The 57671-nt window shown below is 40.6% G+C and carries 50 protein-coding genes and 1 pseudogene (2 of these 51 cut by a window edge); 28 read left to right on the top strand and 23 right to left on the bottom strand.

The window, feature by feature from the left end; translation table 11 throughout:
* The 3 genes from NQT65_RS07180 to NQT65_RS07170 form a co-directional block, all read right to left on the bottom strand.
* A protein-coding gene (locus tag NQT65_RS07180; RefSeq protein WP_002962255.1) for a TolC family protein crosses the window boundary here: on the bottom strand, positions 1–1150 show its 5' portion. It extends 143 nt beyond the left edge of the window; only the first 1150 of its 1293 coding nucleotides appear in the window; its start codon is at positions 1148–1150; the stop codon falls past the left edge of the window.
* Between the two features lie 73 nt (positions 1151–1223).
* Positions 1224–1520 (bottom strand): hypothetical protein, encoded by a 297-nt coding sequence (locus NQT65_RS07175; RefSeq protein ID WP_236695086.1) that lies wholly within the window; start codon positions 1518–1520, stop codon positions 1224–1226.
* Positions 1521–1605: 85 nt separating this feature from the next.
* Positions 1606–2505, bottom strand: coding sequence for a cation efflux transmembrane domain-containing protein (locus tag NQT65_RS07170; protein ID WP_002962256.1), 900 nt, complete (start codon positions 2503–2505; stop codon positions 1606–1608).
* Between the two features lie 165 nt (positions 2506–2670).
* On the opposite strand from NQT65_RS07170, the gene NQT65_RS07165 reads away from it, so the two are divergent.
* From NQT65_RS07165 to NQT65_RS07145, 5 genes are all read left to right on the top strand, one after another.
* Positions 2671–3021 carry a hypothetical protein gene (locus NQT65_RS07165; RefSeq protein ID WP_010557528.1) on the top strand — a complete coding sequence of 117 codons (351 nt, stop codon included), beginning with the start codon at positions 2671–2673 and terminating at the stop codon, positions 3019–3021.
* Between the two features lie 81 nt (positions 3022–3102).
* Complete coding sequence (locus tag NQT65_RS07160) at positions 3103–4320, top strand: TolC family protein (protein ID WP_024032672.1); 1218 nt, start codon at positions 3103–3105, stop codon at positions 4318–4320.
* A 64-nt stretch (positions 4321–4384) separates the two neighbouring features.
* Complete coding sequence (locus tag NQT65_RS07155; protein WP_055018869.1) at positions 4385–5641, top strand: efflux RND transporter periplasmic adaptor subunit; 1257 nt, start codon at positions 4385–4387, stop codon at positions 5639–5641.
* Between the two features lie 11 nt (positions 5642–5652).
* On the top strand, positions 5653–8853 hold the full coding sequence (locus NQT65_RS07150) for an efflux RND transporter permease subunit (RefSeq protein WP_055018868.1): 3201 nt from the start codon (positions 5653–5655) through the stop codon (positions 8851–8853).
* A 684-nt stretch (positions 8854–9537) separates the two neighbouring features.
* The gene (locus NQT65_RS07145) at positions 9538–9732 is read left to right on the top strand and encodes a (2Fe-2S)-binding protein (protein WP_004588794.1); all 195 of its coding nucleotides are present in this window, start codon (positions 9538–9540) and stop codon (positions 9730–9732) included.
* A gap of 71 nt (positions 9733–9803) precedes the next feature.
* Here NQT65_RS07145 and bfr (NQT65_RS07140) read toward each other — a convergent pair whose 3' ends face one another.
* From bfr (NQT65_RS07140) to NQT65_RS07130, 3 genes are all read right to left on the bottom strand, one after another.
* Positions 9804–10268 carry a bacterioferritin gene (gene bfr, locus NQT65_RS07140; RefSeq protein WP_004588793.1) on the bottom strand — a complete coding sequence of 155 codons (465 nt, stop codon included), beginning with the start codon at positions 10266–10268 and terminating at the stop codon, positions 9804–9806.
* Between the two features lie 12 nt (positions 10269–10280).
* Positions 10281–10754, bottom strand: coding sequence for a bacterioferritin (gene bfr / locus NQT65_RS07135; protein WP_024031963.1), 474 nt, complete (start codon positions 10752–10754; stop codon positions 10281–10283).
* Positions 10755–10920: 166 nt separating this feature from the next.
* Positions 10921–11991, bottom strand: a complete 1071-nt coding sequence (locus tag NQT65_RS07130; RefSeq protein ID WP_256850805.1) for a PepSY-associated TM helix domain-containing protein — start codon at positions 11989–11991, stop codon at positions 10921–10923.
* Between the two features lie 422 nt (positions 11992–12413).
* On the opposite strand from NQT65_RS07130, the gene NQT65_RS07125 reads away from it, so the two are divergent.
* The 6 genes from NQT65_RS07125 to NQT65_RS07100 all read left to right on the top strand — a co-directional run bounded on the left by NQT65_RS07125 (position 12414) and on the right by NQT65_RS07100 (position 21166).
* Positions 12414–17171, top strand: coding sequence for a PAS domain-containing protein (locus tag NQT65_RS07125; RefSeq protein ID WP_256850804.1), 4758 nt, complete (start codon positions 12414–12416; stop codon positions 17169–17171).
* A 10-nt stretch (positions 17172–17181) separates the two neighbouring features.
* Positions 17182–17667, top strand: coding sequence for a GNAT family N-acetyltransferase (locus tag NQT65_RS07120; RefSeq protein WP_256850803.1), 486 nt, complete (start codon positions 17182–17184; stop codon positions 17665–17667).
* Positions 17668–17795: 128 nt separating this feature from the next.
* A complete protein-coding gene (locus NQT65_RS07115; protein WP_054981802.1) occupies positions 17796–19151 on the top strand; it encodes a DNA-3-methyladenine glycosylase 2 family protein in 1356 nt (451 codons plus the stop codon).
* A complete protein-coding gene (locus tag NQT65_RS07110; RefSeq protein WP_029774244.1) occupies positions 19148–19618 on the top strand; it encodes a methylated-DNA--[protein]-cysteine S-methyltransferase in 471 nt (156 codons plus the stop codon). Before NQT65_RS07115 ends, NQT65_RS07110 begins: the two co-directional genes overlap by 4 nt.
* 67 nt (positions 19619–19685) lie before the next feature.
* A complete protein-coding gene (locus NQT65_RS07105) occupies positions 19686–20480 on the top strand; it encodes a transporter substrate-binding domain-containing protein (protein ID WP_256850802.1) in 795 nt (264 codons plus the stop codon).
* 101 nt (positions 20481–20581) lie between these two features.
* Positions 20582–21166, top strand: a complete 585-nt coding sequence (locus tag NQT65_RS07100; protein ID WP_024031955.1) for a thymidine kinase — start codon at positions 20582–20584, stop codon at positions 21164–21166.
* Here the strand turns inward: NQT65_RS07100 and ltaE are convergent.
* Both ltaE and rlmF read right to left on the bottom strand, forming a co-directional pair.
* A pseudogene (gene ltaE / locus NQT65_RS07095) lies at positions 21149–22152 on the bottom strand (low-specificity L-threonine aldolase). The gene NQT65_RS07100 and the pseudogene ltaE sit on opposite strands and share 18 nt — an antisense overlap.
* Positions 22153–22202: 50 nt before the next feature.
* Positions 22203–23135, bottom strand: coding sequence for a 23S rRNA (adenine(1618)-N(6))-methyltransferase RlmF (gene rlmF, locus NQT65_RS07090; protein WP_256850801.1), 933 nt, complete (start codon positions 23133–23135; stop codon positions 22203–22205).
* A gap of 128 nt (positions 23136–23263) precedes the next feature.
* Between rlmF and NQT65_RS07085 the strand changes: the two genes are divergently transcribed.
* Positions 23264–24166 carry an alpha/beta fold hydrolase gene (locus NQT65_RS07085; RefSeq protein ID WP_054981806.1) on the top strand — a complete coding sequence of 301 codons (903 nt, stop codon included), beginning with the start codon at positions 23264–23266 and terminating at the stop codon, positions 24164–24166.
* A 10-nt stretch (positions 24167–24176) separates the two neighbouring features.
* Here NQT65_RS07085 and NQT65_RS07080 read toward each other — a convergent pair whose 3' ends face one another.
* The 3 genes from NQT65_RS07080 to NQT65_RS07070 form a co-directional block, all read right to left on the bottom strand.
* Positions 24177–25604 carry a tetratricopeptide repeat-containing sulfotransferase family protein gene (locus NQT65_RS07080; RefSeq protein ID WP_256850800.1) on the bottom strand — a complete coding sequence of 476 codons (1428 nt, stop codon included), beginning with the start codon at positions 25602–25604 and terminating at the stop codon, positions 24177–24179.
* 86 nt (positions 25605–25690) lie between these two features.
* The gene (locus NQT65_RS07075) at positions 25691–28270 is read right to left on the bottom strand and encodes a TonB-dependent receptor plug domain-containing protein (protein ID WP_024031950.1); all 2580 of its coding nucleotides are present in this window, start codon (positions 28268–28270) and stop codon (positions 25691–25693) included.
* 325 nt (positions 28271–28595) lie between these two features.
* A complete protein-coding gene (locus tag NQT65_RS07070) occupies positions 28596–28763 on the bottom strand; it encodes an oxidoreductase-like domain-containing protein (RefSeq protein WP_126009090.1) in 168 nt (55 codons plus the stop codon).
* Positions 28764–28867: 104 nt separating this feature from the next.
* Here NQT65_RS07070 and NQT65_RS07065 point away from each other — a divergent pair, with 104 nt between their 5' ends.
* Positions 28868–29290 carry a hypothetical protein gene (locus NQT65_RS07065; RefSeq protein WP_024031949.1) on the top strand — a complete coding sequence of 141 codons (423 nt, stop codon included), beginning with the start codon at positions 28868–28870 and terminating at the stop codon, positions 29288–29290.
* Positions 29291–29372: 82 nt separating this feature from the next.
* A complete protein-coding gene (locus NQT65_RS07060; protein WP_256850799.1) occupies positions 29373–30734 on the top strand; it encodes a leucyl aminopeptidase family protein in 1362 nt (453 codons plus the stop codon).
* 17 nt (positions 30735–30751) lie between these two features.
* On the opposite strand, the gene gloA2 is transcribed toward NQT65_RS07060, so the two are convergent.
* Together gloA2 and NQT65_RS07050 are read right to left on the bottom strand one after the other, a co-directional pair.
* Positions 30752–31138, bottom strand: coding sequence for an SMU1112c/YaeR family gloxylase I-like metalloprotein (gene gloA2, locus NQT65_RS07055; protein WP_024031947.1), 387 nt, complete (start codon positions 31136–31138; stop codon positions 30752–30754).
* Positions 31139–31237: 99 nt separating this feature from the next.
* Positions 31238–32317 (bottom strand): ketoacyl-ACP synthase III, encoded by a 1080-nt coding sequence (locus tag NQT65_RS07050; protein WP_256850798.1) that lies wholly within the window; start codon positions 32315–32317, stop codon positions 31238–31240.
* A 367-nt stretch (positions 32318–32684) separates the two neighbouring features.
* On the opposite strand from NQT65_RS07050, the gene NQT65_RS07045 reads away from it, so the two are divergent.
* From NQT65_RS07045 to NQT65_RS07025, 5 genes are all read left to right on the top strand, one after another.
* Complete coding sequence (locus NQT65_RS07045) at positions 32685–33089, top strand: nuclear transport factor 2 family protein (RefSeq protein ID WP_256850797.1); 405 nt, start codon at positions 32685–32687, stop codon at positions 33087–33089.
* 43 nt (positions 33090–33132) lie between these two features.
* On the top strand, positions 33133–34374 hold the full coding sequence (locus tag NQT65_RS07040) for an ATP-binding protein (RefSeq protein ID WP_256850952.1): 1242 nt from the start codon (positions 33133–33135) through the stop codon (positions 34372–34374).
* On the top strand, positions 34371–34898 hold the full coding sequence (locus NQT65_RS07035; protein ID WP_256850796.1) for a response regulator transcription factor: 528 nt from the start codon (positions 34371–34373) through the stop codon (positions 34896–34898). Before NQT65_RS07040 ends, NQT65_RS07035 begins: the two co-directional genes overlap by 4 nt.
* 18 nt (positions 34899–34916) lie before the next feature.
* Complete coding sequence (locus NQT65_RS07030) at positions 34917–35339, top strand: thiol-disulfide oxidoreductase DCC family protein (RefSeq protein WP_256850795.1); 423 nt, start codon at positions 34917–34919, stop codon at positions 35337–35339.
* Positions 35340–35426: 87 nt separating this feature from the next.
* Positions 35427–35705, top strand: coding sequence for a peptidylprolyl isomerase (locus NQT65_RS07025; RefSeq protein ID WP_004588770.1), 279 nt, complete (start codon positions 35427–35429; stop codon positions 35703–35705).
* A 67-nt stretch (positions 35706–35772) separates the two neighbouring features.
* On the opposite strand, the gene NQT65_RS07020 is transcribed toward NQT65_RS07025, so the two are convergent.
* From NQT65_RS07020 to NQT65_RS06990, 7 genes are all read right to left on the bottom strand, one after another.
* The gene (locus tag NQT65_RS07020; RefSeq protein ID WP_029771693.1) at positions 35773–36117 is read right to left on the bottom strand and encodes a TonB family protein; all 345 of its coding nucleotides are present in this window, start codon (positions 36115–36117) and stop codon (positions 35773–35775) included.
* 106 nt (positions 36118–36223) lie between these two features.
* Positions 36224–36955, bottom strand: a complete 732-nt coding sequence (locus NQT65_RS07015; RefSeq protein WP_256850794.1) for a MauE/DoxX family redox-associated membrane protein — start codon at positions 36953–36955, stop codon at positions 36224–36226.
* 334 nt (positions 36956–37289) lie between these two features.
* Complete coding sequence (locus NQT65_RS07010) at positions 37290–37949, bottom strand: DsbA family oxidoreductase (protein WP_256850793.1); 660 nt, start codon at positions 37947–37949, stop codon at positions 37290–37292.
* A gap of 110 nt (positions 37950–38059) precedes the next feature.
* Positions 38060–39280 carry a M24 family metallopeptidase gene (locus NQT65_RS07005; RefSeq protein WP_256850792.1) on the bottom strand — a complete coding sequence of 407 codons (1221 nt, stop codon included), beginning with the start codon at positions 39278–39280 and terminating at the stop codon, positions 38060–38062.
* A 158-nt stretch (positions 39281–39438) separates the two neighbouring features.
* Positions 39439–40050: a flavin reductase family protein gene (locus NQT65_RS07000; RefSeq protein ID WP_256850791.1), complete on the bottom strand. Its 612-nt coding sequence runs from the start codon at positions 40048–40050 to the stop codon at positions 39439–39441.
* 9 nt (positions 40051–40059) lie between these two features.
* A complete protein-coding gene (locus NQT65_RS06995) occupies positions 40060–40782 on the bottom strand; it encodes an SDR family NAD(P)-dependent oxidoreductase (protein ID WP_256850790.1) in 723 nt (240 codons plus the stop codon).
* Positions 40779–41177 carry a thiol-disulfide oxidoreductase DCC family protein gene (locus tag NQT65_RS06990; protein ID WP_138684677.1) on the bottom strand — a complete coding sequence of 133 codons (399 nt, stop codon included), beginning with the start codon at positions 41175–41177 and terminating at the stop codon, positions 40779–40781. The genes NQT65_RS06995 and NQT65_RS06990 overlap by 4 nt, the downstream gene beginning before the upstream one ends.
* A 120-nt stretch (positions 41178–41297) precedes the next feature.
* Between NQT65_RS06990 and ppc the strand changes: the two genes are divergently transcribed.
* On the top strand, positions 41298–43943 hold the full coding sequence (gene ppc / locus NQT65_RS06985) for a phosphoenolpyruvate carboxylase (protein WP_126009065.1): 2646 nt from the start codon (positions 41298–41300) through the stop codon (positions 43941–43943).
* Between the two features lie 107 nt (positions 43944–44050).
* The gene (gene cdd, locus NQT65_RS06980) at positions 44051–44977 is read left to right on the top strand and encodes a cytidine deaminase (protein ID WP_121638428.1); all 927 of its coding nucleotides are present in this window, start codon (positions 44051–44053) and stop codon (positions 44975–44977) included.
* Positions 44978–45058: 81 nt separating this feature from the next.
* Here cdd and udp read toward each other — a convergent pair whose 3' ends face one another.
* Positions 45059–45814 carry a uridine phosphorylase gene (gene udp, locus NQT65_RS06975; protein ID WP_004588758.1) on the bottom strand — a complete coding sequence of 252 codons (756 nt, stop codon included), beginning with the start codon at positions 45812–45814 and terminating at the stop codon, positions 45059–45061.
* Positions 45815–46249: 435 nt separating this feature from the next.
* On the opposite strand from udp, the gene NQT65_RS06970 reads away from it, so the two are divergent.
* From NQT65_RS06970 to NQT65_RS06940, 7 genes are all read left to right on the top strand, one after another.
* Positions 46250–47359, top strand: coding sequence for an arginase family protein (locus NQT65_RS06970; protein WP_256850789.1), 1110 nt, complete (start codon positions 46250–46252; stop codon positions 47357–47359).
* A 119-nt stretch (positions 47360–47478) separates the two neighbouring features.
* Positions 47479–48189: a substrate-binding periplasmic protein gene (locus NQT65_RS06965; RefSeq protein ID WP_256850788.1), complete on the top strand. Its 711-nt coding sequence runs from the start codon at positions 47479–47481 to the stop codon at positions 48187–48189.
* 115 nt (positions 48190–48304) lie between these two features.
* Positions 48305–49585 (top strand): polyamine export protein PaeA, encoded by a 1281-nt coding sequence (paeA, locus tag NQT65_RS06960; RefSeq protein WP_029771850.1) that lies wholly within the window; start codon positions 48305–48307, stop codon positions 49583–49585.
* A 258-nt stretch (positions 49586–49843) separates the two neighbouring features.
* A complete protein-coding gene (locus tag NQT65_RS06955; RefSeq protein WP_256845823.1) occupies positions 49844–51013 on the top strand; it encodes an efflux RND transporter periplasmic adaptor subunit in 1170 nt (389 codons plus the stop codon).
* Positions 51014–51025: 12 nt separating this feature from the next.
* Positions 51026–54160 (top strand): efflux RND transporter permease subunit, encoded by a 3135-nt coding sequence (locus NQT65_RS06950; RefSeq protein ID WP_126009057.1) that lies wholly within the window; start codon positions 51026–51028, stop codon positions 54158–54160.
* Positions 54157–55572 carry an efflux transporter outer membrane subunit gene (locus NQT65_RS06945; RefSeq protein WP_121638433.1) on the top strand — a complete coding sequence of 472 codons (1416 nt, stop codon included), beginning with the start codon at positions 54157–54159 and terminating at the stop codon, positions 55570–55572. The genes NQT65_RS06950 and NQT65_RS06945 overlap by 4 nt, the downstream gene beginning before the upstream one ends.
* A 78-nt stretch (positions 55573–55650) precedes the next feature.
* The gene (locus tag NQT65_RS06940) at positions 55651–56277 is read left to right on the top strand and encodes a TetR/AcrR family transcriptional regulator (RefSeq protein WP_024031928.1); all 627 of its coding nucleotides are present in this window, start codon (positions 55651–55653) and stop codon (positions 56275–56277) included.
* Positions 56278–56319: 42 nt separating this feature from the next.
* Here the strand turns inward: NQT65_RS06940 and NQT65_RS06935 are convergent, their stop codons facing one another.
* Complete coding sequence (locus NQT65_RS06935; RefSeq protein WP_126009055.1) at positions 56320–57423, bottom strand: HupE/UreJ family protein; 1104 nt, start codon at positions 57421–57423, stop codon at positions 56320–56322.
* Positions 57420–57671 carry the 3' portion of a tetratricopeptide repeat protein gene (locus NQT65_RS06930; RefSeq protein ID WP_096042897.1) on the bottom strand. It continues 777 nt past the right edge of the window, so the window shows 252 of its 1029 coding nt (coding positions 778–1029); its start codon lies off the right edge, out of view; the stop codon is at positions 57420–57422. Before NQT65_RS06930 ends, NQT65_RS06935 begins: the two co-directional genes overlap by 4 nt.

Below are 57671 nucleotides of genomic sequence, written 5' to 3'. Positions count from 1 at the left end.
TTTGATAGGCGTCTTGAGTATCTTCCAGTGCATCTTCAAGCATTGGGATAACCGACTGCTTTAATGAATTAGCTGTTAATATGGCTTGTTTTCTATTGGAGTATGCTCGTAGTAAGTGATTTCTAAATCTTAACTTAGTCGCCTCTTTCTCTATGGCAACTTGGTCACGCTCTGCTAGCGCACTAGCGATTGCGCCAGAATTTCGCTTTTCAGCAAACAAAGGTAAGCTAAAGCCAGCGACCAGTGCCGTATCATTGGCTTCTTGAGAGCGCCTAACACCAACAGACCATTTGATATTGGCCGTTGACTCTGTTTTAGCCAACTGTAACTCGGCCTCTTTTAGTCGCTGCTCACTTGCATAAACTTGAATAGCAGGGTTTTTCTCTAATTTCGCAAAGAGACTACTAAAATCACTATCATTGCCAAATTGAAACAGATCTCCAGTTACTCTAGAGAATGACACTGATGTTTCTCCCCAGTAAGCTGATAAAGAAAGCTTTAGATATTCCAAGCGCTTTTGTTCAGATTGAAGGGTGAGGTTAGCCTGAGCAATAACTGCTTTTGAGCGTTTCACTTCAGCCTCAGGAGTAGCACCTGCGCGGTTACGCTGAGATACAATCTCTAAGGTTTCTTGTGCTAAGCTCAAAGCATTTTCTGCCAATATAACTCTTTGTTGGGCTGCAAGTACTTCCACGTACTTCTCAGTGACTTGAGCCATTAAATTAAGCGCAGAGACTTCTTTTTCAGCAGTGAGTAGTGTTCTTGATTTTGAAACAATTCCAATCCGCGCTGAGCGTTTATCTCCCATTTCGATAACCGAAGATAGAGCGACTGTTAATTCAGCACTGTCGAATGTATTAAATTCACCTGAGCCTGCAAAGTTCTCAGCTTCAAGCTCTAGTTCATAAGCAGGATTTAAACTTGCGATTTGTTCTCGTCCAATTAATGCCGTTTGCTTGAAATCAAATATTTTAAGTTCTGGATTTTGTTTAAGCGTCCACTGAATTGCCTCTTGAAGGTTTAACTGCTTCTCAAAGGCATAAACATTAAATGTAAAAAGTGACAAAGCGAGAAACGCGATATATTTAAGCCGAGGTGTTACACACCTTAAAATTGCTATCTTGCGATGCACACAGGTATTAAGTGCCATGTATACTTTCCTATAAATTTATATGTGATATTTAGGTCATTAACATTTGACCTTTCTTAATTTTCTATAAAATTTAGGCGTATTTAGGTGGGCGGAATGGCACCGAGATATAGCCTTTTAGCTCAGGGGAAACTAAGGCGTAGGTAAGGAAGTGATCTGTTGCTTGTAAAATATTACAAGAAGAATCTGTATTTAAAAATAACTGACAGCAGCAACAAAAATTACAATTATCAATTAAAGTTTGGCTATTACCCTCCTCAAATAAATTAGAGCTTTCAGGAGCTTTTAGCGGGGTAATAGACTCAGTTAGTGATATATTAAAAGAACTTTCAATTAAGTTTCCTTCAATCTCTTCTTGCGAAAAAAACACAGACTGCACCGCGATTAAAATCATTATCACGTATGATATATATGGTTTAAAATATGACGGGTGCATTCTTTTAACTACTTTCTACTTAAGACTTTAGCTGTAAGATGCGGCGAGCACCGTTTAAAACGACAACAGCAATAATCAAACCAATCACTAAATCTGGATAACGGCTGCTAGTTACTGTAACTAATAAGCCAGCTAAGATTACACCTACGTTTGCGATTACGTCATTTGCGGAAAAAATCCAACTCGCTTTCATATGAGCGCCGTCTTCTTTGTTGCCAAATATTAAAAACAGACAAGCAATGTTAGCGATTAGTGCTATTCCACCAAATATCATCATTAAAGAAGAGATAGGTTCACTACCGTAAATAAAGCGTCTTACGACTTCACTCAAAGCACCTAGCGCTAGAATAATTTGAAGTACACCAGATATATGTGCCGCTCTAAGTTTCATGCTTATGCTTTTACCGACAGCATATATAGCTAAACCATAAACAGCAGCATCAGCAAACATATCTAATGAGTCGGCAATAAGGCCAGCAGATTGCGCAATAATCCCAGCAATTACTTCTATAAAAAACATGACTCCATTAATGGCTAACAACCATTTTAGCGTTGATGCTTCTTTCATCTCATTTTTTTGGGCTAGATCTTTTGCTTTTGCAGCTTCGGTGCTGCAACTTTCTTTAGTTGATGCCAACTCTGCACCGAGATTGAGTTGTTGTAATTTTTTTGTTATCTCATCTAAATTTTCATCATGAAAAACCTTGACTAAACGGCTAGGAATATCAAATTGCAACCCAACTGAAGGCTCAATTGAGTCAAGTGCTAACCTAATCAATCTCTCTTCTGAAGGACAGTCCATTTGAGGTACTTTAAATGTACTGACAAACGCGCCACTATAGTTATCTAATTGTGTATCAATTTTTACATCTTCATTGGTAGAAGATGATTGACACTGACCACTACATTTTTCTGACATATTTAACACTCCGTAATAATATTAAAATAAGTATAAAATCTATAGTGGCTATAGAGTCAAATAAAAAATTATTTAATGTAAAAGCGTGGAAACTGAATTGAAAAGCTAGTTTAAGAAAATAGTTTCTGCTAGTATTTTAAATACTATATTTAACTGGTGATAACTTTGAACCTTAATGTTGTACTAAAAATGCTCTTGGTTATTTCGATTGTTTTACAATCGTTAACTGCTGTAGCATCCTCAACATCTGAGAATCACCAAATAGATATAGAGCACCTTCAAACTCAACATGATCATGCAGATGATCGAAATGTCTCAAATGATAATGTAGGTGATGAGCAGCATAATGAAAAAGATTGTCATCACTGCGGTCATTGCAGTGGCAGCCACTTATCTTGGATTTTAGTCAGTAATTCAAATACCACGGGCAAACTAAACATTATCAATAAAACGCCTTATCAAATTGATCAAACAAATACTTACCTTGAAGCGATACTTCGCCCACCCATTTCTTAATTAGATTGATTTTTAATGACCTATTTGTCCATGAGAAGGATAAAGGGTTCGTGTTTATAAATTAAAAAATTAAGAAGTTTTATGTATATATTTTTAAAAAATGCAGGTTTAACCCTGTCTTTATGCATGGCTGTGAGTTTTTCAGTTGCCACTTATGGCAAACAGAAAAGTATTTCATGGCTAGATAGTCAAATAAATAAAGATCCCGAAGTTGTTGCGGCTAAAGAGTTACTTAATGCAAGTAATCATAGAGCCAAAAGCTTAACTCAAGCCGTATATAACCCAGAGCTTGAAGCAAGCTATGAAAAAGAAGGTGATTTTGATAATTACTCTATTGGTATCAGTCAAACGATAGATTTTTGGGATAAGCAATCAACAAATAAAACCATTGGTGAAATTGATGTTTATGCAAACCAGCAACAATTGTTATCTCTACTCGATTCTAAAAAGGCTAATGCCTTAACTGCATTAGTTAATTGGCAAGCAGCAAAAAAAGCTGCTCAGTTACTTTCAGAAAGAGAAGAGCAATTGCAAACGCTCGTTGGAATTGTTGAAGACAAACGAAAAGCTGGACTTCTAGAGCCACTTGACGCTGAGCTAGTCTATTTAAACTTGTCGCAAATTTTTAGTGAAATATCTGAGTCTCAAATTGCTTTGAAAAATGCAGAGGTAAAGGTTCAGGAGTTATTGCCTGATTGGACGCCTAATACTACCAATTTGTTTTCATTTACTTTTGGAGCAACAAGCTACTCATTTAACTCCCAGTGGGTTGAGGAACATCCAAAAGTTAAACTTGCTAGAGCGAAATGGAAGGGACAACAATCTAAAGCTCAACTAACCACTATGGAATCTAAAGCTAATCCAACCATTGGCGTTAGCGCAGGGAAAAGTGGAGATGAAGACTTGGTTGGTGTGACTTTTTCAATGCCTTTAAACATCAGAAATAACTATACAGATAATGTTAAAGCCGCTTATTCAGAAGCCATTGCAGCCGAGGCGAATTTTCAGTCGGTATATCGAAAGCAGTCTTTTGAAGCAAAAGCTAATTATGAATCGCTTAATGTCAGTAGAAAATACTACGAGCAATGGCAAAAGCTCACCCAAGGTAGGTTGGCTAGCAGCGCAAATTTATTAAATAAGCGCTGGCAAGCTGGTGACATAAACACTTCTGATTATTTACTCGCATTAAATCAACGTGCGGAAGGGCTTCATGCAGGAATACGTTTGGAAAATCAATTCAAGCTTGCAGAAATATCCTTCATTTTAAGTATGGGTCAGTTATCCAAATTTGAGATTTGAGCGCTTTGTTTTTTCAGTAGCGAAAAACGAAATCTTAAATTTATTAAAAATATAGGTTACAAAAATGAATACAGTAATTAGTAAAAAATTTTTAGCCGTAGTAATTAGCAGCCTGTTAGTTGGGTTTAGTACAAATCATGATGCTTTTGCACAGTCGTCAGATGGAACTGGTTCTGTCACAAACGTTTCGAAACAAGAAGAAAAAGAACATCAAGATGAGCATGAACACGAAAAGGGACATGAAGAAGATAAAGGTGACCATGACGAGCACGGCCATGAAGGTGGTAATAGAGAGGGAGAAGAAGAACATGAAGAAGGTATCACTATTGATCCAAAGAAGATGTCGCTTGCTAACATTAAAGTGGAAAGTGTTAAGCCTGAATATCAATTTAGCTCCGTATATGCACCTGGCGAAATAAAAGCTAATGGCTATAAAAGTTATGTGGTATCACCACGTACAGAGTCAGTAATTATCAGTCGCCATGCAGCGCTTGGCGAGTATGTAGAAATAGGTCAGAAGTTAGTTACATTATTTAGTGAAGCAATGGCACAAGCACAAGCTGACTATTTAATCGCTTCAACCGAATGGCAACGTGTAAAAAAGCTGGGTAATAAGACGGTGAGTGAAAGTCGATTATTACAAGCTGAAACAACATACAATGCGAGCTATGGCAAGCTCATTGCTTTAGGGTTAACTGAAAAAGCAATAAATGGTATTTCTAACAAAGACATTAAAGCATTTGGACAATATGCATTAACGGCGCACCGTGAAGGTGTCGTGCTTCAAGACGACTTTATCCAAGGGCAACGTGTTGATGCTGGGGATTCAGTCATGTTGTTAGCTGATGAAAAACAACTATGGGTTGAAGCAAAAGTTTCTCCAAATAAAAAGCTAAATTTATCAATTGATTCTCCTGCGGTACTTAAATTAGAAGGCCAGAGTTACAATGCCAAAGTTATCCAAGAAGCCCATACAATTGATCCCGTAACTCGTACAAGAATTATTAGATTGGGGGTACAGAATGCTGATGATAACCTTCATTCAGGTATGTTTGTAAAAGTTTACTTTCAGTTTGCCACAAAGCAGAAAGTGATGGCTGTGCCAGAAGAAGCATTGATCCGCAGCGCAGATGGTGATTGGACCGTATTTGTCGAAGACCACCCTGGAGAATTTAAAGCTGTAGAAGTAGAACTAGGCCGAGCCTTAGGTGATTTTAGGGAAATCATTGGCCTTGATAGTGGGACGCGAATTGTAACCAAAGGCGCATTTTTTGTTGCTTCTGAAATCGCTAAAGGCGGATTTGATCCGCATAACCACTAAGGAGCAAGACTATGTTTAATAAAATAATAGATTGGTCTGTTAATAATAGACTCCTGATTTTGATTGCGCTGTTTGCCACAATTGTCGGCGCAATTATGGTTATACCAAAACTAAATTTAGATGCCTTTCCTGATGTTACTAATGTTCAAGTTGCTGTAAATACTGAAGCGCCAGGACTAGCTGCTGAAGAAGTTGAACAACTCATTACGTACCCCATTGAAGCGGTCATGTATGCCTTACCTGATGTAGAACAAGTGCGCTCAATTTCTAAGACAGGCTTGTCTGGCGTCACGGTTGTTTTCAAAGAAGGCACCGACATTTACTTTGCAAGACAACTTGTATTTGAGCGTCTTCAAGCCGCAAAAGAACTGATACCAGAAGGTGTCGGCACACCCGAAATGGGGCCAAACACCTCAGGGCTAGGCCAAGTATTTCAGTACCTTCTTATTTCAGATAAAGATGCAGGCTATGATGCTATGGCACTCAGGAGTCTCAATGATTGGGTAGTAAAATTACTCGTTATGCCTGTCGATGGTGTTACTGATGTACTCTCCTTTGGAGGTATTGTTAGGCAGTACCAAGTAAATGTAGATCCATCTAAGCTTCTTTCTTATAACCTAACGCAAGAAGACGTTGTTGGTGCCCTAGATAACAACAATGCCAATGTTGGCGGATGGTATATGAACCGTGGGCAAGAGCAGCTTGTTATTAGAGGTGCAGGTTGGTTTGAAAGTGGTGACGCTGGTATTAGTAATATCAAACAAGTTCCCGTCAAAACAGTTGATGGGACAGTTGTGACGGTTTCGGATATTGCTAAAGTTGAAATGGGCAGTGAAATTCGTCAAGGTGCTGTCACAATGACGCGCAAAACCGAAGACGGTAAAGTCGAAAATTTAGGTGAAGTTGTCTCTGGCATTGTCTTAAAACGCATGGGGTCTAATACTAAAGCCACCATTGATGGTATCAATGCAAGAATCCCATTGATTAATCAAGCATTGCCTAAAGGTGTTCGCTTTGAACCATTTTATGATCAGGCTGATTTGATTGAAAAAGCCGTTGATACAGTAGTTGATGCACTATTACTAGCATTTATTTTCATCTGTATTGTATTAGCACTATTTTTAATGAATATACGTGCAACCTTCCTTGTCCTAATATCTATTCCAATTTCAATTGGTATCGCGTTAATGATCATGGCTTGGTGGGGCATTTCTGCAAACCTTATGTCATTGGGTGGCATTGCCGTAGCCATTGGTATGCTAGTTGATGGTTCAGTCGTGATGGTTGAAAACATGTTTAAGCATTTAAATAGACCAGACTCTACCCATTTAAAAACTGTAAAAGAAAGAGTGCCTAGTGCTGATACTGATCCACATGATGTAGAACAAGATGAGCATGGTATTAAGTTACGTCTTCAAAATGCGGGTAAAGAAGTGGCTCGTCCCGTATTTTTTGCAGCTTCTATTATTTTAGTTGTATTTACGCCTTTATTTAGCTTTGAAGGTGTTGAGGCAAAGTTATTTCAACCTATGGCAATAAGCATCATTTTAGCTGTTATATCTGCTATTGTGGTTGCGTTGTTTTTTGTACCCGCTTTAGCTACTTATTTATTTAAGTCAGGTGTAAAAGAGAGGGAAAGCTTTGTTCTTAGGCCATTAGACAAACTCTACAGAAAAGGGCTTACATTCGCACTAAAACGCACCAAATTAGTCATTTCAGCCGCACTTATATTAGTTTTCTCTGCCTTTGCATTAGTTCCATTAATTGGTACTGAATTTGTACCTGAGTTAGAAGAAGGGACGATAAACTTAAGAGCAACGCTTGCACCTTCTTCCAGTTTAGATACCGCGCTCACTGTGGCACCAATTCTAGAAGAAAAACTAATGGCTTTTCCTGAAGTAACCTATGCATTAAGCCGAATTGGTCGAGCAGAAATAGGTGGAGACCCAGAGCCAGTGAATAACATCGAAATTTACATAGGGTTGAAGCCTGTTTCTGAGTGGACCAGTGCATCTAATCGATATGAACTTCAAGGAAAAATGGAGAGATCTCTAGAAGAATTCCCTGGGTTGCTACTCAACTTTTCTCAACCTATTGCGACTCGTGTCGATGAGCTACTATCTGGTGTTAAGGCTCAGTTGGCGATAAAGTTGTTTGGGCCTGAACTTGAGGTACTGGCGGCTAAAGGTCAAGAAATAGAAACAGCAATTAAAAACATTGAAGGTGCAAGGGATGTTGCATTGGAGCAAATTGCTGGTGAAGCGCAATTGGTGATAAGTCCTAACAGGCAAGAACTATCACGCTTTGGATTGTCTGTGAGTGACATAATGGAGGTTGTGCGTGATGGTATTGGTGGTGTTGCAGCCGGACAAATAATCAATGGTAATGAACGTTATGATATTTACGTTCGCATAGAGGAAGAGTACCGAAGTAACAAAGAAGCTATTGCTGATATTCGGCTTCAATCACCTACTGGTGCTTGGGTGCGACTGGGTGACGTAGCCTCAGTCTCATTTGAGTCAGGCCCACCACAAGTTAGACGCGATGATGTACAACGAAGAGTCGTTATCCAAGCAAATGTACAAAATCGAGATATGGGAAGCGTGGTTGCCGATATCAGAACGGTAATTGCTGAAAAGGTTGACTTACCTTCAGGTTATTCTGTTTCGATTGGAGGCCAGTTCGAAAGTCAAAAACGTGCTCAAAATAGGTTAGCTATAGTTGTACCTTTATCGTTAGCACTAATCGCACTACTACTTTACTTTGCCTTTGGTTCTGTTGGTCAAGCTATGCTGATATTGGTCAACGTGCCGCTTGCTGTAATTGGCGGAGTTTTCTCCTTATATTTATCTGGACAATACTTGTCTGTACCAAGCTCCGTTGGCTTTATTACCTTATTTGGTGTAGCGGTATTGAATGGGGTCGTTATGGTAGAAAGTATCAACCAACGTATTAAAGACGGTCTAGAAGCATCTAAAGCCGTTTTTGAAGGCGCTACTTCAAGATTAAGACCTGTACTTATGACTGCTATAACATCAGCTTTAGGTTTGATACCGATGTTAATGTCTAATGGTGTTGGTGCAGAAATACAGCGCCCATTAGCGAGTGTTATTGTTGGCGGCTTGGTAACTGCAACACTGTTAACATTATTTGTTTTACCTGTTTTATATCGCTGGTTTTCAGAGAAAAAAATAAAAGAGCTATCCAGATAAAATTACTGTGAACTCTAACCCCACGCTAAAGTCACGTTTAGCGTGGGGTTATTGAGTAGATGAACGAAAAGAAAGATTAGATTTAACAATAAACTAATAGTCATGACTGCTTTGTCGGAATATTTGTCGTTAAACAGGCCAAAGCTAACTTCCGCTTTCGTATCTTTGCAGTCTTAATCTCTATGTGTCTCAAGGTCGGCTTATGGCACAGAGCAGACCGCCGGTAATTATTGAGTGATGCAATCCACGGCTATAACTGCCCATGAATACAAGTTCTTTATGTAATGAAAAATAAAGATGCGCTGTTGCTACTCCGCAAAGCATCGGCCTAAATAAACTCTACCTCGAAGTAAACCGATTAGCTTTCGTATAACAGATAGGGCAAATTATCAATTCAAATCACTTACTGTAATAGATGTTTTCAAGCGATTTCTCGTTGTTTAAGAAATTTACCTAATAAAAAACATAATTATTTTTAGAGTGTAATTTAGTTAATAAATCTCAATTTAAGTGCCATATTTCATTATAAATCAATAAGTTCTCAACGCGCCGTGAATTCTCGATTTAAGTGGCACTGATCAATTTTTTGAAAAATAACTAATTTTTATTCCACAAACAATTGATAACCATTATTGTTTAGATTAATATGCACCTACTAAATGAAATTGAGAGTAGTTTGTATTCATGTATATTTGTCTTTGTCACGGGGTGACTGATAAAAAAATTGAGCAAACAATTGACGATGGTGCAACTACCATGCGTGAATTAACTAAAGAGCTTAAAGTAGGCAGCCAATGCGGTAAGTGTTGTTGTTGTACTAAAAAGATCCTAAATCGCAAACTTATTGAGATTGCAGATATTACCGATCAAGTCGCTTAATTCGTTATTACAAAATTCAGATACAAAAAAAGCAGCTTATAAAGCTGCTTTTTTTATGACCTAAATTTACCTTACAGTTGAGACTGTAAGTAATTTTCAAGCCCTGTATTTTGAATAAGTAGTTGCTGGGTTTCTAGCCAGTCAATTTGTTCTTCCTGCTCGTTCAAAATATTGTCGAGTGCTTCACGGCTAATATAATCTTTTTTGTTTTCAGCTAATTTAATTGCACTGCGCAAATCATCAATTGTATCAAGCTCAAAGCTCATATTTGCGGCAATCATTTCTTCGCTGTTTTCGCCAATGCGTAAACGGCCTAGGTCTTGTAAGTTAGGTAAGCCTTCTAAAAATAAAATACGTTCGATTAAACGATCGGCGTTTTTCATTTTTTGAATTGAAACTTTGTAGTCTGCTTTATCAAGCTGGCTAAAACCAAAATCTTTAAACATGCGGGCATGCAAAAAGTATTGGTTAATACCCACAAGCTCATTAGCGAGTACTTTATTTAAAGCTGCTATAACGTCTTTATCGCCTTTCATACTTTATGCTCCTTACTCGCCCATTTGTGCTTGGTGGTAATTTTGCGTACCAATTTTATCAATTAGACCAAGTTGTTGCTCTAACCAATAAACGTGATCTTCTTCGGTATCAAATAATAGCTTTTCTAACACTTCGCGAGACTGATAATCTTGCTGCTCTTCACAAATAGCAATTACCTCTTTAACACATGCAACTACTTCAAGCTCCAATGTTAAGTCGTTTTGCATCATGCTTTTTACATCGTTACCAATTAAAAGGTCACGGCGTTTAGTCATGTTAGGCACGCCTTCTAGGAATAAGATGCGTTTTATTAGCCAATCAGCATGATCTTTTTCTTCTTCCATTTCATGGTTAAGGCGTACATATAATTTATCTAAACCCCAGTCATCATACATGCGTGAATGAATAAAATACTGGTCAATTGCGGCTAACTCATTGGCTAACAAAGTATTAAATGCATCGATTACTTTTTGATTACCTTTCATGATAAATCACCTTAACTATTTTAATTGTGCACAGTGTAGTTAAATTTGCGTGTTTTGCAAGTTTTTCTATAAAAATCATTAATTTACAATTGGTTTTGATTCTTATTTAAATTTGCGTTATTGCTTGGTTTATGTACAGTTTTGCATTTTCATTTAACGGGTAATGCTATACCCACTTGTGCCGTTTGCACCATAAATAAACACCACTGAGTATAAAAAATGCTAACGACAGTGATAATAAAAGCCATACAAATTTTACAATCGGCCCTGCAAATGCGCCAGTATGAAACACATATTTAAAGTTCCATACATGGGTGACTGCATTTGCTTTACTGGCATCATACGCGCTAAGCACTTTAGCATTGTATGGATTTACCCACACCCAGCTATAAGCATGGCTTTCTCCTGGGTTTTGCAGGCGTAAAGCGATTGGGTCATTGTGTTTTTTAGGTAAGTAAATACGATACAAAACCCCCTCAGGAAATACATCAAGGGCTTTATTTATTGCTTGGTCGTAGTTAATACTTGCTGTTGATTTTGCTATCACTTTTGGCGCTTTAGGCCTATTTTGTACTTGAGAAAATGCCACGGTTTCTACTAATGTTTTGGTCGCGCTTTTCCAATTAAAGGTGATACCTGTAAAGGCTATAAGCAATAGCGGTAATAAAACATAAACACCCATCACGGTGTGTAGCTGATACATAAGTACTTTAAATTTGGCTTTAGGTTTAATCGCCAGTCGTTTTAGGCGGTTTTTAGGCTTTACCCATAAATAAAAACCCACTAACACATTTATTATTAATAATAGGGCGCATACAGAGACCACATTTTTTAGCGGTTTTTCACCAGAGACTGTTTCAAATAATAGCCAGCGATGCAAAGCAAGGGTAAAACCATACAGCGTGTCATTTGTTTGGTATTGAAAAATTACTTTGCCTGTATACGGGTTCACACTGGCGTTGCTGCCATCACCTAATCTAAATTGCCAGCTGGCATTAGGGTTACTAAGGGGCATAAAGCGGGTGATTTTTTTATCTGTTTGCTGCTGTACTGCGCGGATTAACTCTGCGTGGCTAAGCGTTTTGGTTTGTGGTTCTACCTGCCATTTGTCGGGCTGAATATAATATTGTATGTCATTTGCATAAAGTAAAATGGCGCCGCTAATACTGAGTATTAACAAAAAAAGGCCACTTAGTAAGGCAAGGTATAAGTGAATTCGACGTAACCAGATTTTCAAAAGTAATCTCTATAATAAGCAGTTACAGCAATTGTAAGTGATAGAACAGGTGTTTATCAATTTTTAAAATGTGACCCTTTGTGTAAGCAAACTCCTGTATATAAAACCGCGAACAACACGCCAAGCTTTAGGCCCTTAAATAACGTTTAAAAATTTAGTGGCTTTAAGTCAGTAAAAGTTCGTATGAGTAATGCGCTTTAATTTTTATAATAATGAAATAAACACCAGCTAAAAATTAAAAAATGCACGGTTTGCGTTATTGCTTATTTTTGCGTGTAAATTTTAATTGCAACTTATTGATGTTTAAACTGTAATTATGTGATGTATTTTAAACGCTTTACGGGCTAAAACTTGCGTCTTTTAGGTTTTAGTGCATTAATATAGGTAATAAATAATACAATTACAGTTGTTGGATATATAGCATGGTTGAAGGAAAAAAGTATGGGCTGCTAAATGGCACAGCTCAGTCTGTGCGTAGTAAGCTGATCATTACTTTTTTAGTTATTGCTATTGTTCCACTTTGCTTGCTGACCTGGTTTAGCTTACAGCACGTTAATAATACCTTGCAAAAAAATGCAAATGCAGAGCTTCATGAATTAAGCTCTATCGCATCAGAGTTTGCTAATTTATGGTTTGATGATCACCTTACTGATTTATATACCTTTAAAAATCAGCTTTCTAACTTCCCGCTTGAACAAAGCAAATTAATAAATCATTTTGTTAATCAATATGACTTTGTAAATAGTATAGAAATTATAGCTGCATCGGCGCTTAAGCAGCCCATTATCTCGCCTTACGGGCAGATAAACAAAGGTGAGCTTGGTACGCTTATAAATTCGGTTAATACCTCAACGCCAGCCGCTTTTGGCTCTGTTATGTTAAATGGCAAACAGTTTAATATTGTGGCTATGCCTTTGCTTAATTCGGCGCAACAACTAGAGGGGGTAATTCTCACAGAAGTCAATATTAATGGCCTTTTAAAAAGCTTAAACACCATTCACAACATGCACAACGAAGTGAGTTTTTTTGTACTACATAATAATAAAATAGAGCGCTCTTCAGTAACAAATGCAGATGAGGCGCCTGTTTTTTCGCAAACGGCCCTCACCAGTAAGCAAGTGTTTGATTACGCCAGTGCCAACGGCACGACATACCATGCATATATTAGTGATTTAAATTTTTTAGGTGTGCAAGGGTGGCAACTTTTAGCAGCAAAACCTTTGCACATTATGCTCAAAGACTCTACTTATTATAAGCAGCTGGCTATTTTTACAAATGCAGTTTCTTTACTTCTCATTTTATGCGCAGCGTGGTGGTTTAGTCGGCGCTTATCTAAGCCTTTAATTCAGCTTACCTCCGTAATGGCCCGAATTACCGATGGCGAGAAAGTAAAGGTGCCTACTTTAACTGATAGTCTCGAGTTAAATAGGTTATCAGTAGATCTTCAAAAAATGGTGGCATTTAAAGAAGAGCAGCAGAGCATATTGCAAAAGCAGCGCTCTGCTTTGCAAACTGCGTTTAAACAATTGGATGAGCAAAAAAGTGCCCTCGATGAGCATGCCATTGTAGCGGTAACAGATTTAGCGGGCACTATCACTTTTGTAAATAAGAAGTTTTGTGAAATTAGCGGCTATGAAGAACATGAGCTTATAGGCCAAAATCACCGTTTACTTAACTCAGGAAGGCACGACAAAAGCTTTTTTAAAAGCATGTATAAAACCCTTAAACGGGGTGAAGTATGGAACGGCCAAATATGTAATAAAGCAAAACATGGTGGCTTTTATTGGGTAGACACCACCATAGCGCCATTTTTTGATGAGCACGGTAAACCGCAAAGCTATATAGCCATTCGTACTGATGTCACGCCATTAAAATTACAAGAGCTTGAACTTGAGCAGCACAAAACCCAACTTCAGTTAGTCATAGATACCACCGCCGTAGGAATATGGGATTGGTTTATAGATACCAGCAAAGTGACTTTTAATAATCGCTGGGCAGAAATAATAGGCTATAAACTCAGCGAGTTAGAACCTACCACTATTAATACTTGGTATAAGTTTGCACACCCCGATGATTTGGTTATTTCAGAGCAAAAGCTAAAAGCGCACTTTAATGGTGACACTGATTACTATGTCAGCGAAGCGCGAATGAAACACAAAGATGGCCACTGGGTTTGGGTACTCGATACTGCAAAAGTAGTCGACTGGAACCTAGATGGGTCGCCTCGTCGTATGATTGGAACACATTTAGATATTACCGAGCGCAAGCAAATAGAGTCAGAGCTACAGTATAGCCGCGATCGCTTTGCTTCTTTGGTGGAAAATATTCCGGGGGTTATTTATCGATGTAAGTTCGATAAAGCGTGGACTATGTTGTACATGAGTGACCAAGTAAAAGACATAACAGGCTATACGCCTGATGACTTTATCAATAATAAAACACTAAGCTTTGCCGCTATTATTCACGATGGCGATCAAGATGTTGAGCTGCAAGTAAGTACCTGTATTGCACAAAAACTGCCTTGGTCTATTGAATACAGAGTAAAAAGAAATGATGGCAGTATTCGTTGGGTACACGAAAAAGGCCAAGCAATTTATGGCGATGACAACGAAGTTCTTTATTTAGATGGCTTTATTTTAGACATTACTGAGCGCCATAATACTCAAGTAGAAATTACCCGCCAACAAAACCTGCTTGAGGCAATGAGTAAACAAGGCCAAATTGGTGCATGGGAAATAAACCTTGAAAACCAAACCATGTATTGGTCAGACGAAGTAAAAGTAATACACGAAGTTCCCGACGGGTTTGAACCTAGCATTGATACTGCCATTAATTTTTATAAGCCAGGAGAGCACCGCGATAAAATTAGTACGTTGTTTGAATGTGCGGTGACTTTAGGCGAAAGCTGGAGTGTTGAGCTGATAATTTTAACTTATACCGGTAAAGAGCGCTGGGTTAAGTCGATGGGGCAGGCGGAATTTAAAGACGGTAAATGTGTGCGTGTCTTTGGCTCGTTCCAAAGTATTGATGCACATAAACGCCTAGAGTTAGAAAGCGAAAAAGCAAACGCCTATAACAAAAATTTAGCGTCATTAACGGTTTCGCCTGAGGTACAAAATAGCGACGTTGCGCAAGTTAAAAAGCTGACGATAAAGTCGATGGTAGAGGTATTAAATGTTGAGCGTGCCTCTATTTGGATATTTAACAAACAGTGCGACGAAATGGCGTGCCATGGTTTATATACTCGACAAGATGGATTTGTAGATTTTGACGGCGTTCTTAAAAAGGTTGATTTTCCAAGTTACTATGAGGCTATTTTTGAGCAAAACCTAGTGGCAATTGAAGATGTATATACGCATAAGGCAACCATTGAATTTACGCAAAGTTATACTCAACCATTAAATATTCAATCGATGCTGGATGCGGTTATTTCATCTGGCGATGGAAATTTAGGTATTTTATGCGCAGAAACTGTAGGGGTTAAGCACACTTGGACGCAAAGCGAAGAAACCTATTTGCGCTCTTTGGCTACGTTAGTCGGTAGTACCTTGGTCTCGCAAAAGCGTAAAGAAACCGCTGAAAAGCTAAAGGTTGCTTTAGTGCAAGCACAAGATGCTGCTATAGCAAAAAGTCAGTTTTTAGCAACCATGAGCCACGAAATTCGTACACCGATGAATGGCGTATTAGGCATGTTAGAGCTGGTAGAGTTAGAACCATTAAGTAAACCAATAGAAAAAAAGGTCGCTATTGCTAAAAGCAGTGCTCATTCTTTACTTGGCGTTATTAACGATATTTTAGATTTTTCTAAGGCGGAAGCAGGCAAAGTTGAGCTTGAGCATATACATTTTAATGCGCGCGACTTAATTGGCGAAATAGCCGAGGCACAGGCCTTTACCGCACAAGAAAAAGGCATTGAGATTATTTTAGATTTAGTCTCCTTGGAGCCTTCACATTTAATGGGCGACCCCGGGCGCATACGCCAAGTGGTAACCAACTTAATTAGTAATGCGGTTAAATTTACCAGTCAGGGTGAAGTGGTGGTGAGCGCATCTATAGAAAAAACCGACCAAGACCTACTGCTAAATATAAAAGTAAAAGACTCAGGAATAGGCATAACCGAAGCAAAACAACAGCAATTATTTACCCCTTTTTCGCAAGTGGATGCATCAACCACGCGAGAATACGGAGGTACGGGGCTGGGGCTTGCAATATGTAAACAGTTATGTGAGCTAATGAATGGTAAAATTTCACTGGCGAGCGAACCTGGCAAAGGCAGCGAATTTACTGCAACCATGAAAGTGGCTGAAGGCATCGAAAAAGAACGTACCATCCCTAATATAAATATGAGTTCGTTAAATGTATTAGTGGTTGATGATAACGAGGCAAACCGCTTAGTTATCTCTCAGCAATTAGGGCATTGGGGGGCCAATGTTACGCTTGCTAGTAGTGCAAAACAGGCGCTTGAACTATGTGCACAGCGCATAGAAAATGATCAGCCTATGTTTGATATTGCCGTGCTAGACATGCAAATGCCAGAAATGGATGGAATGGAGCTGTGTAAAGTGCTTAAAGCACATGATGACTATAAAGCCATGCCATTAGTAATGATGACCAGTATTGCAGGTATGGAAGGCGCTCAGCGCTACTCAAAAATTGGTTTTCAGGCTTATTTTCCTAAGCCGGTTACAACCGCCGATTTAATTTCTGCGTTATCGGTTATTACAAGTTCAGACAGCACCGAGCCCCTTCCTTTGGTGACCCCAGGGTATATTTCGTCACTCAGAAAAGAAAAATCAGACACACCTGCAAAAATCTTATTAGTTGAGGATAACCCTGTTAATCAGCATGTTTCTACACTGATGCTTAAAAAGCTAAATTGCGAAGTAATACTGGCGCAAAATGGTCAAGAAGCCATAAATACCTTAAGCGAGCATAACGAAGGGTATTTTGATTTAGTGTTAATGGATTGCCAAATGCCGGTAATGGATGGCTTTGACGCCACGGCTAATATAAGAGACGGTATGGCAGGGGATGAGCACAAAGCAATAAAAATAATTGCCCTAACCGCCAATGCAATGGACTCAGATAAAGAGCGTTGTATTAATGCCGGTATGGATGACTACTTAACTAAACCCATTCAGCTTGATATTTTAAAAGAAAAAATAGAGCAGTACTTTTAGGATTAATAACATGAGTAAGCAAATAGAAATACGCGACGCTAAAAAAAGCGATGCGCCAACCATTTTACAGTTTATTACCGAACTGGCCATTTACGAAAAAGAACCCGATGCAGTAAAAACAGATGAGCAGGCAATTATAAAAACGTTGTTTAGTGAGGGGGCAACAGCACACAGTGTTATTTGCCTTGAAGATGATGAGCCTATTGGCTTTGCGGTGTATTTTTATAATTACTCTACCTGGCTGGGTAAAAATGGCTTATATCTGGAAGATTTATACGTAAGCCCCGATAGCCGTGGCAATGGTGCGGGCAAACAAATAATGAAACACCTTGCTAATAAAGCTATAAAAAACGACTGTGGACGCTTTGAGTGGGTAGTACTGGATTGGAATCAACCCGCTATAGATTTTTATAATAGCATTGGGGCAAAAGCCCAAAACGAATGGATAATCTACCGCCTAGCAGGCCAAGACTTGCTCGATTTTACAGAGCAATAGTGATACTAAAACGCTTAATTAAGTGGGTTGGTATAATACTTTTTTAAAAGCAGATGAGTGCCGAAAACGGCCAGTATCTGCTTTAAAAATTGTTATGCTAAGGTACGTTTTATTGATTAAGACCCTACATGAATAATCAGTATTGGCAAAAAGCACGGCAAAGCCGCGATGCACGATTTGATGGCTTATTTTACGTTGCGGTAAAAAGCACCGGCATTTATTGCCGGCCAATTTGCCCCGCGCCCACCGCTCAAGAAAAAAATGTGGTGTATTATCAATATGCGCATAACGCAGCGCAAGCAGGCTTTAGACCGTGCATACGCTGCAGGCCCGATAGTGCTCCGGGCAGCGCTGCTTGGCAAGGGGTAAAAACAACAGCGCTCAGAGCTAAGCAGTTAATTGATTTAGGTGACAGCTGTAATTGCGAAATGCTAGCTACTCGTTTGGGTATTACCAGTCGATATTTGCGACGCATATTTAATCAGCACTTTGGTGTGTCTGTTACTCAGTATCGGTTATTTAACCAATGTCAGTTTGCTAAAAAGCTCATTCAAGAGACCACATTACCTATAACCGATATTGCATTTGCCGCTGGGTTTAAAAGTGTGCGACGTTTTAACGATGCTTTTTTACAACAATTAAATATAGCGCCATCAAAGCTCAGAAAATCAAAAAAAGAGGCAACCCCAGTGATTGTATTAACTCTCCCTTTTAGACCTCCTTACAATTGGCAGGCTTTGCACAGCTTTTTGTCAAAGCGGTTAATAGAGCCTATGGAGTGGATAACCCCAACCAGTTACGGGCGAACATTTAAGCTAAAAGGGGCGGTAGGTTATTTTAATGCGCACTTTAAGGCGCAACATAACCATTTTAAAGTTGAAATAGTAATAAATAATACCGAGCACTTACAAAAAGTAATTAATAATATACGCCGTGTACTTGATGTAGATGCCGATATAAACCCTATTGAAAGCCACTTAAAAAACAGTATTAATGGGGCATTTACATTAAGTGAAGGGCTACGCTTACCTGGAATATGGTCAAGCTTTGAAGCGGGGATCCGCGCTGTATTGGGCCAACAAGTTAGCGTGGGGGCAGCGCACACTTTAGTAACAAAGCTGGTCGCAGAGCGAGGCGATAAACACGCAGATAAAGTGTATTTTCCACAGCCTGAGGATTTAGCGACATGCGACTTTGAATTTTTTAAAATGCCGCAATCGCGCAAAAATGCATTAAAAAATTTATCTAAGTACTGCGCTGATAACCCCGATAACAGGGTTTTGGATAATTGGCTCGATATAAAAGGCATAGGCCCATGGACTGTTAACTACGCTAAACTGCGCGGGCAAAGTAACCCAGATATACTATTAGCCGGCGATCTCGGGGTAAAAAAGGCGCTGATCAATGCTAAGCAATTTAACCCAGAGCTGAGCGCTCCATTTCGCTCGTACTTAACGTTTCAACTATGGCAGCAACTTTCATGATTATACAGACCGCAATTTCGAGCCCGATTGACGATGTTATTATTCAAGCGACTGAAAACGGGGTGAGCTATGTTGGTTTTTACCCAAAAACACACTACACCCATACACCTGTTGAGCAAGTAACAAATGAAGCGGTTTTAATCTGCGTAAAGCAATTAAACGAATACTTTAATGGTCAGCGCAAAACCTTTAATGTGCCATTAGATACGCAAGGTACGCCTTTTCAAAATGGTGTGTGGCAAGCCTTGCTCAGCGTCCCTTTTGGCAAAACCATGACCTACGGCGATATAGCTAAACAATTAAATAACCCTAAGGCGGTAAGAGCAGTCGGGGCTGCAAATGGCAAAAACCCCATCAGTATTATTGTGCCATGCCATCGAATTATTGGTGCAAACTCAAAGCTTACTGGGTACGCTGGTGGCCTTGAGAGAAAAAGTTGGCTACTAAAGCATGAAGGGATAATTTAACTGTAACAGCACTGGCAGCTTTGTTATCACAAGCTACAATTTACATTATTTACTAATAAAAATTATTATGAGTATCAGCAGCTTAAATTATTTATTTATATTTGGTTTGATGTTTTCTTCAGCGGTGTTTGCTAACCCTCAAACGCTTATATTTTGCTACGAAGATAAAGACGTTGCACCTATGTTTTTGGGCATTGGGCAAGAGGTACCTATAGATAACCCTGGCGCCTCAATTGAAATTTTAAAGCAACTGGATGCCGACATACCCAATGTGGCTATTTCATTTGTTAGAAAACCATGGCGCAGATGCCTAAACGATTTAGAGCTCAACCGTGTTAATGCCGTTATTGCCAGCTATCGTGATGGGCGTGAACGTTTCGCTGTGTACCCTACAAACGAAAAAGGGGTGTTGCTAGAAAAATTTGCAGTGAGTCGTTTTAGTAGCTGCTTAATAGGGCGGGCTCGTTTTCATAAACATTGGCAAACACGTGAAGTATTTCAAAATAAAGCGTTTACTATCGCCATTCCTAATGGCTATGGCTTAAACAGCGCGCTAAAAGAAGAGCCTTTTTACATCCATAATACTTTTTCAAAAGACAAAGCATTTGAATTACTTGATAAAGGAGTGGTACAGGCAAGTGTTGATTTATGCCAAGTAGATGACTTAAAAGTGTCGAGCTATCAACATAAAGGGAGCGATGTAAAACCCCTTTTCCCACCTTATGAAACAACCGACGGTTATTTAATTTTTTCAAAGCAGTTTTACCAGCAAAATAGCCAGCTTAGTAAAGAGATATGGCAGTGGTTAGCGCGCTTTGATAGTGCACAAATTTATATAAAATATTTGCAAGCTGTTGAGTAATAAGAAAATCAAAGCGCTTATTAACTAAAATAGCGATATGAAATTGGTATTAATCGCATATTAAGGTAGCATAAGCGCACTTTTTATCTTAAGGCACGGCAATGGCTCAATTATACTTTTACTACTCTGCGATGAATGCGGGTAAATCAACCACCTTATTACAATCTGCGTTTAACTATCGTGAACGCGGTATGGAGCCAGTTATTTTAACGGCTGCAATTGATAACCGCTCTGGTGTAGGAAAAGTATCGTCTCGTATCGGGCTGCAAGCTGATGCGCATATATTTGATTCGTCAAAAAATGTTTTTGAGCTGATCCAAAATCTGCAAAACGAAAAAAAGCGCCACTGTGTATTGGTTGACGAATGCCAGTTTTTATCTAAAGAGCAAGTTATGCAGCTGACCGATGTGGTTGACGAACTTGGTATTCCGGTATTGTGTTATGGCCTGCGAAGCGACTTTAGAGGTGAGTTATTTATTGGCTCTCAGTACTTGCTAGCATGGGCCGATAAACTGGTTGAGCTTAAAACAGTGTGCCATTGCGGCCGTAAAGCCAATCATGTGTTGCGTACAGATGAAAACGGCAATGCTATTGCCGATGGTAACCAAGTAGAAATTGGCGGCAACGACCGTTATGTGTCGGTGTGTCGCAAGCACTATAAGGCTGAGTTAAATATGGGCCGCTAAGGCTCGTATAAAAGTATCTATATCATCTTTGTTTATATCAAGATGAGTGACTAGCCTAAGCTGTTTGCTTGGGCTGATTAATATGCCTTGTTGTGCTAATTGCTCGCTAATATGCGCTATATTTAACTCACTTGAATAGCGCGCATACACCATGTTAGTGGTGTTACTCATATCAACGCTAAACCCATTGAGTTCGTTAAGCTTACTTGCTAAATAACGCGCATTAGCGTGATCGTCTTTTAAGCGAGAGACGTTATTTTCAAGTGCGTATTGCCCCGCGGCTGCCAGCATTCCTGCTTGGCGCATGCCACCACCGAGTACTTTTCTCCAGCGCCGTGCTTTTGTGATAAGCGCCTTGTGCCTAGTAATAGCGAGCCAACGGGAGCACCTAGCCCTTTTGATAAGCAAATTGAAACAGAGTCAAAGTGCTGGGTAATATCTGTAATATCAACGTTTAATTCAACCGCTGCATTAAACGCACGTGCGCCATCTAAGTGCAGAGCCAACGAGTGCTCATTTACAAAATGACGTGCTTTGGCTAAGTAGCTAAGGGGGAGTACTTTTCCGCCTATGGTGTTTTCAAGGCTAAGTAAGCGGGTGTTAGCAAAATGGCTATCATCTGGTTTTATTGCGGCGGCAATTTTATCAAAGCAGAGGCTGCCATCGGGTTCATTCTCAATCGGTTGTGGTTGAATAGAGCCTAATACTGCAGCGCCACCGCCTTCAAATTTATAGTTATGGGCATTTTGCCCGCAAATATATTCATCTCCGCGTTCGCAATGGGCCATAAGCGCAAGTAAATTAGCTTGCGTGCCAGAGCTACAATAAAGTGCGGCTTCAAAGCTAAAACGCTCACATGCATAGGCTTCTAGTTGGTTTACGCTAGAATCATCCCCGTACACATCATCGCCTACTGGCGCGCTATACATTACATCGCGCATGGCTTTTGAGGGTTTAGTAACCGTGTCTGAGCGAAAATCTATCATGGTGGTTATTCCTTTATTAAGTACTACAGGCTTTTTTGTTTTTTATGGGTTTAAACAAGCTCTTCAAAAATTTGTTCACGGGTGGCTTTATCAAAATAACTCCAGGCAATAAAGCGACTTACTTTTTGTCCTTGTGCCATGTCTATAATTTTATATTCGGCAATAGGGAGGGTGCTTAATTTATTTTCTAACACTTTAAGCGTTTCTTTTTTTGAAACCAAGGAGGTAAACCATATTACTTGCTCTGCAAATTGCTCACTTTGAGCAATCATATTGCTAATAAACTGTGCTTCGCCGCCCTCGCACCATAGCTCATTATTTTGCCCGCCAAAATTAAGGGTGTTTTTAGGTGATTTCCCTAAGTTTTTCCATTTGCGCTGCGACCCTTTATTGGCCTCTTCTGCGCTTGCGTGAAACGGGGGGTTACACAGGGTTAAATGAAATAAATCTTTTTGATTTATAATGTTTTCAAAAATAGATGATGCGTTTTTTTGGTGTTTAAGGGTTATTTTTAAACCATTAAATTGGGCGATTTGTTTCGCTATTTTTATTGAATTTACATCGATGTCGCTACCAGTAAAGTGCCAGTTGTATTCATGATTACCCGTTAATGGGTAGACCAAATTGGCCCCTGTGCCAATATCGAGCACCTTAATTTGCCTGCCAGTTGGAATATTTTGTTGGTTGTCGTCGCTTAATAAGTCTGCCAAGTAATGAATGTAATCAACGCGACCAGGAATAGGGGGGCATAGGTTATGCTCAGGAATATCCCAAAAATCTATTTTATAATGCGCTTTTAAAAGCGCTTGATTAAGCGTTTTTACTGCTGTGTTATTGGTAAAATCAATGCTCTTACTCCCCGCAGGGGTGACGATGATGAAAGGGGTTAACGCATCGTGCTTATCGCATAGCAGGTCTAAATCGTAGCCATGTAAATGTTGGTTGCGTGGGTGGAGCTTGTTAGAGACTTGTTTTGATTTCATAGCATTAATTTAGCAATTAAATAATGGCGCAATTGTATCAAATGCCCCACTAAAAAGTGCAACCATTTACTTTAGAATTAACAGTGGTACTGGTAGGATGAGTGGCTAAAAATAATAAAGGAAAATTTGTGGCAATTACACAGCACTCCCATTTTGTTCAACTAGGCAATCAGCAAACACTACATTTACGCCGTATAGCAAACGACAAGCAAGCGGGCCCCGTGGTGTTTTTTATGCACGGCGCAGTAGAAAATGGCAAAATTTTTTATACTCATAGCAATAAAGGGTTAGCCCCTTATTTGGCTGAGCAAGGCTACTGCTGTTATGTAGCAGACCTGCGCGGGCGTGGAGAGAGCAAGCCGCTTATTTCGCCGCAGGCTAAATATGGTCAAACAGAGGCAATAGTAGAAGATATCCCCGCCTTTATTAATTACATTGAACAATTTGAGGGTAAAAAGCCAGACTATTGGGTTGCTCACTCTTGGGGGGGCGTTTTAATGAATAGCGTTTTTGCACGTTTTCCTGAGTATTTAAAAGAGGTTAAAGCGTGTGCTTATTTTGGCTCTAAACGCTCTTTGTTTAACAATCACCCTAAAAAGTTACTACAAGCAAATGTAATTTGGTACTTTATGGCGCCCATATTGGCTAAAAAACAGGGATACTTAAACGCTAAAGGCTATAAGTGGGGCAGCGATAACGAATCGCAAAAGTCGCATTATCAAAGCATGCAGTGGGCTAAAAAAAGGCCATGGATAGATAGCGATGATGGTTTTGACTATGCAAAAGCCTTAGCTAAAGTGCAGGTGCCTCCTACACTACATATTGGCGCTGTAAACGATAAGGCTCTTGCGCAGCCTATTGATATTAAAAAGTTTATGGCAGAGTCCGGACCTGGAAAACAAACCCTTAAAATTTATGGCAAGCGCCATGGTCATAGTGTGGATTACGATCATATTAATATGCTTACTCACCCTCAGGCACGGGATGAGCAATTTAAAGATGTTGTAAGCTGGTTTAACGAGCACAGTTAGGCAATTAGGCTCATTCAAATTGTTTTAAAAGCGGTGTTTTATAGCGCTCCCAATGCGCGAGTGCCTGTGTATTAATTGGCTGCCTAATGGCTTGTTTGCTTAATGTGCTAACGGCAGCCTTACGCTTATAAAATGCTAAGCATTGCGGTTCATACTCACACCCTAAAAACGAAAATAAAGCACTTAGCTGCGACTCAGGCTTGGCAACTATTTGCTCATAATGAATATCGTATAGCGGTAATGAGGGCAGGCTGCGCCAATGGTCCATTAATTTTGCATACAACGCATGGTAAAGTTTAAATTCTTTTAAATCACAAAAGTACGGCTCATTTTCGGCAAAGTAGTTACTGAACACCGAAAAAGCAGTGGCGTTAAAATCTCTACTTAAATTAATAAATTTAGCATTAGGGAACAGCAAGTAAATTAAGCCAATAGACTGATAGTTACTCGGTAGCTTATTAATAATGAAAGGGCGTACAGGCTGTGCTTTTTTTAATTCCTCAATATAAATATTGCGAGCTTTTGCGATTAAATCGTTACTAAGTGCGCTTAAGCATTGCGGGTAAGGGGTTTGCGTTTGCTGCTCTATAAACGCCACCACTTGGTTAGCGATACTGGTGTTTTCACCTAATGTAGCAAACTGTGAGTGGCAGGCCATCATTTGCTCAAGTAAGGTTGAGCCGCTGCGGGGCATACCAATAATAAACACGGGCGTAATAGTGCCGGTAAAAGTGTGATCGGCAGATGCAATTAGCTGTTGTGTATTATGCGTTATGATTGTTTCATAAAAAGGCACTAAGTCACTGGTTTTAAAGTGAGTAAGCTTTTTTTGAAGTTTGTTGGCAAGCACATAGTAGTTAAATGCTTGCTCTGTATCTTCTAGTTTGTCGTAGCTTTTACCTAACGCGTAGTAACACACCATTTTTAAACGCACGTTATTCGTTTGCGTTAAAAAGTGGTGCAGGTTGCTCACATAATTATGTTCTTTATTGAAACGGCCTAATTGTACTAGTTCAAATAAAATATAGGCAGTTACGGGGTATAGCCCCATGCTTAGCGCATGCGCAAATGTGGTGTGTGCTTTGTCTAATTCGCCGTAGCTTAAATAATGCTGAGCTAAATAATAATGAGGCTCTGGGTTATGGCTTGCGAGGCTTTTAGCATATTCGAGTACTTTAAGCGCATCATTAGGGGAATTAACACCGTTAAATGCATCGGCAAGGGCGTGCAGTGGCTCAAGCATATGGGGTAAACGTTCGCATGCTTTTTGTAATAAGTATACCGCTGCATCAAAGCGCTCTAACCTAAGTGCTATCCTGCCTAAACCAAATAATGCTTCGCCGCTTTGCGGGTTACTATTTAAAATTGCTTTAAAATGAAACTCGGCTTCTTTGAGTTTATTTTCTTGTAGTAATTGATTGGCTTTTTTAATTAGCATGATGAGGCATTATTGTTTTTTAATTAATATAAAATAAAAAAGGCGAAATGTCTTAACATTTCGCCTTGGTTTATCATGAAAAAATATTAGAAAGTATAGGTTGCTTTCGCGTAGTAGAAGCCACCGTTAATACCGTATGGAGATGTTTCGTAGTATTGGCCACCCCAGTTATTGTTAGGTATACCCGTACGGTCTTCAAAATCAAGTTTTTCAGCGTCTTGGTCAAAGATGTTTTGTGCACCTACCGAGAAGCTAATAGACTCATTTAAGAAGTACGTTATTTCAGCGTCAATGGTCACGGCTGCGTCAGCTGTTTTTGCTGTTGCATCGTAATCTACGTGAACACCTTGGTATTCGCCATAGTAATTAGCACGGGTAAACATTGAAAAAGATTCCCACTGCTGTGCCCAAGTAAGCGTTGCACGGTGGTTAGGTAAATCTTCTTCTAAACGCTTAACTTTAAACTCACCGGTAATGTCGCTGAACTTAGTTACCTCAGTTTCATTCCAGTTGTAAGCAAGGCTAAATGTAGAGCTTCCGCCTAGCATGTCAGCGGTGTAGTTTGCTACTAAGTCAATACCTTGCGTTGTTGTATCAAAGTCATTTGTGAAAAAGCTTACTTGTGCATAGCTTTGCGCATTTGGTACGCCTGCTGCTTCTAACGTGTCTTTATCATCTTGGCTAAGTACAATTTTTTCAGATTGGCTGATACGGTCATCAACTTCAATGTTGTAGTAATCAAGTGTTACAAATAAATCACCAATAGTGTAAACCGCACCTAATGTGTAGCTTTGCGATTCTTCTGGTTCAAGCTCTGTACCACCTAATTGCACTGCAATTGGGTTTGTTGGTGGTAAAAGTGCTGAATCTTGTAATACACCATCACTTAAGTTTGTTTGTACGTTACTTACGTTCGCTTGGCCAACTGTTGGAGCACGGAAACCTGTGCTTACTGAGCCACGAATATTTAGATCTTCAGTTACGTGGTACTGCGCCATTACTTTGTAGTTTGTTGTTGTACCAAAGCTGTCGTAATCTTCAAAACGTACCGCAAGGCCCATTAAGAATTCTTCTGTAAATGGTGCTTCAATATCTACATAAGCTGCGTAGTTACGGCGTGTATATTCGCCTGCATCAGAAGGTTTGAAACCAGGGAAACCATTAGAGCCAATACCAAAACCTTGCTCAGTTAAAGGACCTGCAGTGAATGATGCTTCATCACCCGAAATTACAGTAAATGTTTCTTCGTGCCATTCTAAACCACCGGCAATATTTACATCGTACGCTAGGTCAAAATCAAAGCCTTTAGAAAGGTCAAAGTTAAAGTTTTTCTCTAGTTGCTCATATTTACCTGGGCTAAAATCACGTGGGCTGTCTGCACCTAACGACGCATTAACCGTGTCGTAAATAAAGTAGCGAGATTCGTTTAAACCCACCGTACCGCTTAAATCGTAAAATGCATCTTTAAGGAAACCACCCGTAAACATACCCTTTGTACCAATAGTTAAAGAGGTATCGGTGATGTTACCACCAAAGTTAGGCGTAAAACCGCCAGGAATGGTTTCGTTAAATGCAAAACAATCAGGGTTATTAGCAACACCGCTAATGTAGTCTGGGTTATCTAGTACGTTGTCATCAATTGCGATAGTAGGACAGTTACCGCTCATGTCTTCTGTTAAATCGGCAACAAGCAGTGTTTCACCGCCATCGTTTGAGTATACACCTGGGCGAGTGTGCGGGTTACGGTAGTAAAAACCACCACGTACATCACGCTCAGAGTAGTTACCAAACATATAAAATTCTGAGTCGTTTGTTAGTTCTAAACCAAAGTTACCAAAAATTGAAATGTCGTCATCAACCTCTGGGGCACCCCAAACTTGCGCAAGCGAAGACACTTCTGGTACACCTGCAGCAGAAAGCGCAGCTGCATCAGGGCGTTGCTCTGAGCGACTTGTTGCATCTGCTGTTTTATATTGAAAACTTAAGTTAGCAAAACCGTTGTCAGTAAATGGTAAGCCTACGTTACCCGATATCTGTGTGGTATCACCGTCGCCTTCGTAGTATTGACCATGGCGTACTTCAAGTTTACCGCCTTCAGAGGCATCTTTAAGTTGGAAGTTCATTACACCTGCGATTGCATCTGAGCCGTATTGTGCTGCTGCACCATCACGTAGTACTTCTACTTGCTTAAGTGCAATGCTAGGAATAACTGAAATATCAGCGCCTTGTGCACCATCGTTAATACCACCACCTAAAAATGCAATAACAGAAGCACGGTGACGGCGTTTACCGTTTAAAAGGATTAATGTGCTGTCTGAAGGTAAGCCACGTAAGTTAGCTGGGCGTACTAGTGATGCAGCATCACTGATTGGGTTTTGGTGAACATTAAAAGAAGGAACAGAGCCTTTAAGTAGCTCTAGCATGTCTGTGTTACCAGACTTTTCTAGCTCTTCACCGCCAATAATATCAATAGGAACCGGTGAATCACCAATAGAGCGTGGCGCTGAGCGAGTACCCACTACGGCAATTTTTTCAACGTTTTTATTAACTTTAGTTTCGCTTTCTTCTGCTGCAACAGCAGAACCTGAAATAAACAAACCTGCGGTGGTTGTTGTTGCTAATGCAAATTTAATTGCTTGATTTAGCGCATTGCTTTTAAGTTTCATTCTAATTTTCCCCAGTTAGAATATATTTTGTACGTAATGCAGTAATTAACATTACTTATTTATAATTTTGGACGTGTTCACATGGGGATAAAGAGTCAACCTACTCGACTTCTTAAAGCTAAAAGCCCACCTCATGTGAAGTCCTGTGTACAGCCTATACATAAAAAACTTTCAGGGCAATTAATAATTAACTCTTTAATAACAAAAAGTTCAAAATAAAATATATTTGCAACAATGGTGCAGTATGTAACTAATTTGAACTAATAAAGTGCGATTTTAACGCTTTTACGAAGATTTAATGCGCGAAGTGGGTGGGTGGATGTTATCAACTTGTTTCTTTTGGTGAGGCGGGTGGTGTGTTTTGCGCTTGCCAGTCGCGATATTTTTGTCTGTATTCGTCCCACACGCAAGGGCTACAGCTACCTCCGCCGCAGCATTCATCAGGCTGTGGTTTTTGGGGTTTGGGGAGTACTATTATTTGTTTGCTTTGCATAAAAATGAGCTTGTGAGCACTGTTATGGTGCAAAAGAGTAAAGTATAGGGCGTATTAAGTAAATTATTCTTGTGTAAAACCCTTTATGTGTGAAAATAAAGGGTATGCGATTATATAAAGTTATTCACCGTGCGCCTTGGCGGGTAGTTAAAATTAGTAAAAAGCGCCAACAGCTTCGCTTTCGTCGTGCAATGGTGGCGCTAAAAATTGCTCTTGCGCAAGAAAGGCAAGAAACCATAGAAATGCTCACCATTTATAGGCGTTACACGCAAGGGCAAACCAGCAAAGAAGAGTTAAAGCGTGCTAATGAGCAGTTTGTAGATATTTTAAAAGGGCTTGGCTTAGGTGTATTTGCCGTACTGCCGTTTGCCCCTATTACTATTCCATTGGTTGTAAAGCTAGGTAGAATGGTAGGTGTAGATGTGTTGCCTAGCTCGTTTAACATTAATAAACCAGTTAAAGAGCTAGACGCCGAAATAGTTAAAGAGGATTTAAAACAACACACTAAAGCGCCAAATAAAGAATAAAGCTGGCTAAAATTAGCTATACCTTTTAGCCGGTCTTATTGGTATGCTTTGAGCTACCATTTTTTATTATATGAGCTTTTCAATGAGTGCATTACTTCGTCATACTTCTTCTGGTATTCCTTTATCTTTTATTCTTAAAAACGAGTTAACTGACTGGCAATCACAACAACCGGCTTTTATCCAAACATGGTTAACAAATAGCGGCTTTGAAAAGCAAGGTTTAGCGCTTGTGCCTGACGCGCAAACCGGTGAGCTAAGCCACGTTTATTGTTTATTACAAAGCCAAGATGATTTTTGGGCCGCAGGCGAGCTTGCCAATAAATTACCGCTGGGCACGTATCAAATTCAAGGCGAAGATGCCTTTATAGAGCAAGTCGCGCTTGGTTTTGTGTTAGGCGGCTATGAATTTAGTGAATATAAAGAAAAACCAACGGCCAAAGCACAATTAGCCATTGCCGATGAAGCGTTGTATCAGCGTATTAAGCAACAAGCCGATGCCATTTATTTAGCGCGTGATTTAGTAAACACACCTGCGGTGGATATGATGCCGCAGCATTTATCGCAAGTAATGGAAGATTTAGCCAATAATTACAACGGCGAATTTACCCAGTGGATTGGCGATGAGCTACTTGAGCAAAATTACCCGACAATACACATGGTCGGGCGCGCCAGCGAAAACAAACCGCGATTACTTGATTTAAAATGGGGCGATGAAAACGCACCACTTATTACCTTAGTTGGTAAAGGGGTATGTTTTGACTCTGGCGGGCTTGATTTAAAACCAAGCTCGGGCATGCGTAACATGAAAAAAGACATGGGCGGGGCTGCGCACGTTATTGCTTTAGCACAGCTAATTATGGCGGCTAATTTACCAATTAGACTGCGTGTTTTAGTGCCTGCGGTTGAAAACGCGGTATCGCGAAATGCATTTCGCCCAGGTGATGTAATTAAAACGCGTAAAGGCATTATGGTTGAAATAGACAATACCGATGCTGAAGGGCGTTTAGTATTGTGTGATGCGCTTAGCGAGGCACAAAACGATAACCCTGAGCTAATTATTGACTTTGCGACCCTTACCGGTGCTTGCCGTGTTGCTTTAGGTACTGAGCTACCGGGCTTTTTCTCAACAGAGCGAGATGTAGCAAATGGTATTATTGATGCCGGTATGGATGTAAGCGACCCTGTATGGCAATTGCCTTTATTTGATCAGTACAAAAGCTTTTTAAAGAGCGATGTAGCCGATATGGCAAACTGTGCCAGCACACCATTTGGTGGTGCAATTACCGCGGCGCTTTATTTAAAAGAGTTTGTAGAGCCAACCACACCCTGGGTACATTTTGATGTAATGGCGTGGAATTTACGTGCTTTACCTGGGCGCCCAACCGGCGGCGAAGCGTTAGGTATTCGTGCGGTATTTAATTACTTGCAAAGCCGCTTTAAATAAACCTTGTTATACGAGGGTTATACCTCGTATAACTCAAGCGGTAAGTTATCTGGATCGGCAAAAAAGGTGAATTTTTTGCCGGTTATTTCATCCACTCTTATCTCTTCCACAGTTATATTTTGTGACTCTAAATACTGCTTTGCTTGGGCAACGTTTTTAACTTTAAATGCTAAATGCCTTAAGCCTTGCGCTTCTGGGTAGCTTGGTCTTGCAGGTGCTCCATCAAACGAAAATAACTCTATTTGGCTGCCATCAGGCATCGCTAAATCTAATTTATACGAATTACGCGCGGCCCTAAAATGCTCGTTAATAACTTTAAGTTTAAGTACGTTACTATAAAAGTGCTTAGAGCGGGCGTAATCACTGCAAATAACAGCAGCATGATGAATGCCTAATAGTTCCATATAGATAGTTCCATGTAGTTAGCTCCATGAGTTTGTTCTTCTAAAAAACAAAAACGCACTAAAAAGTGCGTTTAATTTTTATGTGCTTTTAAAAAACGTTTAGTTAGGCTCAGCGTCTTTGCAGGCTTTAACTGCGCGGGCTACAAGCTCAAGGCCTGTTAGCTCACACGGTGGCAAAGTTGCATCACTTACTTTAATCGGCGTAACACGCTCGCCCCATTTTATATAGCTTGCTGCCCACGTTAAACCTGCGCCAAACGCTGCCGACATAATATTTGAATGCGGCTTAATTAAGCCTTGCTCTACGGCTTCACATAACGCAATAGCAATCGTGGCGGCTGAGGTATTGCCGTAGTCAGCAATGTTTACCATTACTTTTTCATCCGGCACTTTTAAACGATGCTGAATTGCTTGAATAATACGTAAATTAGCTTGATGTGGCACTAATACGTTTATGTCATCAAGGCTTAGATTGGCTTGTGTTAATACATCATCGCACGCTTCGCTCATACCTTTAACGGCACGTTTGAATATTTCACGGCCTTCAAATAGTAAGTCCGATGGGCCAATTGGCTCATATTTATTTAAATCACTACCAAAGTTGGTGATATGCAAAATGTCTCTGTCTTCACTGTCGCAACCGGTTTTAGTACCTAGCAGGCCAGCGGGTGTTTCTGCGGCTTCTAGTACTACTGCGCCTGCGCCATCACCAAATAATACAGCGCTGTCACGGCGTGCCCAGTTTACATACCAGGTCATGCGCTCTGCAGCAATAACCACGGCCTTTTTAATCATACCCGCCTGAATTTGAGCGGTAGCAGCCTGAAGGGCATATAAAAAACCAGAACACGCAGCATTGGTATCCATAGCTGCAGCGCCGGTAGCACCAATGTTTTTTTGTACTAAAGAGGCGGTATTGGCCACTACAGTAGAAGGGGTACACGTTGCTAAAATAACTAAATCGATATCTTTTGCGTCAATCCCTGCACAATCGATGGCGTGCTTTGCGGCAACGGTTGCAAGTTCTGCGGTGCTAACATGGCTAACCCTACGAGATTTAATACCAGTACGTGTGGTGATCCACTCATCGTTGGTATCAACTATTTCGCTAATTTCATCGTTGCTAATGCTTGCTGGTGGAATGCATTTACCCCAACCAGTAATATGTGCGTAGGCCATAGTGTGTTCTCTTAAAAGGTGGTCTGACGTGTATTGCTAATGGGTGAGTTATATCAAAAATTGCCCTTTAAGAGAAGTTATTAACCTGTTTTGTCTCGTAAATAATAGTAATTGTGGGCAATTTAACGTAAAGCTTGTTTAAAGAGTAAGCAAGTATTAAAACTATACGTAGCGATGTGTTAAACAGCATATAATTGAATAGTGCATGATTTTGCGGCTTTACTTAAACGTAAGTGGCTTGCGTTTATGGCACTGCGTTCAAGCTGTTAGCTTGAGTGAATTAAAGTAAGCCGATATTATTAATTACTGCCCGTCTAACGTATAAACACACAAACACGTGGCAATTGCATACATAATAAGGAAGCCCATGAGCAATAAAATAAAAGTGTCGTTGTTTAATCACTTGATTGAGGCCGAACGACAATTGCTCGACCCTGATGTTCGTAAATCAAGCCATGCATTAAATGCCTTACTTGATGATGAATTTATTGAAATTGCAGCTAATGGCACCGTATTTGATAAGCAGCACGTACTCACACGTTTACCTACCGAGGTTGTTCCGCAGTTTTATAATCAGCACTTTAAAGGGCGAATGCTTAGCGATGATGTCGCGCAAATTAGTTACCAAGCCGCTTATAGGCGCTCAGCCCGAAGTGAGTTTAATTACTCCTTACGTATGTCGCTTTGGCGTAGAAGTAATGAACAATGGAAAATGGTGTTTCATCAAGGGACCCCGTGCGCGCTGTTTACTATATCAATGGATGAAGATTAACTTTTTAACGTATTAAATTTTATAGGTATATCACATCTTGTTTATGCAAACCGACCCGACCATTAGTCGCCTTTTAATGCTGCGAAGTGGTGCTATTGCTGTGCAGTTAATTGCTGTACTAAGCGTGTATTTTTTATTAGAACACCAAATAGCGCTACTCCCTTTATTAGTGGTAATAGCTATAGAGGCGATATTTCAATTAGTAAGCGTATTCGCCTATCGAAATGTTAGCCAAGCGCGCCCTATAGGGATGTTAATGCAGCTCACTGCGGATGTCCTGTTTTTAACTATTTTGCTCTCATTAAGTGGCGGCGCAACCAATGCGTTTGTATCGCTATTATTGCTACCTATCATGATTGCAGCGGTCACCCTTCGTGAAAAAGGCTTGGCTTATATCGCCGTACTGGCAATTGCCGCTTATAGCTTTTTACTCATTAGGATGCCCGATCACAGTATGCATCAAATGAATATGAGCGGGCATTTTATAGGCATGTGGGTTAACTTTGTTTTAAGTGCAAGCGTTATCGCTTTGGTTATTGGTGCTATGAGCCGAGCATTAAAGGAGCGAGAGCGCACAATAGCTAAAGCTCGCGAGCAGCAATTGCGCAACGAGCAACTGGTAACCCTAGATGGCGCAGCTGCGCAAATAACCCATCAACTAGCCAGTCCTATCGCTAACTTACAATTACTATTTGAAGAGCTTTTAGAAGATCAGCCAAATAACCCTGTCGTTGTGCAAATGCAAACACCGCTCAAGCAATGTGCTAGGCAATTAAATGACTTTAGAAAGCTCTCTGCTCAGCTTCGTAATAAAAATACCACCGAGCACATTACAGTAAACCAGCTACAAAAGCAGATCACCGATACATTATTACTGCAATACCCTGATCAGCACATTAATTGGTTAAGTGAGCCAATAGCAGTCACCTTAAAAAGTGATGCAATGCTATTGCCTGCTATTCTCAATTTGCTACAAAATGCATGCATTGCTAATCAAAAAAATAACCAAACCCAGTTAGAGCTAAGCTGGCAGCAAGATAATCAACACAGTGAAAGTGTGTATTTGCTAATTCGTGATTTTGGTAGCGGTTTTAGCCAATCACAATTAGCAGAGCTTGGCGGGCAACTTATGCCTAGCAGCCAAGGTATGGGGCTTGCGGTTTTACTTTCTAATGTAACGTTTGAGCGACTAAACGGCTCGTTAACTTTGTATAATCACGCTAGTGGCGGGGCAGTGGCTAAAGTAAAATTAGCCATAGCAAATAATGAGCAATCACTTTCATGAAATTACTTATAATTGAAGACGATATAAACCTTGCCAGTACACTTGCTCGGCGCTTAACAAAACAAGGCTTTAGTTGTGAAGTTGCGCATAACCAAAGTGATGCATTACTCAGTGCACATAAACACTTACCAGATTTTATTTTGCTCGATATGAAACTAGGTGACGATAACGGCCTTGCCTTAATTAAGCCACTTCGCAGCTTATTACCGCAGGCGTATATTGTATTATTAACAGGGTTTGCAAGCATAGCCACCGCTGTAGAGGCCATGCGCTTAGGCGCTAACGACTACCTTACTAAACCCGTTGATATGGCCACGCTATTAAAGGCCCTAAACGCAGATTTAAATACACAAAATGTTAGTGATGTTGCCACACCAGTTATGTCACCAGAGCGTTTAGAGTGGGAGCATATTCAGCAAGTGCTACATAGTAATAACGGTAATGTGTCGGCCACTGCGCGGCAACTCAATATGCATAGGCGCACATTGCAGCGTAAGTTACAAAAAAAGCCGGTTCAGCTGTAACCGCTTAAGGGGTATAAAATGAGTGATGATGCGGCTACATTAATGCGTAATCAAAAAATTATATTATTCGATGCACAGTGCAAATTATGTAGTGCGTGGTGTAATTTTATAATTAGTAACGATGCCACTGCCATTTTTAAATTGTGCAGCGTGCAATCCCCAAAAGGTGCAGTGTTATTAACTCACTTTGGTTTTTCAACCACACAATACGCCTCAATGGTTTACCTACAAAACGGCAAAGCGTACACGCAAAGCCATGCTTTTTTTGAAGTGGTTAAGCAGCTAGGTTATCCCTTTAAACTAGCCACTGCATTTAGTGTTTTACCCAATACATTTAATAATTGGCTGTACGATAAAATTGCTTTAAACCGCTATACCTTATTTGGCAAATATCAGTATTGCAGAATACCCAACCCAGAGGACGCAAAACATTATTTATAATTGGCTGAGTTAACTTAGCTATAAGTAGATGCTAGGTTTAGGTGGCTGTGCTAAAATCGCCGCGTTTTAAATTATCAGGGCTTTGAAATGGCAAGTACAGCGCACGCACTCCACATATTGGTTAAACACAAAGAAATAGCAGAAGACATTATTAAGCAATTAGGTAAAGGTGCCAAGTTTCAAACCTTAGCTAAAAAATACTCGTCGTGCCCATCAGGTAAAAAAGGCGGTGACCTTGGCGAATTTAGACGCGGGCAAATGGTTCCGCAGTTTGACAAAATAGCCTTTAATGGCGCTATTTTAGAGCCACATTTAGTTAAAACTAAATTTGGCTGGCATGTAATTAAAGTGCTTTATCGTACTTAATAAGCTCGCTGACAAATACTAAAAAGGCTGCACACTGCAGCCTTTAAGATATAACCTTACCCGATTATTAATTATCCAAATTAAACTCAATTGTCATTTCTAAGTTTTTATCAGGTACAGCAACACCATTAACAACTTTAGGTGAGTATTGCCATTTAGATAGGGCACGTTTGGCTTCGCTATTAAACACTTGTTCAGGTTTAGCGTTAATAACTTTAATATTATTTGGGCGCCCATAACTATCTACATCATAAGACATGGTAACAAAACCTTCTGTTTTGTTACGCACCTCTGCAACAGGGTATTTAGGGGGAACTGTTGATTTTACTGTTGCGGTAGGACTGTCTTGAAGTGGAGTTGTAGTACAGCCAGTAATGATTAGAGCGGCAATGATAGACAGTAAGTATTTCATTTTAATTCCTTTTATTATTTAGTTAGTAGCCTTTTTTACACTAAAATACCAATCATGTAAAATAATCCGCTTAGTTATCAAGCTCATTATTTAACCTGAATTAAGGTTATTTAATAAACATCCAGATACCCGCCGCAATCATAAACAGGTTTTCGGTCAGAGAGACAAACCCCAGCGGTACATTACTATCTCCGCCAACACAGGCACATTTAAGCTCTCGTTTGTCTATGTAAACAGCCTTAATCACCGACACGGCGCCAACACCCCCAATAAATAAAGAAATTGGTGCAACAATATAAGCTGAAATCCCTGCAATCATGCCAATACTTACAAATGCTTCTAAAAATGGATACACATAAGCATATCTCACTACTTTCATCGCAAATAAATCATAGGTTATAAAAGAATTACTAAAGCTGTATAAGTCGCGTAATTTTTGAATAGCAAGTACACCCATTGTTAACGCGACAAACAGCATAACTGTATGCATAGAAAAAAGTGCAAAGCCAGTCGAGTAGCTAAATGCAAAGGCAAGCAATAGGGTAACAGCAAAAATGGCCGTTACGGGAGTATAAGTAGTACCTTGTTGGCCAGGCTCCGATTTATTAAAGTAAGTGCGCAGGTCGTCATACCCGCCAATGCGTTCGTTATCGATAAATGTTTGTGGTGTGGTATCAACATTGTGCTTTTGTTGAAATGCATCGGTTTCTTCGCGCGAAGTCAGCGGCTTATCATCTACCTTATAGCCTTTTCGCTTAAGTAAATCTTTTGATTTGAGTCCAAATGGGCAAATATGCTCATTAGTTACCATTCTGTATAATGTTGCTGACTTAGCCATGCTTGCTCCTTATGCGTATTTAGTTACTCGTTAGCCCTTAAGTAATAGTGAGTGAATGGCGGTCTGAAATAATTTAATGGCACGTTGTAATATTTACGTGGCATTTGAAATAAAATAGCGCGCAGCACACTCGTTAAGAACACATAATAGACAATGCACGTATAGTGCCAGCACTTTTATAAAAGCGCAGAAGGTAAAGTTTGAGTAGCAGTGGGTTTTTGTTAAAAGCTTATAGAAATATCGGCTCACGTAGACAGTAAAGTCACGCTGCACCTTTAAAATCATATAAGACTGCATTGCGCAGCCTTATATATGTTAAACAGCAGCTTACTTGCTAAGCGTCTTGCTTGGCTTCTTCTTCACTAATTTGTTTTAGCGCTTGAATAAATGAATCGCTTGGTTGTCCGCCACTGATTGCATATTTATCGTTGATAATAAATGTAGGGACTGAAGTAATACCCATTTGCTTAAAGCGGTCTTGCTCTTGGCGTACTGTTTGAACGTATTTATCTGAGTGTAAAATACTACGCGCCTGTTCTTTATCAAGGCCAACACTTTCTACTACATCAAGCAGTGCCTCTTCTTGATTTAAGTATTTTAAATCGGTGAAGTGTGCTTCAAACATGGCAAGCTTTAATTCGGTTTGCTTATCTTCTTCACGCGCCCAAGTAAGTAGGCGGTGTAAATCAAAGCTGTTGATCATGATGCGCTCACCATCAAAATTAAAGGTAAACCCGGCACGCTGACCTGCTTCGAACATGTTTTTGCGATTTTCATCGCCTTGCTCTTCAGTCAGGTTGTACTTTTGCATTAGGTGCTCGTTTAAATTTTGACCTTCAAGCGGCATGTCAGGGTTTAGCTCAAAAGGATGCCATGTAATATCTGCACTCATCTCGTCTTTAAGTTGGCCAAGCGCTGTTTCTAGGTTTTTGTAACCTATTACGCACCATGGGCACATTACGTCTGACACGATATCAATTTTAAAGTTTTTCATATTCATCCTTTTGCGGATTGCTTTGGTATAACAAACGATATTGGGATGAAGTATGCATTATCAATCCTCAAACTAAAAAGAGCAGCTAATGGCTGCTCTTTATAAAGGGTTTAAGCGTTCAGCCCAAACGGGTCGTCAATACTATAACTTGGTTGTGTAAACCAATGCGGGCCGTTGTCGGTCATATAAAAGTGATCCTCCAAACGTACACCAAATTCATCAGGTATTACTAGCATTGGCTCGTTACTAAAACACATGCCAGGTGCAAGTGGGGTTTTGTCTCCACCGACTAAATAAGGCCATTCGTGAATATCTAAGCCAATACCATGGCCCGTACGATGCGGGCAGCCCGGTGTTTGGTACTGTGGCCCCAATCCTTGAGCCGCTAAATAGTGACGAGCGCCTGCATCAACTGCTTCACACGTAGCGCCAATTTTTGCAGCACTAAAGGCGGCGAGTTGCGCTGCTTTTTCATGATCCCAAAACATGCGCTGGCGCACTGTTGGCTCACCAAATACATAGGTGCGGGTTATATCTGAAAGGTAATCATGCACTTTGCAACCGGTATCTATTAATACCATATCACCTTTTTTAAGCACTTGCGCATCTTTAACGCCATGTGGAAATGAGGTCGCCACACCAAATAAAACAATGCAAAAATAGTTACCTGGCGCACCTACCTTTTGATGCGCTTTTTTAATAAAGGCTTCTACCTCTGTGGTGGTAATACCTTCATATAGCATGCTTGCAGTTGCTTGATGTACAGCTAAAGTCATATCCATTGCGCATTGCATGAGCGCTAATTCGTTTACCGACTTATGCATGCGGCAATGTGCAGTAACGCTTTGTGCATTAACTATATTTAAGCCTTTTTGCGCTTTGTTTATACCGTCGAATATAAAAAACTGTGTACTTTCATCAATGCCTATTGTGGCATTGTCAGGTATGTTGAATTGCTTTAGTACGCTAACAAATAGCGCATACGGGCTTTGATGTTCTTGCCAGCCATGAATGGGGCCTTCAATCACTTTAAAGCCGTTTAGGGTGCCAATTTCAAAATAAGGGGCTATGTATTGTACATCGCCTATAGCGGGTAAAATGGCGCCAACCATGCGCTCACTTGCATACCATTTCATACCTGTGAAGTAAGTGAGATTTGTACCTGCATTTAAATAAATTGCATCTATATTATTTGCTTGCATATAAGCTTGTGCTTTTGCAATGCGCTGTAAATATTCATCTGCTTGAATAGGGGTTACATTGGCGGTCATATTGCTTAATCCCGCTAATGCTTGCTCGCTTGTGTGTGTACCAACGCCTAGTGTGGCCATAAAAGTCTCCTTGGTTTCAATACCAAGCTGCATAAATACTTGAGCAATTGAACAAATTAAATTTCACTAAAATGTTAAAAAGCCCCAATAAGCAGTTTGGTGTTAGGCATTGTGTTTAATGTAAAAGCATAATTCAATATTATGCGACAACATGCATGCTAAGGTTTTTTAGCATAAGGTAAACGCGATAATTTATTGCTGGTGTGGTAACTATCAAGCCCTGTTACAGCCACTGTTTCAATGGCTTGTAAATCTAAAAAGCCATCACTTTGTAGCGCCGCTTCATCTAAATACACATCGGTAATTTCACCTATAACCAGCTCTGTGCCATTAACGGCTAAGTGTTGGTGCTCAACGTATCTTACAGAGTATTTTAATCGCGACTCTTGCACAAACGGGGCTGTAAATTCATTTAGGTATTCTGGCGTTAAACCTGTCGCGTCAAATTCTGACTCGCCTTTATCGTAGCGAGCTGATGTTTGATGAGCTTGCTTATATATGGCCTTATTAACTTGGTTAATGGTGTAACAGCCGGTTTCTATGATGTTTTCAAACGTATGGCGAGGCACGCTGTTAGGGCGCATTATCATGCCAACCAATGGCGGGTGAGCCCCTAAATGAATAACCGAGCTAACAATAGCTACATTTGTATTGCCTTGCTTGTCTTGCGTGCCAATTAAGTTGGCGCTTTTAAAACCCGAAAGTGAATTAATTAAATGGGTACGAGTGTGTTTTTCAAGTGCGTTTATGCGCTCTTTAGTAAAATGCATTAAAGGTCCTTACCAGGGGATGGCTTCGCCTTGCCAATCTAAATAGGCGGGCTCACCGTTAAGTTCTATATGAGGGTTATTAAACGTAAGTGTAAAAAGCTGTTTAGCTACAAATTCAGCGCTAAAAAGCTTATCCGCAGGTACGTTTTTTTGAAATGGTTTCGAAAGCGCTGTATCGGTAGTGCCCGGATGAAATAACACCAGTTTAGTATTTTTAGCTCGGCGCGCCAGTTCTACCGCTGCGGTTTTAAATAGCATGTTTAAGGCCGCTTTAGATGCGCGGTATGTATACCAACCGCCTAATTTATTATCGTTAATACTGCCCACACGCGCACTGAGCGCCGTTATAGTGCACTGCGTTTTATGTGTTAACACCGGCAAAATGCTTTGTAAGCACAGCAAGGGAGTGAGTGTGTTGGAATTAAATAATTCACTAAAATAGTCTGCGTTTAGCTCTTCTAGCTTTTTTTCTGGCATGTGGGTTTTGTTGTGCAATGTGCCGTTAAACATAACGACTTGTTGAATCTGGGCATTTTGCTCTTTTAAGTAAGTTGTAACCTTGGCTAAGCTTTGCGCTGTGTAATCGCTCTTTAGGTAAACAACATTACTATTTGTATCTACCTTTTTTGAGCTAACACATATAACTTGCACTGTGGGTGCATTTATTTGTAGGTGCTCAATATAAGCTTGTGCTATTGCGCTGCTGGCACCAAATAAAACAATTGTTTTCATTGTTTGTCCTTTGTATTAACAGTGCATTGGCCGTTTAAACAGGAGGCGTTTGGCATGAGCAAACGGCTTATTTTTTGTCTGTGTTTTGCAAAAAACACATAGGCGGCGTCAGCGAAGTAGCGAATTATTGGCAAGCGAAAAATTTTCAACCAGCGGTATTTTCCTACTGTTTTCCACGCTTGATAGGTAACATCTAAGCCGTAAATCATCTCCCCAGTTGGTAACTGTGCATGCAATATAGCCATGGCCTTGTTTTTATTAACACTTGGATAACGTGCGCTAAAATCGTGGCTATTAAGGTCTTCTAAAACAATTTTATGTTTAGTATCAGCATCTTTAAGGTGCTGCATTTCGGTATTGCAAAGCGGGCAGCTGGCGTCGTAAAAAATGATCATAAAAGCCGTTTTCTAATAATTTACATATAGCTAATTACGATTCACCATTGCAAATGGATCTATTAAATCTGCGCTCATGATGATATTAATAGCATTCCATGAAACAAAGGAGACTGAGAAATGAGTGAACAATATGCCGCCTTGCGAGGTAATGTTAATTTACTTGGGCAGCTACTAGGACAAACTATTAAAGATGCCCAAGGCCAAGCGATTTTAGATAAAGTAGAGGAAATTCGTGCTTTATCAAAGTCATCTCGCAGTGGTAACGAAGACGACAGACAAGCGCTAATTGAGGTACTACATGCGCTTAGTGATGAAGAGCTTTTACCGGTTGCCCGTTCATTTAATCATTTTTTAAATTTAGCTAATGTAGCAGAGCAGTTCCACACTGTTTCGCGTTTTAATGATGTTGGTTTTTGCCAACTAAACCCTCTCACTCAAACATTAAAAACGTTAACTGCAAAAGCAAAAGAAGGCCAATTAGATAGTAATCATCTGGCCGAAACACTCTCAAAACTCCACATAAACTTAGTATTAACCGCTCACCCAACCGAGGTGACGCGCCGTACCATTATTAATAAGCACGTAGAATTAAGTGATTGTTTAGCCTCGCTTGAGCGCAAAGACAATTTACCACAAGAGCGTGAAGCTATTTTAAACCGTATCGCTCAGCTTATCAGCCAAGCATGGCACACCGATGATATTCGTCGTTCTCGCCCAAGCCCAGTTGATGAAGCTAAATGGGGATACGCTGTTATTGAAAACAGCTTATGGCATGCTGTGCCACGTTTTTTACGTGAGTTTTCAGATCAAGTTAAAGAGCATTTAAGTTTAGAGCTCCCAATTGATTACAGCCCCATTGAGTTTACCTCTTGGATGGGCGGAGACCGTGACGGTAACCCATTTGTAACCGCACAGGTAACACAGCAAGTACTTGACCATGGTCGTTGGATGGCGCTTGATTTATACAGCCGTGATATTGACACGCTAAGCGCAGAGCTGAGCATGTCAGATGCAAGCGATGAGCTAATTGAGCTGGCAGGACAAGACTTTGAACCTTATCGCGCTGTACTTAAAAAGCTTAAAAACCAAGTCTCTGAAACAGTGGTGCATTTAGGTGCAAAAATTAAGAATAAGCGCAGCGATTCAGAAGACTTAATCACTGATATAAATCAAATCAAGCACCCAGTAGAGGTGTGCTATCGCTCTTTATTAAAGTGCAACATGAAAGTTGTCGCCAATGGTTTATTACTTGATTTACTGCACCGTATAAATAGCTTTGGCCTGCGTTTGGCAAAACTTGATGTACGCCAAGATTCAGACCGCCACAGCGATGTGTTTTCTGAGCTTACACGCCACCTAGGCTTAGGCGATTACAACCAATGGCAAGAGCAAGACAAACAAGCATTTTTGCTTACCGAGCTTAACTCACGCCGCCCGCTTATTCCTAAAAACTGGCAACCAAGTCCAGAGGTGCAAGAAGTACTCGACACCTTTGATGTAATAGCTAAGCAAGATGAAAAAACATTTGGCTTGTACATTATTTCAATGGCGCGTACCGCCTCTGACATTTTAGCTGTACAACTGCTTTTAAAAGAAAGTGGCTGTCAGTTTGATTTACCAGTAGCGCCTTTGTTTGAAACGCTTGACGATTTAAACGCTGGTAGTGATGTAATTACCACGTTGCTTGATAACGTATGGTACCGCGGGCATATTAAAAATACCCAAAATGTCATGATTGGTTATTCTGATTCAGCTAAAGATGCCGGCATGATGGCCGCAGGCTGGGCACAGTACGAAGCAATGGATAAACTAGTGCAGCTTGCCGATGAGCGCGGCATTGAACTTGTTTTATTCCATGGTCGTGGTGGTACGGTAGGGCGCGGTGGGGCACCTGCTGCACAAGCACTGCATTCACAACCGCCTGGTTCATTAAAAGGTGGCTTGCGTGTAACTGAGCAAGGCGAAATGATCCGCTTTAAGTTTGGTTTACCCGATGTAGCACTGCAAAGTTTAAATATTTACGCGGGTGCCGTACTGCAAAGTAACTTATTACCACCGCCAGAGCCTAAGCAAGAATGGCGTGAAGTAATGAAGTTGATAAGCGAGCAGTCGTGCGATCACTACCGTAATGTGGTTCGCCATGATGAAAATTTTGTTCCTTACTTTAGAATGGCAACGCCTGAGCTAGAGCTGTCTAAATTACCGTTGGGCTCGCGTCCTGCGAAACGTAACCCAAATGGTGGGGTTGAGAGCTTACGTGCTATTCCATGGATTTTTGCATGGAGCCAAAACCGTTTAATGTTACCTGCATGGCTTGGCGCATTAACAGGCTTAAAAGCGGCACTCGATAAATACGGCATAGAAACACTGCACGAAATGAGCCTGCAATGGCCATTTTTCAGAGCACGCCTTGAAATGCTAGAAATGGTATTTAGTAAAGCCGATAGCTGGTTAAGTGAGCATTACGATAACGCGCTGGTGGAAGACATGTACAAACCACTAGGTACTTCGTTACGTAAAGAGCTAGAAGAAGCAATTAGCTTAGTGCAATCGCTTAGCCCGCAAAATAGCTTATTGGCAGATCAGCCATGGATAAAAGAGTCGATTGCGCTGCGTAATCCGTACACCGATCCGCTTAATGTACTGCAAGTTGAGCTGCTGCGTCGTTCGCGCTCAAGCGATAAAGTAAGTGAAGGTGATATTGATAATGCATTAATGATCACCATGACAGGTATTGCTGCAGGTATGCGCAATACTGGTTAGTCTACTTTAACTTAAAAATAGGGGAGCACAGTGTGCTCCCTTTTTTTGCTGGCATTTAGGCGCCTAACCTTTTAAACTACTTAGCCATTAAATAATTATAATATGTTATGGCATCAGCAACTTTTACTGTGCAACAAGACACAGCACTCACAAATTCACATATCTCACTAAGCGTTACGCAAACTCAAGCATTACGCAGCCAATTAAAAGCCCAGCGCGGTATTTTACATCCTAACGATATTAGCCAGTTGTGCGCGCAACTTAATGTATCTGATGACGCGTTATTACAAGGTTTAGTGCCTTTAGCGTCTGAATTTTCGGTGGCTCCTGTTTCTCATTTTCATGTGGGAGCTATTGTTAAAGCACTTGATGAGCAAGGTGATATAAATTTTTATTTTGGTGCTAATGTAGAGTTTGATCACCAAGCGCTTAGTTTAGTCGTGCATGCAGAGCAGTCGGCGATTAACAATGCGTGGTTAAATGGCGCAAAAAAAATACTAAAAATAGCAATTAGCGATGCCCCATGTGGTTATTGCAGGCAGTTTATGAACGAACTGGCTGATGCAAAAGAGTTTGATATTTTACTGCCAGAGCAACATTTTAAATTAGCTGATTTATTACCGCATTCATTTGGCCCCACTGATTTAGGCAACGATTTTAGCCTGTTTAACCCAAAACAGCAGCAACACACATTTGCAGATACAGCTCTTGATGAAAAACTAGCAGCCATGGCGCTAATGGCCTACGTACCTTACAGTAACAACTTTAGCGCAGTTAAAATAAGCACCTTTAACAATGGTGACTTTTACGGCAGTTATGCAGAAAACGCGGCTTACAGCCCAAGCCTTTCGCCACTACAAAGTGCGCTTAGTCAATTGTTTTTAGCGGGTCTTAGCTTTAACGATAAAACGATTAAAGCAATTACACTGTTAGAAACCCAAGGTCATGAAAACCAAGGGGGAGTAGCACGTGCTGTACTTGCAAGCTTTAGCAATTTGCCAGAAATAGAAGTGATTAGCGCAAAGCTAAGGTAACCAGAATTTAGATTAAGCTAAAAACAATAAAGCACAGCAATTGCTGTGCTTTATGCATTTTATTAAAGCGCTAAAAAGGCATTAGCCTAATAGTACTTTTGCAGCTTCTAATACCACAGCCACTGATTTTTTCTCAATTTCACCGTGATCAACATTTGGAATTTCTTGGCGAGTACGGTTAACCAATACACCAGCAACACACGCCGCTTTAAGGCCTAGCGCTGCACACATGGTAAATAAGGTAGCAGACTCCATTTCGTAGTTCATCACACCTAGGTTTTGCCACTCTTCACAGCTACCTTGTAATGACTTAGGTACGTAACCCGAGTGCGTATCGTAACGCTCTTGCCCTGGGTAGAATGTATCGCTTGAGGCAGTAATACCAATGTGGAAGTCGATATCTAGGTTTTTACACGCTTGCACCATAGCTTGAGTGGCAAAAAAGTCAGATACCGCAGGGTAGCTAAGTGGTGCAAAGTGTTGGCTTGCGCCATCTAAACGCACAGACGCTTGGCTTACTAAAATATCACCTTCATTAATATGTGGCTGAATTGCCCCAGTAGTACCAATACGTAAGAAAGTACGTACGCCAAGCTGTGCAAGCTCCTCTACAGCAATAGAGGTTGAAGGGCCGCCAATACCGGTTGAACAAATCACCACAGAGTGACCATTTAACTGGCCTAAATAAACATGAAACTCACGTGTTTGAGCAAGGCAGGTTGGGTTGTCTAGGAATTGAGAAATGCGTGCAGCACGATCTGGGTCACCAGGGACAATAGCAAGTTCAGCCCCTTTTAAATCGTCAATACATAATCCTAAGTGAAATACCTTTTCCATAACTAAGCCTTTTTATAAAAATTTGTTGTCAATCTAGCATCATTACGGCAAATGTAAACTAAGTACAGGACGTATGTCCGATGTTGAAAAATACTTATAAATGATGGCTTTATTCATTCACATTGAATATTAAATCAAAGGCTTAAAGTTCGTTAAAAGGCGGGTGGTTGACTTGTTTATTGAGAGTCTATATGTATTGATTATGGTGATAATTTAAATTTATCAATACGTGGTTTGAAGCGTTTTTAGTTATTTAATAACAAATAGTTATGGTTGGATTTCGGCTTTATTTTAACGGCTTTTATTTAAGCGTGTAAATAATGCTTGAGCAATAAGTGAGCGCATTACGCGTTAATTACAAATAAGCCGATAATTTTAGTTTTTGCATAACTAATCAAAACCACATGAATAAAACACACAAGTATAGGATTTATTATGAGCACACAATTTGACGCGTTTAAACGTAAAGTAGAGCACTGTTTATGTGCACCTGGCGATGGTGTATTTACAGTTAATACCGCGAAAGAGCGTAAAGCGGCATTACGTAATAAATTGTATGGGCAAAGCGAAAATGTTGATGTTTTGTGGCGTGATTCTTTAACACAATTACCCGAATCTCCTCACAAAGCGGTTATGTTAGGTATTAGCTCAGATTGTGGCGGCGGTATTTTACGTGGGGCAAACTGGGGGCCATTATTCTTACGCTCAGCCTTGATTGATCAGCAAACCCAGTGCCGCTCTTTCGACTTAGGTGATGTGCGTGTTATACCGCATTTATTACATGATAAATACTTAAACGACGCCACAATTTCAAACTGCCAAAAAGCCCTATACGGCGATAAAAACGATGATTACTACGTAAGCCCGCTTTCTATTACCGAAGATGTGTGTGACAGCTTTTACGCAACATTTAAAGATAAAGGCATATTTGGTATTGGGGGCGATCACTCAATCAGCTACCCGCTAACTAAAGCGTATTTAAAAGCTAAGCGCGAGCAAGGCAAACGTACCGCTATTATTCATTTTGATGCGCATACCGATTTATTAGTAGAGCGCTTAGGCATCGATATATGTTTTGGCTCGTGGTGTACGCATATTTTAGAGTTTTTACCTGCACCGCATCATTTAATCCAGTTTGGTATTCGCTCAAGCGGTAAACCTAAATCGCACTGGGAAAGCACCTTTGGTGTAAAACAACATTGGGCTAATGAAATAATAGAGCGTGGTGCAAAAGCGGTTGCAGATGAAACCATTGCGCAGCTTAAAGCCGATAACGTAGATGAAGTATATGTAAGCTTTGACATAGATGCACTCGATGCCGAATTTGCCTCAGCCACGGGCACACCAGAAGATAACGGCTTAACCCCGCAACATGCACTGGATATTTTACAAGCTATTGCCGATGAGTTTCCAATTACTGGCGCCGACATGATGGAAATAGCGCCATTTACCGACAGCTCATTAGTAGGCCAAGCAAGTTCAGAAACAACATTACGTGAAGGCGCTAAAATTTCAGCGTTCTTAATTAGTGCAATGAATAAATAGCAAGTTAGTCTTTAAAAAATCTAGTCCTATCAGCGTATAGGGCTAGGTTAAAAACTAGCGGTTCGGTTACCCTCGGCTATAGTTGGTGTATATCTGTTTTAGTTTTGAGGCGAAGCTAAATGAAGCTGTACTTATTTTTGTTGTGTTTTGCATGCATAAGGCTTAATGCAGCTGAAATTACAATAGTTACCGAAGTATTCCCCGACTTTCAATACATTGACGAAAACAACCAACTTGCAGGGCGCTCTGTAGATAAAGTGAGGGACGCGCTCGCCAATACAGATATTAAATACACTATGTTAGCGCACAGTTGGGCTGTGTCTTATAACGCAGTATTAAGAGATACGAATACCTGTATATTTTCTATTGTAAGGTTACCTAAGCGAGAAGATAAGTTTAGCTGGGTGGCTGAGCTTGAAAGTTTTGACTCTGCTATTTATGCCCTTAAATCAAGAAACATTCGCTTAAAAACGCTTAACGACGCTAAAAAATATAAAACAGCGGTGCTTAGGGATAATTTTAGCCACCATTATTTGCTAGAACGTGGCTTTAGTGAAGCTAACAACTTATTGATAATTGATAGCTTAGACAAAATAGATAAATTAATAAGCACACGGCACGATATTCTCGACTTTGTTATTTTAAGTAAAAAACAATTTAACTACCGCGCACAGTTTGAGCCAAAGCTTAAGTTATTAGAGCCTATATTAACGCTCAATACACAACACTCTCCCCTTTACTTTGCCTGTAATAAAAACATGTCGCAAAGCCTACAAGATAGACTTGCGCTGGCATTCGATGAAGCAAAAAAGCAAAATAAACAACGCTAATTCAATGGCTTATTAATTTAGCCTGTAAAAGCATAAATATAAATTGCCGCGTTTAAAAAAGCGTCTATAATCAGCTGCTTTTTATTGAAAAAGTGCTAACTTTTTGGAGCGTTAAATGGGTGATTTAATCGGGATTAGCTTATTGATCTTGATCAGTGCGTTGTTTGCCATGTCGGAAATTGCTATTGCAGCGTCGCGTAAAATTAAACTGCGGGTAATGGCCGATGAAGGCAGTGATAACGCGGCCGCGGTATTAAAACTGCAAGAAAACCCTGGGGCGTTTTTTGCGATGATCCAAATTGCCCTAAACGCGATTGCTATTTTAGGCGGAATAGTGGGCGAACAAGCGCTATCGCCTTATGTACAAAGTATCTTGGTGCTTTTTTATCAAGGTGTACACCTTGAAAAAATTAGTTTTTTATTTTCGTTTTTTACCATTACCTCGCTGTTTATATTATTTGCTGATTTAATGCCAAAGCGTTTAGCGATGATCATGCCCGAAGCGGTGGCTGTGCGTGTGGTAACAATAATGCGATGGGTCACTTTTGCACTTACGCCATTAGTAATGTTTTTTAATGGTTTAACTAATTTTGTACTGCGTTTATTTAAAGTACCCGCAGAGCGAGAAGATATTGTTACCACCGAGGACATTGTGGCGATGATGGATGCGGGCGCAGAATACGGCAGCTTACAACAACAAGAGTATGAGCTAATTGGCAATGTGTTTGAACTAGAAGCACGCTTTTTATCAAGTGTAATGACCCCACGCGACCAAATAGTTTATTTTGACTTAAATGAAAGCAGCCACGATATAGCCACCAAAATTATTGAAAACCCCCATAATCATTTTTTAGTGGTCTCGGGTAATTTAGATAAATTACGCGGCTCTGTTGAGTCAAAAGATATACTACGACAAGTACTAAAAGGTGAGCCAGCTAATATTAAGCAAGCGCTGATTGAAACAGACGTGTTTTATTTACCTGAAACCCTAAGCCTGTCTGAAGCGCTAAATGCGTTTAAAAGTGCTGCAAAACCGTTTGCTGTGGTAGTAAATGAATATGCCTTGTTAGTCGGTATTGTTACCGTAAAAGATTTAATGAAAGGGTTTATGGGAGATTTAATTACCCACCAAGGCGATGAACTTATTATTGCCCGCGATGAGCACTCATGGTTAGTGGATGGTTTAACCCCGATTTCTGATTTAGCAAAAGTATTAGACATTGAAGAGTTTCCAGATCAAATGCACTTTGAAACCGTTGCTGGCTTTTTAATATACACAATGAAGCGTATACCTAAACGTGCTGAGCACTTTACCTTTAATGGCTTTAAATTTGAGGTGGTTGATGTTGAGGGGATAAGGGTAGAGCAATTATTAGTGTCCCGTATAAGTAAATAGTTATAAATTTGTATTAAAGCCAAGCTTAGCTTGGCTTTTTTGTTGCAGGTTAATAAATAACGCACCGCATTAAAGTTTATTTTTCATACTTGTCCGTTTTATTTTTCATCAAATTAACACCTTCTACAACCTATGGCGTAGTTTAATTTTACAACTGTAAGTTAGTGTAAATTTGCACCCGTTTTAATTTATTCTCGTTTAGATTTACTTTAGAATGATCGTTCACTCTAGACATAAATAGACTAAAAGGTATTTAACATGCAGCGTTCTCGCATCGCTTTATTTGTATTAACAGCCCTCGTTGGATCTGTTGCTTTAACAGGTTGCGACCAAGCAGCTGACTCGCAACAAGCTTCAGCCCCACAAGCAGTACCTGTTGGTGTAATTACATTAAAAAGCCAAGCGCTTACACTAAAAAAGGAGCTTCCCGGTCGCATTAGTGCTTTTCAAATTGCGGAAATCCGCCCGCAAGTAAGTGGCATTGTGCAATCGCGTTTATTTAAAGAAGGTGCTCAAGTTAAGCAAGGCCAAGCGCTTTATCAAATTGACCCCGCTACGTTTGAAGCTGACCTAGCAGCAAGCGAAGCAGCTGTGGCCCGCGCTGAAGCAAGTATTGCCAGCACTAAATCAAAAGCGTCGCGTTATAGCGAGCTTTTAAAAATTAAAGCCGTAAGTCAGCAAGACTTTGACGAAGCAGATGCAGCGCAAAAGCAAGCACAAGCAGAGCTATTAACGGCAAAAGCACAGCTTAAATCGGCGCAAATTAACCTAGACTACAGCCATGTATCTTCTCCAATCAGTGGCCAAATTAGTAAATCGAGCGTTACTGTTGGTGCGCTTGTTAGCGCTAATCAAACAACAGCACTGGCAACAGTGACCCAGCTTGACCCTATTTATGTTGATTTAACCCAATCAAGCAACGAGCTAACTCAACTTAAAAAAGCTATTTCTTCAGGTTCATTGAGCGTTGATTCACAATCGCAAACAGATGTTGAACTGCAAATGGAAGATGGCTCAACTTACCCACTTAAAGGCACGTTACAGTTCTCTGAAGTGACAGTAGACCCAAGCACAGGGTCGGTTACTTTACGCGCTAAATTCCCAAATCCTGATAAGTTATTATTACCGGGTATGTATGCACGTGCCTCTGTGGTTGAGGGCGTAAAACAAGACGCTATTTTAGTGCCGCAACGTGGGGTTAGCCGTAATACAAAAGGCGAGCCAACAGCCATGGTTGTTAGCAAAGAAAACACCGTTGAAAACCGCGTTTTAAAAGTAGACAGAACGATTGGTTCAAACTGGTTAGTAACCGACGGGCTAAGCGATGGCGATAAAGTGATTATTGAAGGGTTACAAAAAATTCGCCCTGGAGCGCCGGTAACACCGACTGAAGTTTCACCATCAGCAACAGCTGACAAAGCGCAATAACGGAGAGTTTTAATGTCACGATTTTTTATCGACAGACCCATCTTTGCATGGGTACTTGCTATCGTGGTTATGCTTGCAGGTGTTTTAGCTATTCAAAGTTTACCAATAGCTCAGTACCCGTCAATTGCCCCGCCGGCAATTAGTATTACTGCAACATACCCGGGCGCATCAGCACGTACCCTAGAGGATACGGTTACCCAAGTTATTGAGCAAAAAATGAAAGGCCTTGATGGTTTGCTATATATGTCATCGACTTCTGAGTCGAGTGGTTCAGCAACCCTTACGCTTTCATTTAGCTCCGAAACTGACCCAGATATTGCACAGGTACAAGTGCAAAACAAGTTAGCCACAGCCACCCCTTTGCTACCTGAAGAAGTGCAAAGGCAAGGTGTATCGGTGGCTAAGTCTGCACGTAACTTTTTAATGGTACTGGGTTTTGTATCAAAAGATGGCAGCATGACGAATATCGATATTGGTGATTATGTGTCATCTAATGTTCAAGATATTGTTTCGCGTGTTGAAGGGGTAGGTGAGGTTCAGCTGTTTGGTTCTCAGTATGCTATGCGTATTTGGTTAGACCCAGCTAAGCTGCAAAACTACAAGTTAACCCCTGCTGATATTAGTGCATCAATCAGTGCTCAAAACGCCCAAGTGTCTGCTGGGCAATTAGGCGGCATGCCTGCGGTTGAAGGTCAGCAACTTAATGCTACCGTTACTGCACAAAGCCGTTTACAAACAGCAAAAGAGTTTGAAGACATTATAGTTAAGGCAAACGCCGATGGCTCGTTTGTACGCCTTGAAGATGTAGCCCGTGTAGAGCTTGGTGGTGAAAGCTATCGTGTTGTAGCGCGTTACGATGGACAACCAGCATCGGGCTTAGGTATTAAGCTTGCCAGTGGGGCAAATGCACTCGATACCGCAGAAGGTGTAAAAGCCGCTATTGAAGAGTTAAAAGCGTTTTTTCCTGAAGGCTTAGACGTTGTTGTCCCTTATGATACCACTCCATTTGTTTCGTTATCGATTGAAAAGGTAGTGCATACGTTAATAGAAGCGGTCGTGCTGGTATTTGTTGTTATGTATCTGTTTTTACAAAACTTCCGCGCTACGCTTATTCCAACTATAGCTGTACCTGTGGTGTTGTTAGGTACTTTTGGTATTTTGTACGCGTTTGGCTATTCAATAAATACATTAACCATGTTTGCAATGGTACTTGCCATAGGTCTACTGGTTGATGATGCGATTGTTGTAGTAGAAAACGTTGAGCGTGTAATGAGTGAAGAAAAACTCTCTGCGCTTGAAGCAACACGTAAATCGATGGATGAAATTAAAGGCGCGTTAGTGGGTATTGCCATGGTGCTGTCGGCTGTATTTATTCCGATGGCGTTCTTTAGTGGGTCTACCGGTGTTATTTATCGTCAGTTTTCTATTACGCTGGTATCAGCAATGGGGCTATCGGTATTAGTGGCACTTATTTTAACACCTGCATTGTGTGCCACGCTTTTAAAGCCTAGCCACGTGCATGATAATAGCTCGTTGTTTGGCCGTTTTTTCAGTGGCTTTAACCGCGGGTTTGATAAAACAAATGCCGGCGCGCAAAGTTTTGTAAGCCGTATGATCCGCTTATCTAAGCGCTACCTTTTATGTTATGGCCTTATTGTTGCGGGCATGGTGTATATCTTTTCAAGCCTACCTACAGCGTTTTTACCTGATGAAGACCAAGGTATTTTGTTTACCCAGGTTTCACTGCCTGCAGGCTCAACAACCGAAGAAACATTAGAAGTGGTTAAAAAAGTAGAAAACCACTATTTGAACGATCAATCTGAAGCTGTTAACGGTATTTTTACGGTAACCGGATTTAGCTTTGCAGGTTCTGGTCAAAACTCAGCAATAGGGTTTGTAAACTTTAAGCATTGGGATGAGCGCGAACGTGATGATTTATCTGTGCAAGGTGTGGCAGGTAAAGCAATGGGCTACTTCTCAACGATTAAAGAAGCGTTTGTGTTTGCTTTCCCACCGCCAGCCATTGTTGAGCTAGGTACTGCAAATGGTTTTAATGTTTTCTTACAAGACAGGGTTGGACTTGGCCACGATGCTTTATTAGCAGCGCGTAATCAATTACTTGGTTTAGCGAGTCAAAGCCCAATTTTGGCGGGTGTACGCCCTAACGGACAAGAAGATATGCCCGAGCTGCAACTTGATGTTGACCTTGCTAAAGCACAAGCACTCGGTGTGTCTCAGGCTGATATTAACAGCACGCTATCAACTGCGTGGGGTAGTAGTTACGTTAATGACTTTATTGACCGTGGCCGCGTTAAAAAGGTATACCTTCAAGGTGAAGCGCAAGGACGTATGGTGCCAGAGGATTTAAACAAGTGGTATGTACGTAATGACAGTGGCGATATGGTGCCATTTTCAGCCTTTGCAAGTTCGCATTGGACTTATGGTTCACCACGTCTTGAGCGTTACAACGGCTTTTCAGCAATGGAAATTCAAGGTACTGCTGCACCAGGTTACAGTACTGGCCAAGCAATGGATGAAATGGAGCGCTTAGTTAAGCAACTTCCTAATGGAATTGCCTCTGAGTGGACGGGTATTTCGTTTCAAGAGCGCTCTAGCAGTGGCCAAGCACCGTTACTTTACGGCATATCGCTATTGTTTGTATTTTTATGTTTAGCAGCGCTTTATGAAAGCTGGTCTGTACCGTTTGCGGTTATGCTTATTGTGCCATTAGGTATATTTGGAGCGACGGTTGCCGCGGTAATGGCAGGTTTATCTAATGATATTTACCTTCAGGTAGGTTTATTAACCACCATAGGGTTAGCCTCTAAAAATGCAATATTAATCGTAGAATTTGCGATTCATAAAATGCAAGAAGGCCTAGGGTTAGTCGATGCGGCTATTGCAGCAGTACGCTTACGCTTACGTCCAATATTAATGACCTCAATGGCCTTTATTTGTGGTGTTATACCGCTTGCTATTGCCTCAAGTGCCGGTTCAGGAGCGCAAAATGCACTGGGTATTTCGATTATAGGTGGTACGCTTGCCTCTTCTATTTTAGTGGTGGTATTTGTGCCGTTATTCTTTGTTTTAGTTCGTCGTGTATTTCCAATGAAAAACACTGACGATAAAAAGGAGAGCGCACAATGAGCATTAAACGCTTCACTTTAAGCGCAATTACATTAGTTGTTTTAAGTGGCTGCCAACTAGCCCCTGAGCAAAAAGAGCTTGCTTTACCAGTGCCAGATACTTATGTATCTGACACTGAACAAGCAGCAGCGCAACAGTTACATTGGCAGCAATTTTTTAATGATGAAAAATTACAAACCTTGATTAGCTTAAGCCTTGAGCATAATAAAGATATGCAAATCGCGGTATTAAATGTGCAGCGTGTACGCGGTTTATACCAAATTGAAGACTCGGGTTTATATCCTTCATTAGATTTTAATGGTGGGGCTACGCGCCAACGTTTACCGGCTGATTTAACCAGTACGGGTGAAGCAGGTATTAGCTCACAGTACAGCGCAACGGTTGGTATTACCTCTTATGAATTAGATATTTGGGGCAAGGTACGTAACCAGTCTGAGCAAGCCCTGCAAAACCTCTATAACACTGAGCTTACGCAATACAGCACGCAAATTTCACTCATTGCTGAGCTTGCCAATGCTTGGTTAAACTACGCAACTGACTTACAGCTATTAGAGCTTGCTAAAGAAACATTAAGCTCGCAGCAGGAGTCGCTCTCGCTTACGCAAAAAAGCTTTGATTTAGGCGCTACATCGGCAATTACGCTTGAGCAGCTTAAAAGTACGGTTGCCACTGCAAAAGTAGATATAGCAACATATAAACGCTTGTTAAAACGTGATAAAAGCGCGTTAGATTTACTGGTAGGGCGCCCTGTATCGAGTGATTTATTACCGACTAACTCGTTAACTAATTTACTGGATTTACCAGAAGTACCGGTTGGTTTACCCTCTGATTTATTAACGCAGCGCCCTGATATTAAAGCCGCTGAGCATGCTTTATTAGCCGCTAACGCGAATATAGGTATAGCGCGTGCGGCGTTTTACCCAAGCATTAGCTTAACCGCGACTGCGGGCAGTACGTCTAGCGATTTAAGTGGCTTGTTTGATTCAGGCTCAGGGACATGGAGCTTTGTACCGTCAATCAACTTACCAATTTTTACTATGGGACGTAACCAGGCAAACCTTGATGTGGCAAAGGCCGATCAAGAAATTGCGGTGGCGACGTACCAGCAAAAGATTCAAAATGCATTTCGTGAAACCGCCGATGCATTAGCAGATAGAGAAGGCTACAAAGAGCAACTTGATGCCCTCGATATGCTAATTAGTTCGCGTCAGCTAACGTACGATTTATCAAAAATGCGTTACGAAAAAGGCGCTGATAGCTACCTACAGGTACTTGATGCACAGCGTACGTGGTACTCGGCTCAACAGCAGTTAATAACAGGTCAGCAGGCTTACCTTGCCAGCCAAATTAATTTGTATAAAGCTTTAGGTGGCGGCTGGAATATAGCTAAAACACCTGTGCAAGAGCAGTAAAATGAAAGGTGTTGTTAAGTTAAGCTATGCAATGAACTTACGCTGTATTAAGTATGCGCTTAATACCGGAGTAGGGTTATGAGCACGAAAGCTAAAAGGCATATAGACCCAGCATTAGCACAAGCTAGGCGAGAGCAGGTGCTTAGTGCTGCCTCAGAGTGTTTTAAACGCAAGGGATACCATGGCGCAGGCATGGCCGAAATATCCCGTACTGCAGGCATGAGCGCTGGGCATATATATAACTACTTTGAAAGCAAAGAGGCAATAATTGAAAGTATTATTGCTAAAGACATGGAAGAAATGTTTTCTATCTTTCAGGAGTTTGAAGATCACCCAGGTGATGTTCTGCAAGCGCTTATAGATGGCTTAAACATTGGTGTACAAAGGCATATGGATACTGGTGCCTGTGTGGTTGATTTAGACATGATGGCGGAAGCGGGTCGCAATAGTAAAGTGGCCTCGCTTTTACGAGATATGGATATTCAAGCGCGGGGGCGCATGCGCCAACTACTCACCAGTGAACGTAGTGCACTTAAAGACACTGATGAACACGAACTTGAAAGCCGCATTAACGTTATTTTTTCGATGATGGCGGGGTTACTGCTTCGTAAGATGCTCTACCCTGAGCTCACCGAAGAAACGGTGTTAATCGCGCTAAGGCCTGCGATGAAAACCTTGTTAATGCCGTTTGATAAAACAAAGTAATAGAAAACTAAAAAGCGAGTCAAAAGACTCGCTTTTTTAATGCTAAATGCGCTCTATGCACCACAATAGTGCCATTGCAGCGATAGCAAGGGAGCCAATTGGCATCACCCATTTTATGTAAATAGGTTTATTACGCATGGTTAGTAACACCGGCAGTGCAATACACAATATACTCAGCTGTCCAAGCTCTACACCTAAGTTAAACGCTAAAATGCTGAGCAATTGATAATCGCTCGAGAGCCCAAGCTCACCCAGTACACTGGCAAAGCCCATTCCATGTAACAAACCAAACGCAAAAGTAAGCCAGCCAAGGCGTAATATAACCGGCCATACATTGTTTAAAGCCGCAAATAATACCGAGATTGCAATACCTAGCTCTACCCAGCGGCTACTTGGCGAAACAAGATTAAGAGCCGTAGCAGTAAGGGTAAGTGAATGCGCAAGGGTAAACGCAGTCACAATCCACGCAGTGTGCTTAATAATGTGCTTTTTACTTGCTATTGCCTGCCAGTGACTTTCAGTGCGGGTTAAAACGCAGGTTAAAAGTAGAGCGATTAAAAATAAAATATGGTCAATGCCAATCCAAATATGTAACACGCCTTGATAAACATATTGGTTAAAAGTCGTTAAATAACTCGATTGCCCAGTGGTAAAAGTGTGTTGTTGCTCATCTATAGTGAAAACCCGCGAAACCTGATTTACATTTACAATAACTTTGTGATTTGCGTCTTGGTTAAAAAAAGCGCGGTACATTAACGTTACATCTGCATCAGTGTTACAGCTAAAAACTAGCGGCAAGACTAAATATGCTTCATTAAAATGATTATCTAATTGATAGTTATCGGTGATTGTTAATAGGCAAGTTTGCTCATTTTGTAAAACCGATAGAGTATTTTTGGCATAGCGATTAATAGCCGTCTTTTGTGATTTTAATTCGCCCCAGCTTATTTGGGTGTCTTGGTTAACATCAAGCGCAACTTGTTGTTCTAAATCGCTAATATTTATTTGCCATGTGCCTGTGTATTGCTTTTCGTTGTTGGTATTATCCAGTGAAATGTAGCTTGTGCTCAACTGATGAGCTTGCACGCTAAAGTTGGCAAATAGCGCAACTATAAATAAAACAAATAACGCGTTTATTTTACTCATAAAGAATCCCTAACCATCGTATTTGCTTGGCTTAGTAAGTGTTTATCTGTACTCATTTTTGCTTGCTGCCAATTTATATTTGCCCAGTATTGTGCCTTGGCTTGGTTTGCTTGTACATGAATATAGTAGTTAGCTAAGTCGTTGGCATGGAAGGTATCTTGGCGTTGTTCACGTAATTTTACGCGCTGTTGCATGAGCGGTTGCCACACCGTATTAGTGTGCTTATTACTGCGTTTTTCAGCTATGGC

The sequence above is a fragment of the Pseudoalteromonas agarivorans genome (genome assembly GCF_024518735.1).
Classification (GTDB): Bacteria; Pseudomonadota; Gammaproteobacteria; order Enterobacterales; family Alteromonadaceae; genus Pseudoalteromonas; species Pseudoalteromonas atlantica.
The sequence above is the reverse complement of the archived record's forward strand: the minus strand, read 5'-3'. Positions and strand labels throughout refer to the sequence as shown.

Coding starts and splice junctions, on each gene's coding strand:
- NQT65_RS07170 (WP_002962256.1), bottom strand. CDS start 2,505: ATGTCAGAAAAATGTAGTGGTCAGTGTCAATCATCTTCTACCAATGAA.
- NQT65_RS07160 (WP_024032672.1), top strand. CDS start 3,103: ATGTATATATTTTTAAAAAATGCAGGTTTAACCCTGTCTTTATGCATG.
- NQT65_RS07155 (WP_055018869.1), top strand. CDS start 4,385: ATGAATACAGTAATTAGTAAAAAATTTTTAGCCGTAGTAATTAGCAGC.
- NQT65_RS07150 (WP_055018868.1), top strand. CDS start 5,653: ATGTTTAATAAAATAATAGATTGGTCTGTTAATAATAGACTCCTGATT.
- NQT65_RS07145 (WP_004588794.1), top strand. CDS start 9,538: ATGTATATTTGTCTTTGTCACGGGGTGACTGATAAAAAAATTGAGCAA.
- bfr (WP_004588793.1), bottom strand. CDS start 10,268: ATGAAAGGCGATAAAGACGTTATAGCAGCTTTAAATAAAGTACTCGCT.
- bfr (WP_024031963.1), bottom strand. CDS start 10,754: ATGAAAGGTAATCAAAAAGTAATCGATGCATTTAATACTTTGTTAGCC.
- NQT65_RS07125 (WP_256850804.1), top strand. CDS start 12,414: ATGGTTGAAGGAAAAAAGTATGGGCTGCTAAATGGCACAGCTCAGTCT.
- NQT65_RS07120 (WP_256850803.1), top strand. CDS start 17,182: ATGAGTAAGCAAATAGAAATACGCGACGCTAAAAAAAGCGATGCGCCA.
- NQT65_RS07115 (WP_054981802.1), top strand. CDS start 17,796: ATGAATAATCAGTATTGGCAAAAAGCACGGCAAAGCCGCGATGCACGA.
- NQT65_RS07110 (WP_029774244.1), top strand. CDS start 19,148: ATGATTATACAGACCGCAATTTCGAGCCCGATTGACGATGTTATTATT.
- NQT65_RS07105 (WP_256850802.1), top strand. CDS start 19,686: ATGAGTATCAGCAGCTTAAATTATTTATTTATATTTGGTTTGATGTTT.
- NQT65_RS07100 (WP_024031955.1), top strand. CDS start 20,582: ATGGCTCAATTATACTTTTACTACTCTGCGATGAATGCGGGTAAATCA.
- rlmF (WP_256850801.1), bottom strand. CDS start 23,135: ATGAAATCAAAACAAGTCTCTAACAAGCTCCACCCACGCAACCAACAT.
- NQT65_RS07080 (WP_256850800.1), bottom strand. CDS start 25,604: ATGCTAATTAAAAAAGCCAATCAATTACTACAAGAAAATAAACTCAAA.
- NQT65_RS07075 (WP_024031950.1), bottom strand. CDS start 28,270: ATGAAACTTAAAAGCAATGCGCTAAATCAAGCAATTAAATTTGCATTA.
- NQT65_RS07070 (WP_126009090.1), bottom strand. CDS start 28,763: ATGCAAAGCAAACAAATAATAGTACTCCCCAAACCCCAAAAACCACAG.
- NQT65_RS07065 (WP_024031949.1), top strand. CDS start 28,868: ATGCGATTATATAAAGTTATTCACCGTGCGCCTTGGCGGGTAGTTAAA.
- NQT65_RS07060 (WP_256850799.1), top strand. CDS start 29,373: ATGAGTGCATTACTTCGTCATACTTCTTCTGGTATTCCTTTATCTTTT.
- gloA2 (WP_024031947.1), bottom strand. CDS start 31,138: ATGGAACTATTAGGCATTCATCATGCTGCTGTTATTTGCAGTGATTAC.
- NQT65_RS07050 (WP_256850798.1), bottom strand. CDS start 32,317: ATGGCCTACGCACATATTACTGGTTGGGGTAAATGCATTCCACCAGCA.
- NQT65_RS07045 (WP_256850797.1), top strand. CDS start 32,685: ATGAGCAATAAAATAAAAGTGTCGTTGTTTAATCACTTGATTGAGGCC.
- NQT65_RS07040 (WP_256850952.1), top strand. CDS start 33,133: ATGCAAACCGACCCGACCATTAGTCGCCTTTTAATGCTGCGAAGTGGT.
- NQT65_RS07035 (WP_256850796.1), top strand. CDS start 34,371: ATGAAATTACTTATAATTGAAGACGATATAAACCTTGCCAGTACACTT.
- NQT65_RS07030 (WP_256850795.1), top strand. CDS start 34,917: ATGAGTGATGATGCGGCTACATTAATGCGTAATCAAAAAATTATATTA.
- NQT65_RS07025 (WP_004588770.1), top strand. CDS start 35,427: ATGGCAAGTACAGCGCACGCACTCCACATATTGGTTAAACACAAAGAA.
- NQT65_RS07020 (WP_029771693.1), bottom strand. CDS start 36,117: ATGAAATACTTACTGTCTATCATTGCCGCTCTAATCATTACTGGCTGT.
- NQT65_RS07015 (WP_256850794.1), bottom strand. CDS start 36,955: ATGGCTAAGTCAGCAACATTATACAGAATGGTAACTAATGAGCATATT.
- NQT65_RS07010 (WP_256850793.1), bottom strand. CDS start 37,949: ATGAAAAACTTTAAAATTGATATCGTGTCAGACGTAATGTGCCCATGG.
- NQT65_RS07005 (WP_256850792.1), bottom strand. CDS start 39,280: ATGGCCACACTAGGCGTTGGTACACACACAAGCGAGCAAGCATTAGCG.
- NQT65_RS07000 (WP_256850791.1), bottom strand. CDS start 40,050: ATGCATTTTACTAAAGAGCGCATAAACGCACTTGAAAAACACACTCGT.
- NQT65_RS06995 (WP_256850790.1), bottom strand. CDS start 40,782: ATGAAAACAATTGTTTTATTTGGTGCCAGCAGCGCAATAGCACAAGCT.
- NQT65_RS06990 (WP_138684677.1), bottom strand. CDS start 41,177: ATGATCATTTTTTACGACGCCAGCTGCCCGCTTTGCAATACCGAAATG.
- ppc (WP_126009065.1), top strand. CDS start 41,298: ATGAGTGAACAATATGCCGCCTTGCGAGGTAATGTTAATTTACTTGGG.
- cdd (WP_121638428.1), top strand. CDS start 44,051: ATGGCATCAGCAACTTTTACTGTGCAACAAGACACAGCACTCACAAAT.
- udp (WP_004588758.1), bottom strand. CDS start 45,814: ATGGAAAAGGTATTTCACTTAGGATTATGTATTGACGATTTAAAAGGG.
- NQT65_RS06970 (WP_256850789.1), top strand. CDS start 46,250: ATGAGCACACAATTTGACGCGTTTAAACGTAAAGTAGAGCACTGTTTA.
- NQT65_RS06965 (WP_256850788.1), top strand. CDS start 47,479: ATGAAGCTGTACTTATTTTTGTTGTGTTTTGCATGCATAAGGCTTAAT.
- paeA (WP_029771850.1), top strand. CDS start 48,305: ATGGGTGATTTAATCGGGATTAGCTTATTGATCTTGATCAGTGCGTTG.
- NQT65_RS06955 (WP_256845823.1), top strand. CDS start 49,844: ATGCAGCGTTCTCGCATCGCTTTATTTGTATTAACAGCCCTCGTTGGA.
- NQT65_RS06950 (WP_126009057.1), top strand. CDS start 51,026: ATGTCACGATTTTTTATCGACAGACCCATCTTTGCATGGGTACTTGCT.
- NQT65_RS06945 (WP_121638433.1), top strand. CDS start 54,157: ATGAGCATTAAACGCTTCACTTTAAGCGCAATTACATTAGTTGTTTTA.
- NQT65_RS06940 (WP_024031928.1), top strand. CDS start 55,651: ATGAGCACGAAAGCTAAAAGGCATATAGACCCAGCATTAGCACAAGCT.
- NQT65_RS06935 (WP_126009055.1), bottom strand. CDS start 57,423: ATGAGTAAAATAAACGCGTTATTTGTTTTATTTATAGTTGCGCTATTT.